This window comes from Bilifractor sp. LCP19S3_H10 (assembly GCF_052119185.1).
GTDB lineage: Bacteria > Bacillota > Clostridia > Lachnospirales > Lachnospiraceae > Bilifractor.
In genome coordinates this window covers 113,642-166,752 of the sequence record NZ_JBQKFT010000007.1, presented here as the reverse complement: position 1 = coordinate 166,752, position 53,111 = coordinate 113,642, and the positions used below count along the sequence as shown (strand labels likewise).

General features: G+C 46.3%; 39 protein-coding genes, 2 tRNA genes and 1 rRNA gene (1 of these 42 cut by a window edge). 27 read left to right on the top strand and 15 right to left on the bottom strand.

The window, feature by feature from the left end; genetic code table 11:
- From ACTQZS_RS07870 to dnaA, 10 genes are all read right to left on the bottom strand, one after another.
- Positions 1–214 (bottom strand): 16S ribosomal RNA (locus ACTQZS_RS07870); the annotation flags it as partial.
- 283 nt (positions 215–497) lie between these two features.
- Positions 498–585 (bottom strand) — tRNA-Ser (locus tag ACTQZS_RS07865).
- A 266-nt stretch (positions 586–851) separates the two neighbouring features.
- Positions 852–1,406 (bottom strand): Fe-S-containing hydro-lyase, encoded by a 555-nt coding sequence (locus tag ACTQZS_RS07860; protein WP_441475315.1) that lies wholly within the window; start codon positions 1,404–1,406, stop codon positions 852–854.
- 172 nt (positions 1,407–1,578) lie between these two features.
- On the bottom strand, positions 1,579–2,424 hold the full coding sequence (locus tag ACTQZS_RS07855; protein ID WP_441475314.1) for a fumarate hydratase: 846 nt from the start codon (positions 2,422–2,424) through the stop codon (positions 1,579–1,581).
- Between the two features lie 7 nt (positions 2,425–2,431).
- Positions 2,432–5,089 (bottom strand): DNA gyrase subunit A, encoded by a 2,658-nt coding sequence (gene gyrA / locus ACTQZS_RS07850; RefSeq protein ID WP_441475313.1) that lies wholly within the window; start codon positions 5,087–5,089, stop codon positions 2,432–2,434.
- Between the two features lie 176 nt (positions 5,090–5,265).
- On the bottom strand, positions 5,266–7,203 hold the full coding sequence (gene gyrB / locus ACTQZS_RS07845; RefSeq protein ID WP_441475312.1) for a DNA topoisomerase (ATP-hydrolyzing) subunit B: 1,938 nt from the start codon (positions 7,201–7,203) through the stop codon (positions 5,266–5,268).
- Complete coding sequence (recF, locus tag ACTQZS_RS07840; protein ID WP_441475311.1) at positions 7,179–8,291, bottom strand: DNA replication/repair protein RecF; 1,113 nt, start codon at positions 8,289–8,291, stop codon at positions 7,179–7,181. The genes gyrB and recF overlap by 25 nt, the downstream gene beginning before the upstream one ends.
- A 9-nt stretch (positions 8,292–8,300) precedes the next feature.
- On the bottom strand, positions 8,301–8,519 hold the full coding sequence (locus ACTQZS_RS07835) for an RNA-binding S4 domain-containing protein (RefSeq protein WP_441099321.1): 219 nt from the start codon (positions 8,517–8,519) through the stop codon (positions 8,301–8,303).
- Between the two features lie 18 nt (positions 8,520–8,537).
- Entirely contained in the window at positions 8,538–9,650 is a 1,113-nt protein-coding gene (dnaN, locus tag ACTQZS_RS07830) for a DNA polymerase III subunit beta (protein WP_441475310.1), read from the bottom strand.
- Positions 9,651–9,982: 332 nt separating this feature from the next.
- Positions 9,983–11,323 carry a chromosomal replication initiator protein DnaA gene (dnaA, locus tag ACTQZS_RS07825; RefSeq protein ID WP_441475319.1) on the bottom strand — a complete coding sequence of 447 codons (1,341 nt, stop codon included), beginning with the start codon at positions 11,321–11,323 and terminating at the stop codon, positions 9,983–9,985.
- Between the two features lie 532 nt (positions 11,324–11,855).
- Between dnaA and ACTQZS_RS07820 the strand changes: the two genes are divergently transcribed.
- The 5 genes from ACTQZS_RS07820 (at position 11,856) to ACTQZS_RS07800 (ending at position 18,139) form a co-directional block, all read left to right on the top strand.
- Positions 11,856–12,971, top strand: coding sequence for a glycosyltransferase (locus tag ACTQZS_RS07820; protein ID WP_441475309.1), 1,116 nt, complete (start codon positions 11,856–11,858; stop codon positions 12,969–12,971).
- A gap of 151 nt (positions 12,972–13,122) precedes the next feature.
- Entirely contained in the window at positions 13,123–14,619 is a 1,497-nt protein-coding gene (locus tag ACTQZS_RS07815; RefSeq protein WP_441475308.1) for a hypothetical protein, read from the top strand.
- Positions 14,620–14,764: 145 nt separating this feature from the next.
- Positions 14,765–15,892: a glycosyltransferase gene (locus tag ACTQZS_RS07810; RefSeq protein ID WP_441475307.1), complete on the top strand. Its 1,128-nt coding sequence runs from the start codon at positions 14,765–14,767 to the stop codon at positions 15,890–15,892.
- Positions 15,893–15,980: 88 nt separating this feature from the next.
- Positions 15,981–17,225 (top strand): hypothetical protein, encoded by a 1,245-nt coding sequence (locus ACTQZS_RS07805; RefSeq protein ID WP_441475306.1) that lies wholly within the window; start codon positions 15,981–15,983, stop codon positions 17,223–17,225.
- A gap of 2 nt (positions 17,226–17,227) precedes the next feature.
- Complete coding sequence (locus ACTQZS_RS07800; RefSeq protein WP_441475305.1) at positions 17,228–18,139, top strand: glycosyltransferase family 2 protein; 912 nt, start codon at positions 17,228–17,230, stop codon at positions 18,137–18,139.
- A gap of 195 nt (positions 18,140–18,334) precedes the next feature.
- On the opposite strand, the gene ACTQZS_RS07795 is transcribed toward ACTQZS_RS07800, so the two are convergent.
- From ACTQZS_RS07795 to ACTQZS_RS07785, 3 genes are all read right to left on the bottom strand, one after another.
- Positions 18,335–19,600: a nucleotide sugar dehydrogenase gene (locus ACTQZS_RS07795; protein WP_441475304.1), complete on the bottom strand. Its 1,266-nt coding sequence runs from the start codon at positions 19,598–19,600 to the stop codon at positions 18,335–18,337.
- A gap of 74 nt (positions 19,601–19,674) precedes the next feature.
- Complete coding sequence (locus ACTQZS_RS07790) at positions 19,675–20,586, bottom strand: glycosyltransferase family 2 protein (RefSeq protein WP_441475303.1); 912 nt, start codon at positions 20,584–20,586, stop codon at positions 19,675–19,677.
- 102 nt (positions 20,587–20,688) lie between these two features.
- Positions 20,689–21,948, bottom strand: coding sequence for a glycosyltransferase 61 family protein (locus tag ACTQZS_RS07785; RefSeq protein WP_441475302.1), 1,260 nt, complete (start codon positions 21,946–21,948; stop codon positions 20,689–20,691).
- 414 nt (positions 21,949–22,362) lie between these two features.
- Here ACTQZS_RS07785 and ACTQZS_RS07780 point away from each other — a divergent pair, with 414 nt between their 5' ends.
- Complete coding sequence (locus ACTQZS_RS07780; protein WP_441475301.1) at positions 22,363–23,238, top strand: glycosyltransferase family 2 protein; 876 nt, start codon at positions 22,363–22,365, stop codon at positions 23,236–23,238.
- A gap of 55 nt (positions 23,239–23,293) precedes the next feature.
- On the opposite strand, the gene ACTQZS_RS07775 is transcribed toward ACTQZS_RS07780, so the two are convergent.
- Both ACTQZS_RS07775 and ACTQZS_RS07770 read right to left on the bottom strand, forming a co-directional pair.
- A complete protein-coding gene (locus ACTQZS_RS07775) occupies positions 23,294–24,733 on the bottom strand; it encodes a flippase (protein ID WP_441475300.1) in 1,440 nt (479 codons plus the stop codon).
- 45 nt (positions 24,734–24,778) lie between these two features.
- Entirely contained in the window at positions 24,779–25,762 is a 984-nt protein-coding gene (locus ACTQZS_RS07770; RefSeq protein ID WP_441099334.1) for a glycosyltransferase family 2 protein, read from the bottom strand.
- 477 nt (positions 25,763–26,239) lie between these two features.
- On the opposite strand from ACTQZS_RS07770, the gene rpmH reads away from it, so the two are divergent.
- From rpmH to ACTQZS_RS07665, 21 genes are all read left to right on the top strand, one after another.
- Complete coding sequence (gene rpmH / locus ACTQZS_RS07765) at positions 26,240–26,371, top strand: 50S ribosomal protein L34 (RefSeq protein WP_004603371.1); 132 nt, start codon at positions 26,240–26,242, stop codon at positions 26,369–26,371.
- Between the two features lie 81 nt (positions 26,372–26,452).
- On the top strand, positions 26,453–26,797 hold the full coding sequence (gene rnpA / locus ACTQZS_RS07760) for a ribonuclease P protein component (RefSeq protein ID WP_441099335.1): 345 nt from the start codon (positions 26,453–26,455) through the stop codon (positions 26,795–26,797).
- Complete coding sequence (gene yidD, locus ACTQZS_RS07755) at positions 26,794–27,024, top strand: membrane protein insertion efficiency factor YidD (RefSeq protein ID WP_441099336.1); 231 nt, start codon at positions 26,794–26,796, stop codon at positions 27,022–27,024. Before rnpA ends, yidD begins: the two co-directional genes overlap by 4 nt.
- A 31-nt stretch (positions 27,025–27,055) precedes the next feature.
- Positions 27,056–28,342, top strand: a complete 1,287-nt coding sequence (locus ACTQZS_RS07750) for a YidC/Oxa1 family membrane protein insertase (RefSeq protein ID WP_441475299.1) — start codon at positions 27,056–27,058, stop codon at positions 28,340–28,342.
- Positions 28,343–28,356: 14 nt separating this feature from the next.
- Entirely contained in the window at positions 28,357–29,325 is a 969-nt protein-coding gene (jag, locus tag ACTQZS_RS07745) for an RNA-binding cell elongation regulator Jag/EloR (protein ID WP_441475298.1), read from the top strand.
- A 385-nt stretch (positions 29,326–29,710) separates the two neighbouring features.
- On the top strand, positions 29,711–31,231 hold the full coding sequence (mnmE, locus tag ACTQZS_RS07740) for a tRNA uridine-5-carboxymethylaminomethyl(34) synthesis GTPase MnmE (RefSeq protein WP_441475297.1): 1,521 nt from the start codon (positions 29,711–29,713) through the stop codon (positions 31,229–31,231).
- Positions 31,232–31,582: 351 nt separating this feature from the next.
- A complete protein-coding gene (gene mnmG / locus ACTQZS_RS07735) occupies positions 31,583–33,469 on the top strand; it encodes a tRNA uridine-5-carboxymethylaminomethyl(34) synthesis enzyme MnmG (protein ID WP_441475318.1) in 1,887 nt (628 codons plus the stop codon).
- Between the two features lie 101 nt (positions 33,470–33,570).
- Positions 33,571–34,347, top strand: a complete 777-nt coding sequence (gene rsmG, locus ACTQZS_RS07730) for a 16S rRNA (guanine(527)-N(7))-methyltransferase RsmG (RefSeq protein WP_441475296.1) — start codon at positions 33,571–33,573, stop codon at positions 34,345–34,347.
- A gap of 709 nt (positions 34,348–35,056) precedes the next feature.
- Positions 35,057–35,845, top strand: a complete 789-nt coding sequence (locus ACTQZS_RS07725; RefSeq protein WP_441475295.1) for a ParA family protein — start codon at positions 35,057–35,059, stop codon at positions 35,843–35,845.
- The gene (locus ACTQZS_RS07720; protein WP_441475294.1) at positions 35,845–36,975 is read left to right on the top strand and encodes a ParB/RepB/Spo0J family partition protein; all 1,131 of its coding nucleotides are present in this window, start codon (positions 35,845–35,847) and stop codon (positions 36,973–36,975) included. The genes ACTQZS_RS07725 and ACTQZS_RS07720 overlap by 1 nt, the downstream gene beginning before the upstream one ends.
- Positions 36,976–37,003: 28 nt before the next feature.
- Complete coding sequence (locus ACTQZS_RS07715) at positions 37,004–37,513, top strand: DUF4446 family protein (protein ID WP_441099343.1); 510 nt, start codon at positions 37,004–37,006, stop codon at positions 37,511–37,513.
- 558 nt (positions 37,514–38,071) lie between these two features.
- Positions 38,072–39,376 carry a serine--tRNA ligase gene (serS, locus tag ACTQZS_RS07710; RefSeq protein ID WP_441475293.1) on the top strand — a complete coding sequence of 435 codons (1,305 nt, stop codon included), beginning with the start codon at positions 38,072–38,074 and terminating at the stop codon, positions 39,374–39,376.
- Positions 39,377–39,453: 77 nt separating this feature from the next.
- Entirely contained in the window at positions 39,454–40,329 is an 876-nt protein-coding gene (locus ACTQZS_RS07705) for a DUF3881 family protein (RefSeq protein WP_441475292.1), read from the top strand.
- A 147-nt stretch (positions 40,330–40,476) separates the two neighbouring features.
- Positions 40,477–40,550, top strand: a tRNA-Arg gene (locus tag ACTQZS_RS07700).
- 44 nt (positions 40,551–40,594) lie between these two features.
- Positions 40,595–41,059 (top strand): hypothetical protein, encoded by a 465-nt coding sequence (locus ACTQZS_RS07695; RefSeq protein WP_441475291.1) that lies wholly within the window; start codon positions 40,595–40,597, stop codon positions 41,057–41,059.
- A 61-nt stretch (positions 41,060–41,120) separates the two neighbouring features.
- Positions 41,121–41,984 (top strand): DUF5688 family protein, encoded by an 864-nt coding sequence (locus ACTQZS_RS07690; protein ID WP_441475290.1) that lies wholly within the window; start codon positions 41,121–41,123, stop codon positions 41,982–41,984.
- 61 nt (positions 41,985–42,045) lie between these two features.
- Entirely contained in the window at positions 42,046–43,008 is a 963-nt protein-coding gene (locus ACTQZS_RS07685) for a DUF6017 domain-containing protein (RefSeq protein WP_154458900.1), read from the top strand.
- 25 nt (positions 43,009–43,033) lie between these two features.
- Positions 43,034–43,855: a ParA family protein gene (locus ACTQZS_RS07680; protein WP_154458901.1), complete on the top strand. Its 822-nt coding sequence runs from the start codon at positions 43,034–43,036 to the stop codon at positions 43,853–43,855.
- Positions 43,856–43,933: 78 nt separating this feature from the next.
- On the top strand, positions 43,934–44,491 hold the full coding sequence (locus ACTQZS_RS07675) for a hypothetical protein (protein ID WP_154458902.1): 558 nt from the start codon (positions 43,934–43,936) through the stop codon (positions 44,489–44,491).
- 190 nt (positions 44,492–44,681) lie between these two features.
- Complete coding sequence (locus ACTQZS_RS07670; protein WP_441475289.1) at positions 44,682–52,742, top strand: VaFE repeat-containing surface-anchored protein; 8,061 nt, start codon at positions 44,682–44,684, stop codon at positions 52,740–52,742.
- Between the two features lie 91 nt (positions 52,743–52,833).
- Positions 52,834–53,111, top strand: partial view of a sortase domain-containing protein gene (locus ACTQZS_RS07665; RefSeq protein WP_441475288.1) — the 5' end (the start) only. It continues 502 nt past the right edge of the window; only the first 278 of its 780 coding nucleotides appear in the window; its start codon is at positions 52,834–52,836; its stop codon lies beyond the right edge, outside the window.

Here is a 53,111-nt window from a genome sequence, read left to right as displayed (position 1 = left end):
TACCATGCGGTACTGTGCGCTTATGCGGTATTAGCAGCCGTTTCCAACTGTTATCCCCCGGTATGAGGCAGGTTCCCCACGCGTTACTCACCCGTCCGCCGCTCAGTCACTCAAAAATCATTCCGAAGAAATCTTCTTCAGTGCTTCGCTCGACTTGCATGTGTTAAGCACGCCGCCAGCGTTCATCCTGAGCCAGGATCAAACTCTCATAAAAAAGATTGATTCGTTCAGAATTAACACTTGGCTAATTCATCCCTTTTTACTGTTTTAAAGGATCGTAATCAATTCGTTATCTCCCTGCGAACAGTTTGATAACCCGTTGAATACTTTCGATCGTTCAAACAAAAATTTTATAAAACTTCATTTGAATTTTCGAGGATGTGTTTTACTGTTCAGTTGTCAATGTTCATGTTTTTGCTGTGTCTTTCGGCGACAGCTCGTTTACTATAACTCATATCTTTCAGTTTGTCAACAACTTTTTTGAAAAATCTGAAAGACGGAGAAGGAGGGATTTGAACCCTCGCGCCGGTTTCCCGACCTACACCCTTAGCAGGGGCGCCTCTTCGGCCTCTTGAGTACTTCTCCAAGCCCATGTCAAGAATGGTTGTTACCACTTGATTTACCAAAAACAGGTAAAAAATTAACGCGTCATTTACACGACGCACTAGTGATTATACAAAAGTACAATTCTTTTGTCAACGCTTTTTTATTATTTTCTACGCGCTTTTTTCACTCTTTTTCACTAGTATCTTTCCCTTTATCGCAGCCGGACTGTGAATAACAGCAGAGCTGTAAAATCCCTGCCTTTTTCAACAGTCGTAGGCTGTGACTTTTTCCATCATTGGTCTATATCATGCTTTGACACGATATTTTTCCAGAGCAATATCGTATATGTTATTCCCTTCAGCATCAATTGCAACTATCACTGGAAAATCCCTGATTGTCAGCCTTCGGATTGCTTCTGTACCGAGATCATCATAGGCAATCACCTCCGATGAGAGAATCCGCTTTGACAGAAGAGCACCTGCTCCTCCTACCGCCGCGAAGTATACACACCCGTTGCGCACAATTGCGTCGGCAACCTCCTGTGTTCTGCGTCCCTTTCCAATCATCCCGCTTAATCCGAGATCCATGAGCTGAGGAGCATATTTATCCATTCTTCCCGCCGTCGTAGGACCTGCCGACCCGATCGGTCTCCCCTCTCTGGCAGGAGATGGTCCCATGTAATAGATAATATTTCCACGCACATCGAAGGGAAGTTCCTTTCCATGATCAATGGCTTCCTTCATTCTCTTATGTGCAGCATCTCTCGCCGTATAAACGGTTCCTGTCAGATACACATAATCTCCCGCATGCAAACTTCTGATATCTTCCCTGCTCATGGGAACATTCATTTTTCTTTCCATTGTTTGATATCCTCTATTTCCGGAACAATTCGCGGCTAAACCGTAACCGATATGCCCCGCAGGCGGGGCACCACATACTTATAGGCTATGGATTGCTTCGTGTTTCGCACTCTCACACTCCTGCAGCATTCTGTCAACGATATCCGAATACAGAAAACACAGTACGATCCCCTCACAGATATCTGACTGCATGCCTGTTCACATGGCAGCACATATTGACCGCCAGCGGAAGTCCTGCAATGTGAGTCGGATAGGTATTGATATTCACTCCAAGACAGGTAACCTTTCCTCCAAGTCCCCCCGGACCAATTCCGAGATGATTAATGCGCTCCAGCAGTTCTTCCTCCATCTCTTTTACATATGGAATTTCAGAATGCTGCCCAGCCGGTCTGGTCAGTGCCTGTTTCGCCATCAGCGCCGCCTTTTCGAATGTTCCTCCGATACCGACACCGACAAATACGGGAGGACACGCATTCGGTCCGGCTTCTTCTACCGTCTGAACGATTGCGTCCTTGACTCCCTCTGCTCCCTGCGCCGGCTTAAGCATGACAATTTTGCTCATATTTTCACTGCCGAAGCCCTTCGTTGTAACGGTAATTTTCACCTGATCTCCTGGCACAATATTATAATAAATGACCGCCGGTGTGTTATCCTTTGTGTTTACGCGATCCAGAGGATCCCTTACTACGGATTTACGAAGATATCCTTCTGTATAACCCTGACGGACCCCCTCATTGACAGCATCCTCAATGACTCCGCCTTCAAAATGAACATCCTGACCGATATCCAGAAACACAACGGCCATTCCGGTATCCTGGCAAATCGGGATCCGGTCTTCCCTTGCTATTTTCAGATTTTCCTGAAGCTGGTTCAGAATCTGTTTTCCGAGCGGTGACTGCTCCTTATCCACTGATGATCTCATACATTCCTTCATGTCATCGGAAAGCTCGTAATTGACAGAAATACACATTTCCTTTACCGCTTTTGTCACTTCACTGACATCAATATCTCTCATCATCGATTCCTCATTCTTCCCGATTATCCTCTGAGATTTCACCGGTTGCATGCTCGTCCGCATTTGCGTCTGACAATTCTCCGGATACAGGTTCATTCGCCTTCCTGTCTGACAATTCTCCGGATGCAGGTTCACCTGAATTCCCGTCTGCGAATTCTTCAGACTTGTAATCACCTTCGTCTTCTGCTGTCTGACTCTCATCCGGCATTTCCCCGGATTCAGGGTCTTCATCATCTTCGCCGACAACCTTGGCGATTCCCGCCACGGAATCCATGACATCCATGATCTTCACTCCGGTTGCACTGCGTTTCAGAACAGAAATTCCTTTTACAGGAGTCCTAATGATAATACCTCCCTTTGTGATCAGCATAATTTCATCTTCGCTGTTCACAGCCTTCATTCCGATCAGTTTTCCTGTATTTTCTCTGAGATTTATCGCCTTAATTCCAACGCCGCCTCTGGTCTGAATGCGGAAGTCGTCAAATAGGGTACGCTTTCCAATTCCGTTTTCTGTGACAAAGAGCAGGTATTCCCCCTGCTGACGGATCTGCATGGCAACCACTTCATCGCCGTTTCGAAGAGCAATTCCACGCACTCCCATGGATCCTCTTCCGGTCGGACGCACGTCCTTCTCATTGAACCGGATGGACATTCCATCTCTCGTCGCCAGAATTACATCCTGCGTTCCATCTGTATATTTCACTTCGATCAGATCATCACCATTATTTAACGTAATTGCGGCAAGACCTGTCTTTCTCATGTGGCGGAATGCCGGCACCGGAGTTTTCTTGACAATACCCTTCTTTGTCGCCATGAAAATATACTGATCCTCTCGAAACTCGGAAATTGCGATGACGGCTGTTATTTTTTCATCGGGAAGCAGCTGAAGGAGATTTACGATTGCTGTACCTCTGGCGGTTCTTCCTGCCTCCGGAATTTCGTATGCCTTTAAGGTATATGCGCGTCCCATATTGGTAAAGAACATCAGATAATCATGAGACATGGTCATGAACAGATCCTCAATATAGTCGTTGTCGAGGGTCTGCATGCCCTTGATTCCTTTTCCGCCGCGATTCTGGCTGTGGAAATTATCCGGTGACATTCTCTTGATATATCCGAGTCTGGACATCGTGATCACCGTATTTTCCTGCGGAATCAGATCCTCGGTGGAGATATCGTAGACGTCATATCCGATTCTGGTACGCCGGTCATCCCCGTACTTCTCCGCGATTTCACTGATCTCATCACGGATTACGCCGAGAAGGAGCTTCCGGTCGCCCAGGATTTTCTTGTATTCGATGATTTTGGCCTGAAGCTCATCATACTCCGCCTGAAGCTTCTCTCTTTCCAGACCGGTCAGTGTCCTCAGACGCATATCTACAATCGCCTGGGCCTGCGGATCGGTAAAGCCGAACCTGGAAATCAGGTTTGCCTTTGCCTCTGCGGTATTTGCGGATGCCCGAATGGTATGGATCACTTCATCGATAATATCAAGAGCCTTCAGAAGTCCTTCCAGAATATGGGCTCTTTCCTGCGCCTTGTTCAGGTCATACTGTGTTCTTCTGGTGACGACCTCTTCCTGGTGCTGAATGTAATATTTCAGCATATCAAGAAGATTCAGAATCTTCGGCTGATTGTCCACAAGGGCAAGCATGATAACACCAAAGGTATCCTGAAGCTGCGTATGCTTGTAAAGCTGATTCAATATGACATTCGCATTTGCGTCACGACGGAGATCAATCACAATTCTCATTCCCTCACGGTTGGAATGATCATTGATACCCGTAATTCCGTCGATTTTCTTATCGCGCACAAGCTCGGCGATTTTCTCGATCAGCCGCGCCTTATTCACCATATACGGAAGTTCTGTGACGATAATCTGACTCTTGCCGTTTGGCAGAGTCTCGATATTGGTAATTGCGCGGACACGGATCTTTCCGCGTCCGGTCCGGTAGGCATCTTCAATTCCGCGCACCCCGAGAATCTCGGCGCCAGTCGGAAAATCCGGTCCCTTGATGATCTGCATGATTTCATCAAGGGTGGTCTCTCTGTCCTCTTCAATCTGATTATTGATGATTTTGACTACGGCACCAACAACCTCCCGGAGATTATGCGTCGGAATATTCGTTGCCATGCCGACAGCGATTCCCGATGCGCCATTGATCAGAAGATTCGGAATTCTTGCCGGAAGAACGGTAGGCTCTTTTTCCGTATCATCGAAGTTCGGAACAAAGTCAACCGTATCCTTGTTCATGTCACGAACCATCTCCATCGAGATTTTGCTCAGCCTTGCCTCTGTATAACGCATTGCCGCGGCTCCGTCTCCGTCGACCGAACCGAAGTTTCCATGGCCGTCAACGAGGGTATACCTCATATTCCAGTCCTGCGCCATCGTGACAAGCGCTCCGTAAATGGAAGAGTCTCCGTGCGGATGATATTTTCCCATCGTATCACCGACAATACGGGCACATTTTCTGTGAGGCTTGTCGGGTCCGTTATTCAATTCTATCATGGAATACAGAATTCTTCTCTGTACCGGTTTCAAACCGTCACGTACATCCGGAAGCGCTCGTGACGCAATTACACTCATCGCGTAATCGATGTAGGAATCTTCCATTTTCTTCTTGAGGTCTACTTCCTCAATTCGATCGAAGACTTTATCATCCATTTTCATGTGCCTTTCTTTTGGGACAGCTTTCTGCCATTATTTATGCTTCATCTATCTGCCTGTGATACGGGAAAAAACGCTTTCTGATGGTTCTGTCCCCTTATCCTGGTTCTCGTGTAAACCTGTGCTCTGAAAAATCCGGACCACAGGATCAGAATGGTTACCGGTTTATCCTGTCAGATATCCAGATTCTGCACATCCTTTGCTCTCTCCTCGATGAACTCACGCCGTGGTTCTACTTTATCTCCCATCAGAGTCGTAAAGGTAAGATCAATCTCTGAAGATTCATCCTCATCCATATTCACACGGAGCAGGATTCTGTTTTCAGGATCCATCGTAGTCTCCCATAGCTGATCCGCATCCATCTCGCCGAGTCCTTTGTAACGCTGAATCTTATTTGACGCATCTCTGCCGATTTTATTCATGATCTGATTCAGTTCATCATCGCTGTATGCATACCATACTTTTTTGTTTTTCTCGATTTTGTATAGCGGCGGTTTTGCCAGATATACGTGTCCCTGCTTGATCAGCTCCGGCATAAACCGGTACAGGAACGTCAGCATCAGCGTTGCGATATGCGCGCCGTCAACATCGGCATCGGTCATGATAATGATCTTATCATATCGGAGCTTTGTGATATCAAAATCCTCATGAATTCCCGTTCCAAAGGCTGTGATCATGGAACGGATCTCGGCGTTTCCGTATATCCGGTCAAGCCTTGCCTTTTCCACATTGAGAATCTTTCCGCGGAGGGGAAGAATCGCCTGTGTCTTCCTGTTTCTCGCCGATTTTGCGGATCCTCCGGCGGAATCTCCCTCAACGATAAAGATCTCACATTTCTTCGGGTCCTTATCGGAGCAATCCGCCAGCTTTCCAGGAAGCGCCAGACCGTCAAGCGCTGTTTTCCTCCGGGTGAGCTCTCTTGCCTTTCGGGCAGCTTCTCTGGCACGCTGGGAAATCACCGATTTTTCAATGATAATCTTACCTACATCCGGATGCTGCTCCAGGTATACGGATAGCTGCTGGCTGACCACAGCGTCAACCGCTCCTCTTGCTTCACTGTTTCCAAGTTTCTGTTTTGTCTGCCCCTCAAACTGAGGGTCCTCAATCTTTACGCTGACAATGGCGGTAAGTCCCTCCCGGATATCCTCACCGGTCAGATTTTCATCGCTGTCTTTCAGCAGCTTCATCTTACGTCCATAATCGTTGAAGGTTCTGGTTATCGCCTGGCGGAAACCGACGATGTGCATACCGCCCTCCGGAGTCAGGATATTATTGACAAATCCGTACACGGTCTCATTGTAGGAATCATTGTGCTGCATGGAAACTTCAACCATGACACCATTCTGAATTCCCTCAAAGTACATGATATCCGGATACAATACCTCCGCACTCCGGTTCAGGTACTGGACAAATTCCCTGATTCCGCCCTCGTAGTGAAAGACCTTTTCCTGCTCCATTCCCTCTCTCTTGTCTCTGAGAGTGATCTTCAGCCCCTTTGTCAGAAAAGCTGTCTCGCGAAGCCTTGTCTTCAGGGTGTTGAAATCATAGACGGTATCTTCGAAGATTGTCCCATCCGGTTTAAAATCGACACGGGTTCCTGTCTTCTCCGGATCGCACTCACCGACCACCTTGAGCTTGTACATCGTTTTTCCGCGCTCATATCTTTGTTTATAGATCTTTCCATCATGATAGATCTGAACTTCCAGCCAGTCAGAAAGGGCATTGACGACAGAGGCTCCCACTCCGTGGAGACCTCCGGATACCTTGTATCCGCCGCCGCCGAACTTTCCACCCGCGTGAAGAACCGTAAACACCACCTCTACTGCCGGAATCCCGGCCTTATGATTGATTCCGACAGGAATTCCACGTCCGTCATCAATAACCGTAATGGAGTTGTCCGGATTAATCGTAACTTCAATATGCGTACAGTATCCGGCAAGCGCTTCATCCACAGAATTGTCTACAATCTCATAGACCAGATGATGAAGCCCCCTGGAGGATGTGGTTCCAATATACATACCGGGACGTTTTCTTACTGCTTCCAGTCCTTCCAGAATCTGAATCTGATCAGCTCCATATTCATTTGTCACAACGGTTGATTCTGTTTCCATACGTCCTCCTGATTTTCAACTGTTCCGTTCACGATGTGAAAAGCCCTGTTAACAGGAAAATGATTTTCAATCAGCTCATCCATCCCTGTACATGTGATGAACGTCTGCGCTTCATCCATTCGCTTCAGAAGCATCGCCTGTCTTCCGCTGTCAAGCTCAGACAGGACATCATCCAGCAGCAGTACCGGTGTATCCCCGACCGATTCCCTCACAAGATAAATCTCGGACAGTTTAAGCGAAAGAGCCGCACTCCTCTGCTGTCCCTGAGAACCATAATGCCTGATATCAATTCCATTCACATTGACTCTGAAATCATCCCTGTGCGGTCCCACCGTAGAGGTCTTCATTTTGAGATCCCTTACCCTGCTGCCGGAAAGAATCTCCCTGAAATTCTTCTCCTCCACATTCGGCTCGTAGACAATCTCAATATTTTCCCTGCCATTTGTGAGATTCTCGTGAATTCTGCCGATGATCTCATTCAAATGCCCGATAAAGGATCTTCTCGACCGGATAATGTGAATGCCATGACTGACCATCTGCTCATCCCACACATCAAGCGTCTGCTCCAATGACGGATGAAAAGGAATATCCTTCAGAAGTGCATTCCTCTGGGTAAGAATCCGGTTCATCTCAGTCAGATCGGTATAATAAACCTTATCCAGCTGGCACAATTCACTGTCCATGAATCTTCTCCGCTCACCCGGACCATTCTTGATAATATTCAGATCCTCCGGAGAAAAAAAGACAACACTGATCATCCCGAACAGCTCTGAGGCTCTGCGAATCGGAATTCCGTCGATCGCCACACCTTTCCTTCCGTTATTCTTGAGATGCATATCAATTCTGTGAGACACCTCATTCCGGCGGAAGACGAGGCGCAGATGCGCCTCTTCCTCTCCGAAACGAATGATCTCACGGTCACGGCTTCCTCTGTGAGACTTTGTCGTCGCCGCGAGCTGGATGGCCTCCAGTATATTTGTCTTTCCCTGGGCATTGTCGCCGTACAGAACGTTCGTCTCCCGGTCAAAATGGAGAGAAATCCTGTCATAATTTCTGTAATTTTTTAGCTCCAGTGATTCTACGTACATATTTTCGGATTAAGCTTCTGCCCTGGTCACCATGACTTCTCTGCCGTTAAAAGAAAAAACATCTCCATCCGTCAGCTTCCGCCCCCGCCTGGTATCCGTTTCTCCATTTACCGAGACCTCGCCATTCTGAATCGCAATCTTTGCTTCCACACCCTCATCTACCAGGCCCGCAAGCTTCATTGCCTGACCAAGCTTGATAAAGTCATCTTTTATCGTGATTTTCTCCATTTACTTTTCCTGCCCTTTTCATCGATTATTCACATTGATATTTACGGGAAGAATCAGATAAATGTAAGACGACTTCTCATCCCTGATAAAGCAGGGAGCCTTAGCATTTACGAAGTAAATGGAAATACTCTCATCATCAATGACCCGAAGCGCATCCAGAAGGAACTTCGGATTGAATCCGATGATAATATCCTTTCCTGTCTTCTCGATATCAATTTCCTCATCCATCGAACCGATCGATGAATCAATTCGAAGCTCCATCTGTCCGTCCGTCACATCAATGATCACCGGCATCTTGTCACTCTCCCGTACCAGAAGAGTCGCGCGGTCGATACAGTCCATGAATTCCTGCCGGTTGATTGTGATCTTTGTTTCATAATCGCTGGACAGCATTTGATCAATCCGGAAATATTCTCCGTCAATCAGACGTGACAGAACTATAGTATTGCTGAATTCAAACAGCAGATAATTTTCCGCAAAATAGATATTTACCATGTCATCCATCTCGCCGGACAGAATCTTACTGATCTCGTTCAATGTCTTGCCCGGTACAACCACCTTCTGATCCGGGCATTCTCCCGAAAGAGCCAGATTACGGATGGCAATTCTGTGACCGTCAAGAGATACGACCTTCAGCACATTATTCCGGATTTCGAACAATTCTCCGGTCATCAGCTTGTTGTTCTCATTTACGGCAATAGAAAAAATTGTCTGACGGATAATCTCACGCAGCGAAAACTGGGAAATGGAAATAAAGTCATTTCTCTCAATTACCGGAAGATATGCGAAATCATCACCGGATTTTCCGGGAATACTGAATTTAGCCTTTTCGCAGGTAATCGTCGCTACATCATTTTCATTCGTTTCGATAAAAACTTTGTTATTTGGAAGTTTGCGGATGATATCCGAGAAAATTTTAGCATCGAGAGCGATTTTTCCCTTTTCCTCGATTTCTCCCTTTACGATGGTTTCAATGCCGAGTTCCATATCATTTGCCGTGAACTTGATCTGGTTGAAGGAAGCTTCAATCATGATGCATTGTAAAATCGGCATTGTGGTCTTGGAAGGTACGGCCTTCATTACGATACTTACACTGTCTGCAAGATCTGCCTGATTAAAAACGAGCTTCATTACCTGTGTGACTCCTTTCGGTTTGTCTGTGCGATACTGACAATCCCGCGGGTTGAAAAACGGGAAAGATAGAAAAGAATAATAAAAAAATTCTTCGACTTCGTCTTAGGGGAGGTTGAAATGTGGAAAACTCCATTTTTCCGTGAAAAAAAGCGAAAAAAAGAGGATCATAAGTCTGTCAGTATCGATGAAATCGGCTGTCAGAAAAATGTAAATGGAAAATAATCCACATTTATCCACTCTGTTTTTATCCACATGGTCTATAAATTGTGGATAGATGGATCTGGAACACTATATATATAGAAGAAACTCCTTCGGGAGAACGGGTATGATCAGCCCTCCGGAGAAATCTTTTTCTTCAGGAGATCAACGACTTCTTTTGTCTCAGGTTTGGTCTTGTAGTCCTTGTCGATCTTGTTGATGCCGTAGATGATGGTCGTATGGTTCTGAACACCGATGCTCTCTGCGATGGCCTGCAGATTATTCGATGTCATTGTCCGGCATAGATACATGACGATCTGTCTCGGATAAGAAATTCTGCGAGACTTTACGGAACTTTTGATCTCTTCCGGAGTGATATTGAACTGTTCCGCCACAATGTCAATGATGTACTCCGGCGTCACTACCCGCTTTTCGTTAGGAGAAATTATATCCTTGAGAACATTTTGAGCCAGATCAAGGTTGATCTCCTTCTGTTCGAGGTTGGCCATGGCGATGACCTTGTTCAGAGAGCCCTCAAGTTCTCGAATATTTGCCTTCACATTGCTGGCAATATATTCCAAAACTTCATTGCTCACGTTGGACCCGTCAAGTTCCTGCTTTTTCCGAAGAATAGCCATTCGTGTCTCGTAGTCGGGACTCTGGATATCCGCCATCAGACCCCATTCAAACCGGGACCGGATTCTCTCCTCCAGGACATCCATATCCTTCGGAGGACGATCGGATGAAATGATGATCTGTTTTCCGGCTGAATGCAGGGCGTTAAAGGTGTGGAAGAATTCTTCCTGCGTGGATTCCTTTCCGATGATGAACTGAATATCATCGATGAGGAGAACATCCACGTTCCGGTATTTTTCACGGAACTTTGTGAGCGCCGTGCTGCTTCCTGCACGGATTGCTTCGATTACTTCATTTGTGAACTCTTCACTGGTGACGTACACAATCTTCATCGAGGGATTATTCTCGAGTATGAAGTGTGCAATGGAATTCATCAGATGAGTTTTTCCCAGTCCCACGCCTCCATATAAAAACAGAGGATTGTATACCGTACCCGGTGATTCTGCAACAGCAAGAGAAGCTGCGTGAGCAAACTGATTGTTTTTGCCTACGACAAAGGTATCAAAGGTATATTTCGGGTTCAGTCCGGTAAGAATGGATTCATTTTTGACCTGCTTTTCCCGTCCGGCTTTCTCCGCGTCCTGGGGAAGAATAAAATAAATCTCGCAGTCCATTCCGGTCAGTTCGCCGATGGCAGCCTTGATTGGAAGCTTGTACTTCTTGGATACATAGTCAAGACCAACCTGCTCTGATGGAACGAGAATGGTGACATCATGACCGTCTACCTTGTATACCTTCAGGGGTTTGATCCATGTCTTAAAGGAAACCTCTCCAAGCTCATGCTCTTCCTTTACACGTTCCAGAATCTGATCCCACTTTTCTTCGATAATGCTCATCATAACCTCTGCTGTTGATAAAATTTCTTCCTGTAAACGGCACAATCCATTTCAGTATGTTACATAAATATGCTGCGCCGAAAAAAGAAGACAAAACACCTCTTTTATATTAAACTAAAATACGGAATTTATCAACACGAGAACAGTTGTTTGAAGGGCGATGTGGATAATGCGGTGTAGATGTCAGTTTGTGCACAGAATGATATCCACTTATACACGTAAGAAAAACCGCGTAAATTAAACTGTTTACAAAAAAATTACAAAAATATGAACCATATTTTTGTGAGTTATCCACAAGTTATCAACAAAATTGTTGATAACTTACGTAAACCAATGTAAGTATGTTTATACCTGTTAGCAGCACGGAAGATGCGGGGCAGTGAAGTGATGCGGTAACTTATACATATTGCGGCGTTCCGCTTGCGGGCAATGGGTGTTTACTGTATAATTGCGGAAGCATGGAACAATCCGCAGCTTATAAAGCTAGTGGCACAATATATCGTATGGCGGTTACGAAGGGAAAGGATGGATAATGAGTATCTTTTATTCTATCGATCTGCAGTCTGAGGGAGGAAAACATGCAGGAGTAAAAGCTCCTTCAGACATCTCCATGATCGGACATGAGATGGGGATGACCGGATTCTTATTTCCTGCGCAGAAATATATGTTTCCGAAAGGAATCGATGTGATAAAAGGAAAAATCTGGCTGTTGAAAACCTGTTCGGAAATATGGAAGGAACTGCGCCGCACGGTCGGAGAAGGAGATATTGTTTTATATCAGCATCCGATGTATGGTGCCAGAGCAGCTTTAAAATATATCCCCGCTATTAAAAGAGAAAAGGGCTGTCGCTTTATAGCATTGATTCATGATCTGGAGTCCCTGAGAATGGGAGTTCATGGACTGTACACAAAAAGCAGGAAAACTGCGGAGATCTCAGATCAGAATCTTCTGAAACAATTTGACGCAGTAATCTGTCATAATGAACATATGAGACAGTATCTGATCGAGAAGGGATTTGAACCCGAAAAGCTGGTCAATCTGGAAATCTTCGATTATCTGACAAATGAAAAGATGTGTCACAGAGTCAGGGGAAAGGAACCTTCCCTTGCTGTGGCAGGTAATCTGCATCACGGGAAGTCCGGATATCTCTACGAGATGTTCCGGAACAACGGAGCAGCGAAAAACAAAGAGCTTACGGTCAATGCCTATGGCATTAATTTTGAGAGCGACGGGGTATTCGGAGGCATCCGATATCAGGGTGCTTTTCCGGCCGATAAACTTCCGGGAGTACTGAAGGGCGATTTCGGGCTTGTGTGGGACGGACCTTCTGCTGAGAGCTGCGTGGGAAACACCGGAGAATATCTTCGTTATAATAATCCTCACAAGGCATCTCTATATCTGACATCCGGCATGCCGGTCATGGTGTGGGAAGAGGCAGCAATTGCTGATTTTGTGAAGAAATATCATGTGGGAATTACAATCCGGAATTTATATGAAGCAGCAGAGACCATAAGACGGGTATCTGACGAAGAATACAGTGAAATGTGTGCAAATGCCGCTGAGGTGGGACAAAAGCTCAGGGAAGGATATTTTTTCCGGAAGGCATTTCAGGAATGCGTGAAAAAACTGGAGAAACAGAATGAGTAGTTCGCAGGTTTCAGAAGAGGTGATTTCTCAAACTGCAATGATCAGAGAAGAATGAAACTGTAATCTGCTGATTAATGTTGATAAAACTCAGTAAATGTGGATAAATGCGAATAAAGGATGAAGGAATGACATTCAGTCAGGGGAAGGGACAATGAGAGATAAAACAATTAGTATGAGACTTCTGATTCAGACAGCTTTTCAGAAATGGAGAAGAATGCTTGTCTGCGGTGTAATTTTTATGATATTGATCTCCGGGTGGAAGGCATACCGTTTATTGCCTCAGATTAAAGGAGCAGGAAAGGAAGAGAGCACAGCATCTTCTGAGAACACAGGCAGCGCGGATACGGGAGTTTCTTCAGCAGCAGATTATAAAAAGAATAGTGATTATTTTAAACAGCAGATTGAACATGCTTCCGAATATGTAAATAAATCTTTTTATACACAAATGGATCCGAACGCCGTCGGAATGACTTCTGTAGATATCTCAGTTTCTACACCGGAACTTAAGAAAGAAGGAGAAAATGATCCGGATTCTCTGGCTACGGTGGAACTGGGAAGTATAGATGAGACGGAGATAAAAAGTTCAAATACATCCTCCGATGACAGTTCAGTCGTTGTCACCACTTCCGCGGAGCAGGATGCAAATAATATCCTGAACGCATATAAAGAGTTTGTACTTTACGGAATAGACTGGACAGCGATGGCTGAAAAGTACAATACAGAACCTCAGTATCTTCAGGAACTGGTGGACCTGAGCGGAAATCATATCAATGATACAATTTCCGCAGAGATCGTCATTCGTTTTCCAAATGAGCAGGGCGCCGGTGAACTGATGGATGAGCTGACTGCACAGATACAGAATTATACTTCTTCCGTGACAAAAACATATGGAGAACATACGCTTGTAATCAATAACCGGGTTACCACGACGGTGACAGATACGTCTGTCACGGATAGGGTAAACAGCCGGCTGACCATGCTCAATAATCTGATCAATGGAAATAATTCCTTCGGGACTGCGACAGCTACGTTGGGGATGAATTCCGGAAACACAGACCATTCTCAGGTAAGCGTCAGCAGAAGTGACCTGCTGAAGCCGGTTGTAAAATATGCCGGTGCGGGATTTGTCGGAGGAGTCGTATTGTATTTCCTCCTTGTGATTCTGTCTCTGCTTGCATCCGGCAAGGTATACAGCGCTTCAGAGATGAACCGTCAGTACGGATTTTCCAAAATTGCTGTTGTACCTTCTTCCAATGCAAAAAAGAGAAAAGGACTGGATCGTCTCACGCATCGGGATGCATCGGATTATTACAGCAGCAGAGACAGAGAAATCTGCTGGCAGATTGCAAATGAAAATCTTTCGGAACTGATGAATGGAAAAGGTACGGTTGCGCTGATTGGGGATGTTGATCCCGGACAGCTCGAAAAGATTGCCGCGGAAATGAACAAGGAGACATCTGAGCTGCAGATTAAGACGCCCGGGGATATTCTCAGTTCACCGGCTGCTCTGCACAGTCTGAAGGAAACAGACGCCGCAGTAATCATTGCCAGTATCGGAAGCTCTGATTACCGGAAGACAGACCACATTCTTGAAACGCTTCATACATATGAGAAGAGAATTCTCGGAAGCATAATCTTAGATCAATAATGAATTGTGTAAAGAATTTGTATAAAGTGAGTAAGACTTCCTGATTTGTATTAAGATAAATAATCTGAGAAGTCTGGAATTGTGATTTACAGGTAAACAAGAGAAGAAAAAACGATAACCTGAAAGATAAGTGGAACAGGATAAAATGAAAAAAATTCTCGAAGTAAATGTAGATGATCAGGGCCTGGGAGGCGTATATTCTCTGGTGCGCTCCGTGATTCTGGGAAAACCGGAAGGGTATCAGATGGATATTGCCTGCATCATGCATTTCGCGGACAACGCGCATATTAAAGAACTGAATGACAGAGGAACACAGGTATATTTTATAGGGAGAGAGGGACACAATCATGTGAGTATGAGGGATCTGGAGCAAAACCTCTATCAGCTCCTCATGAAGAATAAATATGACTGTGTACATATTCACGCGGACACGGCCTACAGAATGTATGCGTTTGGCCATGCCGCAAAACGTGCCGGTGTGCGAAAGATTATTTTTCATTCTCACGCTGCCGGGGTTGATGGAAATTACCTGATCGTGAAGAAATTTCTTCATCGTGTATATAGGGGACGACTGAAAAAGATCGGTTCCTGTTTTGCGGCTTGTTCCGACCTGGCAGCTGCGTGGATGTACCCCGGAATTCCAAAAGAAAAGGTTATTCAGATCAACAATGGAATTGATCTGAACCGTTTTCGCTTTGACGCGGATACACGCAGGGAGATGAGAGAAGAGCTTGGTCTGTCGGATTATTTTGTTGTCGGTCATGTGGGACGGTTTTCTTACCAGAAGAATCATGAATATCTGATTCGTGTATTCGAGGCGTTTAAAAAAGAAGTTCCAAAGGCAAAACTCCTTCTGATTGGGTCCCATGACGGTACAAAGGAAATATGGGACCGAATCCGTGATATGACAGCACAGGCAGGACTTTCTGAGGATGTTATTTTCTATGGAACGACAGACCATGTAGAACGGATGATGCAGGCGATGGACCTGTTTGTCCTTCCGTCCCGGTTTGAAGGACTTCCTGTGGTAGGAGTGGAAGCACAGGCCTGTGGCCTTCCGGTTGTCTATTCAGACCGGATTACTCGCGAGGCCGCTTTGACAGACCGCGTCTCATTTGCAGGAATTGAGGAAAAGGATATAGACGCGTGGGTGCGTGCCATGAAAGATCAGATGAATTTAGAAAGAACAGACATGGTTCCGTTTCTGAGAAAAGAGGGGTTTGATATCAACGATACCATTCAGTCTTTTCTGAATCTGTATAAAGATGTATGATGTTCTTTCACTTCACCAGAATTTCTGTTCGCTGACGGATTATATTTGAGCAGAAGTGGCGGAAGAAATCCGGTTAGAAAGGAAAATAATGGTATACACAGGGAAGGTGACGGAAAAGGCCGGGATTTTTTCAGATAGACCTGCGGCGAGAGAAGTGGAAGCAGCAAGATGGGAAGGCTTCTATCTGGTCATACTGGTTATCTATACTGCAGCTGTATTCTTGCAGGTTGGTGTTTTTTCCAACACAGCCGGCTTCAAGTCATTTTTACAAAATATTCGATATTTGTGTTACTTAGGTGTTCTGATCAAACTGATTCATGACTATCATACCAGAAAAAGTATGCTGGCAATGGCCATCCTTCTTGTGATCGGACTTCTGGTTTCTGTGCGTTCAGATAACCGGTCCGGATTATTTCTTTTCTGGATGATCTTTGGAGCTTCTTCTGTAGATCCGGAAAAAATCTTAAAGGTTTCACTGATCGTTCGGTCGGCAATGCTCGCCGGAATAGTCATTCTCAGTCAGGCAGGTGTCCTGAAGGATACCATACGGGATATCTCGGACCGTTCCAGACATTACCTGGGTTTTTCCTGGACGACGTATGCTCCGACAGCTCTTCTGTTTATCAGTTTATGTTATTTCTGTATCCGCAGAGAGAAAACGACGGTCGCTGAATATGCGATCCTCATGATGCTCGCATACTGGCTGTTTTATATGACAAACAGCCGATTTATCTTTTTACTGAATGCGGGTGCGATTTTACTGGCTTTTCTGATCGGGCTCCGGATTCGTGTGCAGAGGAAAAGAAAAACCAGACAGAAGAATTCATGGAAAAAAATATTTATGGCAATCCCTGCCGTCTCAGCTGCGGTGGCCATTTATCTTCAGGCAGCATACAGCAAATACAATCCGTTTCTGTCAAAACTGAATACGCTTTTGACACAGCGGCTCCGGCTCGGACACAACGCCCTGTTAAAATATCCAATCACCTTATTCGGACAGCCGATTTCCTGGATCGGATGGGAAAATCCTTCAGCATATAACTATGTCGACAGTGCCTATCTTCAGGTTTTGCTGGAACAGGGAGCAATCCTTCTGGGAGCTGTGATTATCCTGTACAGCTACATGATATATCGGGCGGTAAAGGTCTCGGATTCTTTTCTGACCATGAGTCTGGTAATCATCTGCTTATTATGTGTGACGGAACCGAGATTAACCGAAACCGTATTCAACCCCTTCATCCTTCTGCCATTTTCTATGTGTCAGGACTGGAAACCCGGTTTGCGTGAGAAAGGCTGTGAATGTTCTGTTTTAACAAATAGGAGTAATAAATAGCTATGAATGATTTACATGAGGGAAGAATCACTGCTGTTATTGTAACCTATAACCGGAAAGAACTGCTTAAGGAATGTGTGCAGGCACTCCTGAAGCAGTCCGTCAAAGAATGCGATGTGTTGATTATTGATAATGCATCGACGGACGGGACTACGGAATACATTGCGGATGAATTGAAAAATTACAGGGTGCATTATGATAACACAGGTTCTAATCTTGGAGGCGCCGGAGGCTTTTGCTACGGGATAAGGAAAGCCTGTGAGATGGGCTATGATTATTTATGGCTTATGGATGACGACTGTATCGTAAAAGAAAATTCACTGAAGGAATTACTGAAGCTTGGAAATTCCCTGCAGGGCAATTACGGGTTTCTGTCCAGCCGGGTTCTCTGGAAGGATGGAACACCATGTCGGATGAACCAGCAGAAAATTTCGCTGGTTAAGAAACTGAAGGAACCAGAGAAGGATTGTCAGAAGATTGTTCTGGCTACCTTTGTCTCTCTTTTCGTTCCTGCATCTGTAGTGAAGAATGTAGGTCTGCCGTATAAAGAATTCGTGATCTGGACGGATGACTGGGAATATACACGACGGATCTCATTGAAATATCCTTGCTATTATTCCGCAAAGAGCGTTGTGGTGCACAAATCAAAAAATAATGACGGACCTGCGATTGAAACCGCGGATGAGGGACTGCTGGAACGCTTTGGCTATATGTATCGAAATGAAACCGTTCTGTACCGCCGGGAGGGAATAAAGGGAAGAATACTTTTCTGGATTCGAAGAGAGATGCATAAAAAAAGGATTCGAAAATCTTCTCTTCCGGACGATGAAAAAAAGAGAAGAATACAGTTGATGGATGAAGCAGTGGAAAAGGGAAAAAAGTTTTATCCGCAGATTGAATATCCCGGTAAGTAAGCGGATATTCAATATATGACCATGTAATATATGAGCATGCAACGAGATAAAACACGCTGCGCGAGTTTTATTTCGCTTATCGCGATGCTCGCCGCACACGAATACTTCGCATTCGGCTGCGGCTCACTGTTCGCGTAAAATAAACGTCGTTCGCCCCACCGGTTCACACTTTGTGTGAGCGGTGGGGCGAGCTGTTCAGTCACGCATGAACAGATCACGTGTATAAACCTTATCCCTGACATCGTCAAGATCGTGGTTATAGCGATTTGCCAGAATACAGTCGCTTTTTGACTTGAAAACGGCAAGATCGTTGACAACCTCTGATCCAAAGAAGGTACTGCCGTTTTCCAGCGAGGGTTCGTAGATGATCACGGTGGCGCCTTTTGCCTTGATTCTCTTCATTACGCCCTGAATAGAGGAGTGTCTGAAATTATCGGAGTTTGATTTCATGGTCAGGCGATATACGCCGATGGTACATTTTTTCTCTTCAGCGGCATTATAGTCTCCGTTGTGATAATAGTCGTAGTATCCGGCCTTACTTAGTACACGGTCAGCGATGAAATCCTTCCGGGTCCGGTTGCTTTCTACGATCGCATGAATCAGGTTCTCCGGGACATCAGCATAGTTTGCCAGCAGCTGTTTTGTATCCTTAGGCAGGCAGTATCCGCCGTAACCAAAGCTTGGGTTGTTGTAGTGCGTGCCGATTCTGGGATCGAGACACACGCCGTCAATAATTTCCTTTGTATTCAGACCTTTCATTTCCGCGTAGGTGTCCAACTCATTGAAGAAGGAAACGCGCAGCGCAAGATACGTATTGGAGAAGAGTTTAACGGCTTCCGCTTCCGTGAATCCCATAAACAAAGTATCAATGTTTTCCTTCAGAGCGCCTTCCTGCAGGAGAGAAGCAAAGGTGTGAGATGCCTTTACCGTTTCCGGATTTTCCGGGTCTGTAGATACAATGATTCTGCTGGGATAGAGATTGTCATAGAGAGCCTTCGACTCACGAAGGAACTCCGGACTGAAGATAATATTCTGCGTATGATATTTCTCGCGAACATGTCTGGTATATCCGACCGGAATGGTGGATTTAATAACCATGATTGCTTGCGGATTTAATTTTAATACGAGCTCGATCACCGATTCTACAGCAGAGGTATCAAAATAATTTTTCACACTGTCATAGTTCGTCGGGGTGGCGATCACAATAAAATCCGCATCGGAATATGCTTTTTCCGCGTCGGTGGTTGCGGTTAAATCGAGATCTTTTTCGGCCAGATATTTCTCGATATATTCATCCTGTATGGGAGACTTGTGCGCATTGATGAGGTCTACTTTGTTCTGAAGAATATCTGTGGCAACGACATGATGATGCTGTGCAAGCAGGGTGGCAATGGAGAGGCCGACATAGCCTGTTCCGGCAACCGCGATTTTTATGGAAGAAAGATCATAATTTGAATTCATAAATACTCCTTTTTAATATTCCGGGCTGATCCTGCAGCAAAGGGAATCAGGAGCAGGCGGATTATATTTTGTGTCTATGAGGCAGACGTTCTATTGATACGAGGTGAGACAAGGTGTCTGAATTTACAGGAGATCCTTGTGAAAATAATCCTCGAAAATTTCAAGGAAAAAAGAGGCCGCTGTCCTGCGGAGCGAAGGGCAGCCCATTCCACAGAAAGCTTCAGATCCTTTAACTGTCTGGACGTTAAAGCACCTGTTGACTGTAGGACATCGACAACTTCCATAGACGATGTCTTTATCTGAGCAGAGGACTCCGACAGGTTAGAACCGGTATATTTATGCGTATATAGGCAGTCGGGCGTAACTGCAAACACTGCTTTTCTGCACAGCATCAGAATCCAGAGAAGAAGATCATCGGAGCCGTTTTTTTTCATTGGATGAAGAAGCCATGCCTCCGGGATGGAAGATCGCCGGATCAGGCATTGTCCGGGAGAACGAATGGGATTCCTGACTCTGATATATATAGCAAGATTACGTACATCATCCAGATCAGCTTTTTTGAGAAAAGCCGGAAACATGGAGCCATCCTCCTGTTCCAGCCAGGCGTTGCAGACCGCTATGTCAACATCCTCTGTCATCAGACGGCTCATGATTCTTAAAAAATCCGGCGATATTTGGTCATCCTGATCAATAAAGAGAACAAAATCACCGGATGCTCTTTTAAGCCCCTCGATCCTTGCGTGATGAATTCCGCCATTTTCCGGAAGCCGGATCACCTCTGTTTCGAGGAGAGGATAGGCATTACGGGTTATGTTCATCATATCCACAGGGCAGTCCGGACTGTCATTGACGATGAGCCACTGGATCGCGGCAGATATTCTTTCCGCGTTGGATTCCAGAATATCTGCAAGCGAATGCATGTATTTATTTCCTCTGTAAAAAGGTGTGATTACACTGATTGTCTGCTGCTTCACTTCACACTTCATCCTCATACCTGCTGCCCTTGAAATCGCATCCGGTCGGCTGCACACGACTCGCGTGAGACAATCCGATGATCATCGCTGCCCTTCAGCAGCTTCATCCGTCTCCTACACACGCTTCGCGTGTGACAATTCTGTACGCGTTTTCGAAGAGCTTATTTTGAAATATTTTCTGAGTAATTTATCAGATACCTTCAAGTCAAATCGATGCTGTTCAGAAAACAGATAATTTTCCATCTTGCCCTGTCTTTTTGCATATCTTTTCAGTACCCTGAGCAGCAGATGTTTCCTGTATTGACAAACAGCAGATCTGTTTGTCCTGGCATAGAAGGATTTCTCTGACAGATGCATCCCATTGTCCCTGCAGTAATCGAAGAAATGATTATTGACGACGATACAAAATGGTCCTGATGCGTCAACAGATGCCAACTGAACATAGATATCAACATAGGTTACCTTCAGATTTTTGATCTGATTCACCATGATCTGCCTATAGTTTTGCTTCACTGATTTTCGCAATATGGTTACGTCCGTCTCTTCCTTTGCGAATAACAGCGTATGTCCCAGGGTTCCACTGACGAAAGCGATCTTTGAAGCATGAGACAAATAGCAGATCTGTTCTGTAAGAGGAAGCGTTTCCGGATATATTATGGAATAGTTATTCCTGCGATAGATATCCTCTATTGGATCTTCCCCAAATTCCGATGTCAGATGGGATGGAAGACGGCATCGCGACAAATATATTTTTGATGGCCATGTTCTTCCTGTATCGGCCTTATTAATCGCATTGTCCACAGCAAGGTTAAATACTGACAAAAATTCCGGTGTGACATATCTTCCCGGGATTAACGAAGGTTCCGGAATGCATAAATGACTTACCGTTACCGGATGATCAATATAGATCAGGCGGTTTAAGTCAACACCGATCAGCCTCAATAAATCAGCATCTGTTCCATTCTCCTGAATCTTTTCGCCAAAATATAATAACGGAGCAGAGGAATTCTCTTTTATTACATACCATAACCTTGATAGCGAATCAATTAAAAAATGTCCCCAGTGTCTGCGTACAAACCCTAAATAAATTGCATTGTCCAGGGATGTATCTCTGACGGCATTCTGGCAATCTGAATTAACCGGGGGATTATATCTGTCAACATCTGAAAGAGTATCGAATCCGGAAAAACCGATATAATTTCCCTGCTCATCGACTACTCCTCCACGCGCAGCCGGTCCTGTTGTTGTGCATGGAATGATCGTGGCTGTTCTGGTGATATGTACCTTCAGTGTCCGATTATCGACAAAATTCGAATTTATCAGTTCTTGAAAGCTCGAATCATAAAGATCATGCAAATATAAGTGGGTGATCATTCGGAATCTCCTAAGCAGTGAAGTGATGCGGACAAGACTGTCTATGGCTCTTTACATGTTCATTTATGATACCACAAACAAGGAAAGCTTACAATCTGCCGCGAGCAGCTTTCGTGACGCGGGGACTTATACAGTTACCGTATTGGCGTCTGCCGTCTACAGAGTATGAAATCGCCATACCGCGTTAGTTGAAATAGTTGGGGGTCGATGATATATTTAGATGTAAATCAACCTTTTATCGCCGGAAGATTTCAGGGAGAATCATCAGATCAAGAGGCAGGTTTTTATTTACGCGAACAGTGAGCCGCAGCCGAATGCGAAGTATTCGTGTGCGGCGAGCGTCGCGATAGCGAGATAAAACTCGCGCAGCGTGTTTTATCTCGTTCAGAATCAGATTAAAGCAGGTATAGTATTATGAATGAAAAACAAGAGAAAATATCAGTTGTTATACCGACATATAACCGCAGAGATTCTATTACAAATTGTCTGAGAAGTGTGTTGAATCAGTCTTATCAGAACCTCGAGGTAATCGTGGTTGACGATGGTTCTACCGACGGCACGGAAGAGATCTTCCGTGATTTTCCGGACAGCCGTGTCATTTATCATCGATACGAATCAAATCAGGGAGCAAACCATGCAAGAAACGTAGGAATCCGCATGGCGTCAGGAAAGATTATTGCCTTTCAGGACAGTGACGATGAATGGATGCCGGAAAAGCTGGAAGAGGAATCTAAATATCTGATTCAGAACCAAAAGGATCTGGTTTTCTGCGGAATGAATCGCATTGAAAACGGAACGACGACTTACCATCCGCTCCGTGATTTTGATGAGACCGGGGATGCTGTGGATCAGCTGCTATATGGCAATCTGATCAGTACGCAGACGATCGTTGTACGGCGTGAGGTGGCATTGGATATCATGTTTGATGAAAAGCTCAGGCGTTTCCAGGACTGGGATTTTGTAATTCATACGGCTGTTAAAGGCTACAAAATCGGTTATATCAAAAAACCGCTGGTAAACAGTGTGGTCATGGACGACAGCATTTCATCGAGGGTAACCAATACCGCCGGAGAGAAAATCTACGAGAAATATAAATCATGGTATGACAAATACCCGTTATCCAAAGCTCATCAGCTGCGCATGATGGCACATGCGTGCGCAGTTGATGGGGATTCTGAAAAGGCAGGGATTTTTCTCAGAGAAAGTCTGCATACAAAATTCAGTTTTTCCATTCTGGTCCGTATGATTGCAAATCACATGGGACTCTGGGGAAGATCGGGCAAAAAGTAGAACAGGGACTCAGGTCCCTGTAGAATGCGGTCCTTCTGGAATACATTTTACCGGTTCACTTCCGAAAATGAATCAGCTTTTTAACATCATCTTTATCGAGGCAGAATAGAATTCCAAGGCATGCTGCCGCGCAAAGAATTACACAGAGAAAGATCGTGATAAAATTATTACTGCTCAGAAAATGCCTGATTCCTGCACAGATTACCATGACAGCGGCAAACTCTGTGGCAGCAATGACCACATTCCGTCTAATTGAAATCTTAACCTTTTTTCGGGTGTAGAAGATACCAAGACAGAAAATAGAAATCTCTGACAATAATGTGGTGAACGCGGCGGCATTTTGTCCGAAGGCCGGAATGAGGACGAAGTTGAGAACAATATTAATGAGTGCGGAAAACATAGTTGCAAAAAGTACCTGTGTCTCCATTCCGAAGGAAATCATGATTACATTAATGAAGAAGGAAGCCATGGTCGCAAATATGATGGAGATACTCAGAATCTGAAGAGATGTAAAGGCCATCTCATATTCAACACCAGAAAACAGAACAATAATATTCCTGGACAGACTGAAGAGTCCTGCGCTTATCGGGAAGGAAAAAATAATCAGACTGCCTATGATCCGGCTGAGGTGACGATTCAGCGTCTGCGGTTTTACACTGTCCCTCTCGTGAGATATTCTCGGAACAGCGACCGTAAGAGATGCATTCAGCATCTGTTTCAGCATGGTATAGAACTTCGAGGACACAGTATAAAGACCTACCTCTGATTCATTTTTCAGAAGACCGAGAATGGTAATATCCGAGTTCACATAAATAGTCGTGGCAACGGCGGATCCAAAGAGCATGAAAATCGGCTTCATATTACGGTGAAGGTCCATATGAAGAGTCAGACGCGGATGCAGATCATAGTGCTTGCGAATGTAGGTGACATTCATGATATTCGCCAATATTGTACCGATGGAGCAGGTAACCGCGTAAAGCAGATAATCGTTTTTGCTGTGTACAAGCAAAAGCATCAGAACTACTGCAATTCCCTGACATATAATGTATCGGATGGTAATAAATTCATAATCTTCGAATATGGAATTGATCCAGTCGGTACCAATGGTATTAAAAAGTACCGTAGAAGCCTGAATTAACAGCAGAAGAGTATACCCGTCCAGTTTTTTCCAGAAGCAGATCAGCAGAAAAAGAACAATATATGCCACAATCATAGAACAGATATTTATAGAAAAAATCTGATTGCAGAACTTCTGAAGTTCCTTCCTGTTGTCTTTAATTCTTGAACCCTCACGAATGGAATAGTTGGTAATGCCGAGGGCCGCGATCATAAGAATGTAGCTTACGATAGAATTACTGAAATTAACTTTTCCATAATAGTACTTCCCCAGTACACGTGATATATAGGGGAAAGTAATAATCGGATATATAATGGTACAGATCTGTTTGATCGTGTTGAGAACAGCGTTTTTACGAAGAGATGACTGGCTACTCATATTATCTGAGAAGTGATTCGTTCTCATGCATCATCTTTGCAGAATTTAAGAATGAGGCGGAATCGCTTCCTTGTCCTTTCTCATTAATGACAGAAGTAAATTACAGGATTTTTCCATTTCACGTGATTTAAAAAGAAATCTCTGATAACCGGTCTTCAGGGATTGTCTGGTTGATACATCCTCAAAATGGAGTACCTGGAGTGCCGGATCATAAACGACCTTTAAATGATCCCTCTGACATTCATACCCCAGGATCTGCTCTTCGAAGTACATAAAGGTATCCGGGTAAAAGCAATAGGGACGTTTCCGGATAAAATCGCGTGAGAAAATATAGCATGCGCCAAAAAGAACTACATCCTCCCGATATTTCTGCCAGAGCGTTTTCAGTTGTTCCTGATGATCACGCTCGGCTTTCTTCTGCATTTCATCTTCTGCTGAGTATTTTCCGAGAATTCTTCTCGCAAGATTCGACAGAGCGTGAACAAATGAATATACCGGCTTAATATTGATGAAAAAATATCGCAGAGACTCCTCCAGATACATAAATCCGGGATGTTCCATAATTTCATGGTAATATTGTGCTTTCAGGGTCAATTCCTCTTCGGATATTACGGAAAGACTGAAGGGATTTTGATGGACCTTACGTGATGTCGAATAGGTATCCGGTCCGAGAACGGAGAAAGGCGTTTCCTGATATTTTTCTGCGATTTTCTGAAGAAAATCTGACTGCTCAATGATGACATCATTGTTCATCACAATCACAAAATCGAGATCGTAGTGCTGAATCAGAAAATCATAGCCTGCGTTGTTTCCCCTGGCAAAGCCCAGGTTTTCATGATTCAGAATTACCTCTACCTGTGATTTGCCTGAGAAATGCTCCTGCAAACGCTTCCCGCTTCCATCGGGAGATGCATTATCTACAACAGCAATGTGAAGATTGTCTGAGGAAAACAGCTTAAGTATGGATGACACACATCTGACGGTCATCTCATAAGCCCTGTAATGCAGAATTACAAATCCAAAATTCATATGTCGATATCCCACTGTTTATCAAAATGACATTTGCAGACTCAGCCATAATGCTTTTGCATCGCGGTTCCCGCCTGATGAAAAGGAAAACAATTGGCTTTGTACATGTTGTGGCGGCCCGCTTGCGGGGCATGAGGGTTTACTGTGCCTGCAGAAACAAGCTCGCAAATATGATTTTCACATTACCATAAATCCCATGATTGTCAAGTTCAGAAACTGTACTGATATTAGGAAGAAAATCGCTGATGCGTGGCTGTCCGAATTGAAAAATCCTTATACATAAATTGCGGAGTCCTTATACATAAAGGCCTTGACGCGCCGCCTTTGAATGCTTATAATAAAACAGATGTTCTCTGGAAAGAGGTATATGACTGCACGGATCTGACCTTTATGATTGACGGATCCGGAAGTAAAAAAGATTTGTCTCGCCGCATGAATTAGAGCGGCATGTTGAGGAAAGCAAGGAGGAAGATAATTATGAGTAAGATGACATGGCAGCCGAAGAAGGTTGATAAAAGAGTTCACGGATTCCGCGCAAGAATGGCTACAAAGGGCGGAAGAAAAGTTTTAGCTGCAAGACGTGCAAAAGGCAGAAAAGTATTAGCATAAGCATAGATTGAAGCAGACCGGAGACCGCAGTTTATTCTGTGGTCTTTTCTTATGAAAGAATACTTTTGAAAAGGAATACACATGAAGTTTTCAGAAAGTCTGAAGAAAAACACGGATTTTCAGAAGGTTTACAGACAGGGAACATCAGCAGCAAATAAATATCTTGTCATGTACATCCTGGAAAATCAACTGGAAAAAAACAGAATCGGTATTTCTGTCAGCAAAAAGGTCGGCAACAGTGTGGTTCGTCACCATCTGTGCAGACTAGTCAGAGAGGCTTACAGATTAAAAGAGGAAAGTTTTTCCAAGGGCTTTGATGTGGTTGTCATCTGCAGAGTCGGATCAAAGAACTGCACACAGAAGGAGATCGCGGACGCGCTCTATCATCTGGGCAGAAGACATCACATACTGGAGGATAAAGAATGAATCAGAAAATGAAACCCAGGTATGTCATGATACAGGGGATTCGTCTTTATCAGAAATATCTGTCACCATTAAAGGGGGGAATCCGCTGTCCATATATTCCGTCCTGCTCCCAGTACGCCGTACAGGCGATTGAGAAATATGGTGCAGTCAAAGGCGGCTTGCTGGCGTCCTGGAGAATCCTGAGATGCAATCCGTTCTCACACGGCGGGATTGATCCGGTACCGTGAGCCAGAAAGAAAATTCCGGGAGGAAGATAATTTGGAACTTTTATTAAGCAAGTCCAGCATGCCCTTGATCAAATACATTGCGCAGCTGCTCGGATGGCTGATGAATGGAATTTATTTTGTACTTTACAAAATTGGTATTCCGAATATCGGTCTTTGTATCATATTCTTCACCATTATCATCTATTTATTCCTTACACCAGTACAGATCAAGCAGCAGAAGAGCTCCAAGGTCATGAACGCAATTCAGCCGGAACTTCAGAAACTGCAGAAAAAATATCAGGGAAAGAAAGATGCAGCTTCTCAGCAGAAGATGCAGGAGGAGACGATGGCACTGTACTCGAAGTACGGAGTGTCGCCTACCGGAAGCTGTCTGCCTCTGCTGATTCAGATGCCGATTCTGTTCGGCCTGTATCAGGTAATTCTGTACATTCCCGGATATGTATCCAGGGTTGCGAATATTTTCAACAGCCTTGCCGTCAAGATTTCCACGGTTGACGGATACCAGAAGATTATCACCGATTTTGTGGCAAACAACAAAATTCGTGTGAACGGAAAAGGTGATTACACCGTAAACCGGATCATCGACATGATGTATGTGATGAAGCCGTCACAGTGGGCTAAGCTTGAGGGCATCAAGCAGTTTGCATCCTTTAAGGATCAAATGGGCAGTGTTGCCGCGCAGTCCGCGAGAATCAACAACTTCCTGGGAATCAACATTTCCGAGACTCCTTGGGATGCCATCAAATCAGGATTCAGCAACATTGCCGGAGGAACGGCGACAGCCGCAATCATCGGAGCACTGATTGCGGGTATCCTGGTTCCTGTGCTTGCATGGTTTACACAGTGGCTGAATATGAAGCTGATGCCGCAGCAGAGCACAGACAGTGACAACGCTATGGCCCGTCAGATGAACAGCATGAATATGATCATGCCGATTTTCTCGGCAGTTATCTGCGTTACCTTCAGCATGGGTATTGGTATCTACTGGATTGCCGGTGCAGTCATCCGTGCCATACAGCAGGTAATCATCAACCGCAGCATAGGCACAGTTGATGTCGAGGAGATGATCGAGAAACAGGCCGCCAAGGCAGAAAAGAAAAAAGAAAAGAGCAAGGATTACGTCAACAACGTAACACAGAACGCCCGTACAAATGTGAAGCATATTCAGAATTCACGATCAAATGGAAAAGATATAGATTCCTCTCAGTTTTACAAGGATACGGAGAATCTGAACCCGGACAGCATCACTGCGAAGGCAAACTGGGTAAAGAGCTTTGATGAGAAAAAAAACAGCGGAAGGAATAGTGGAAGAAAATAACGGGAGGCATGAACATGAACTTTATGGAAGTATCCGCGAAAACCGTGGATGACGCCATTACAAAAGCATGTATTGAGCTTGGACTCTCCAGTGATCAGCTGGATATCCAGGTGATCAGTGAAGGCAGTTCAGGCTTCCTTGGAATCGGCAGTAAACCGGCAGTGATTCAGGTCCGCCGGAAAGAGGAAAAGGAAGCAGGAAAGAAATCCGGAAAGGTTCCGGAAAATCATGGATCAGAGACAAAGGCAGAACCTGTGAGAAGTGCGGATTCCGCGGCACAGGCAGAACCTGCGAAAAACGGGGAAAAACCGGTTCGTGCAGAAAAAACCTCCGATCAGCGGATGACGTCCGGAGAGAAATCCGGGAAAAGCGGAGAGGAGAGGAACGCAGCGCAGCCGGCGGAGTCTTCTGACACAGGAAAAGCAGAGAAGGAGCCGGGACATGAGAAACCGGCAGAGACAAAGACTCCGGATAAGAAGGATGTACCGGTAGAGAGAACGGCGGAAGAAATTGTTACGATGAAAGCTTCCGCATCCAAATTCCTGGACGGTATCTTCAAGGCAATGGAGCTTCCTGTCAATATCACAATTGAGTACAACCAGGAAGAGGGAAGCCTCGACATCGATTTTGAGGGCGATGACATGGGTATTCTGATCGGTAAGAGAGGACAGACTCTCGATTCTCTTCAGTATCTGGTATCTCTTGTCGTGAACAAGGACCAGAAAAACTATGTCCGCGTAAAGCTTGATACCGAGGATTATCGCAGACGCCGCAAGGAAACCCTGGAGAATCTGGCGAACAATATCGCAAATAAGGTCCGCAGAAGTCATCACGCGGTTTCTCTGGAAGCAATGAATCCTTATGAAAGAAGAATCATTCATTCCGCACTGCAGAACAACAAATATGTGGAAACGCACAGTGAGGGAAATGAACCGTACCGTCATGTCGTTGTAACTCCGAAAAAGGGCGGTTACCGGGACTGATTTTTTCCTGCTCTGAATCAGAGAGAAAACGGTCATGACCCGCAGGCGGATCACTACAGAATGTATATATCGCCCGCATCGGAAGAACATATCGACATGCCGGATAGATCCGGAGAATGCCGCTATATGTTTTTTCGATGCGGGTTTTTTATTTACGCGAACAGTGAGCCGCAGCCGAATGCGAGGTATTCGTGTGCGGCGAGCGTCGCGATAGCGAGATAAAACTCGCGTAGCGTGTCTTTTCTCGTTGGAAGAGAATGATATTCTTGTGAACCCGGATTATGTTGATAACTTACGTTCAATGTTGATAAAAAGCAATTTATCGGTATGATTGCGTGAGCGTTTACGAACAATCTGGCGGAATGAAAGAAAGGTGAAATCGGATATGGCTGAAAACTTTGAAGATACAATCGCAGCAATTTCAACTGCAATGGCGCCCTCTGGAATCGGCATTGTGAGGATCAGCGGCAAAAATGCCTTTGCGATTGCTGATCGTGTCTATTCAGGAAAAAAAGGAAAAAGGCTGTCTGATCAGAAGCAATATACGATTCATTACGGTCACATATCCGATAACGGAAAAAAAATAGACGAGGTTCTGGTACTGGTGATGCGCGAGCCGCATTCCTACACAGGTGAGAATACGGTAGAAATTGACTGTCACGGAGGAGTGCTGGCGACCCGAAGAGTTCTTGAGGCGGTAATTCATGCCGGAGCGCGGCCGGCGGAACCTGGAGAATTCACAAAGAGAGCCTTTCTGAACGGCCGCATGGATCTCTCACAGGCAGAGGCTGTTATGGACATCATCTCGGCCAAAAACGATTATGCTCTGAGAAGCGCGCAGCAGCAGCTGTCGGGATCAATTTCGGAAAAAATAGAGACGGTTCGCCAGAGGCTCTTATATGAGACCGCGCATATCGAGGCAGCACTGGATGATCCAGAGCACATCAGCCTGGAGGGGTACGGACCGGAACTTCGCAGGATCGTAGAAGAGCAGAGGACAGAAATCCGGAAGCTTTTGCTGTCCGCCGACTCAGGAAAGCTGATTCAGGAGGGAATCAAGACCGTGATCCTGGGAAAGCCGAACGCGGGAAAATCCTCTCTGCTGAATCTTCTGCTGGGGGAAGAGAGAGCAATTGTCACCGATATCGCCGGCACAACCAGAGATGTTCTGGAGGAACAGATCAATGTCCGTGGAATTACCCTGCGTATACTGGACACCGCGGGAATCCGGAATGCCTCGGATAAGATCGAGCAGATCGGTGTCAATCGCGCAATTGATCAGGCCAGGGACGCGGATCTGATCCTGTATGTCGTAGACCGGTCGGTTCCCCTGGATCAGAATGATTACGAGATCATGAAATTGATCCAAAACAGGAGGACCATCATTGTCCTGAACAAGAGTGATCTGGATTCCGAGGTCACCGAAGATATGCTGAAGGAGGAGCTCGCGAATCATTCGGAACTTACTCCAACTGCGGCTCATCCGGGACTTACTTCAGGCGTGGAACATTCCGGCGGTCAGCGTGAGACAATGACTGACTTTGCCGGATTGCATGAGCAGGTGAGTAATTCTGTCGGCATATCCGAAACTGTGATTCTGAATCTTTCGGCGAAGGAAAAAGAGGGGCTGGAAGGTCTGGAAAAACAGATTGAAAAAATGTTCTTCAATGGTAAGATAGAATTCAACGATCAGATCTATGTCACAAATGCCCGCCATAAAAAAGCACTCGAGGATGCGGAAAACTCCCTTGATTACGTGATCAAGAGTATTGATGATCAGATGCCAGAGGATTTCTGGTCCATCGACCTGATGGGAGCAATTGACGCACTTGGCCGGATCACCGGGGAGTCACTGGGAGAAGATCTGGTCAATGAAATCTTTGCAAAATTCTGCATGGGAAAATAGATGAAGGATCTTGTCGATGAAATCTCTGCGAAATTTTAATCCTGCATGGGAAAATAGATGAAAGATCAGGTCGATGAAATCTCCGCGAAGTATTGCTTTGAAAATAACAGAAGAGAGAAATATAGCTTTAGCGATAAAATGATAGTAATATAACCAATATAATATATTATTGAAATGAAAAAATATATAATGTATATTATCATAACTCACTGTAGCCGTATCCGAATTTTCATTCTAATTTTAAATCCCATGTGATACATCGTGCCATATGCTGTACAAGCTTAAATGGTTTATGTTGATAACTGAGGAAATTTGTTGATAACTGATGAAAATCAGATGAAGGAAGACATCATGCCTGTGATTGAAAAGTATTACGATGTAGTAGTTGTAGGTGCCGGTCATGCCGGATGCGAGGCTTCTCTTGCATGTGCAAGACTTGGCCTTGAAACGATTGTTTTTACCGTCAGCGCGGATAATATTGCGATGATGCCGTGCAATCCGAATATTGGCGGAACCTCCAAGGGTCATCTTGTGAGAGAGATTGACGCCCTGGGCGGCGAAATGGGAAAAAATATTGACCGTACATTTATTCAGTCCAAAATGCTGAATAAATCAAAAGGACCTGCCGTTCATTCCCTCAGAGCACAGGCGGATAAGAGTGAGTACAGCAGAAGCATGAGACGTGTGCTGGAAAATCAGGATCACCTGACCATCAAACAGGCAGAGGTGTCTGATCTGATCGTCGAGAATGGTGTCTGTAAAGGAGTCCGAACCTTTTCCGGCGGTATTTATCACAGCAAGGCAGTGGTCCTTTGTACCGGAGTGTATCTCAATGCACGGTGTCTGTACGGGGATACCGTCAATTATACAGGACCAAATGGATTACAGTCTGCCACACATCTCACCGATTCACTGAAGGCCAATGGAATTGAGATGTTCCGTTTCAAGACCGGAACACCTGCGCGTATCGACAAACGTACCATTGACTTCACAAAGATGGAAGAACAGAAGGGTGATGATCCCGTCATTCCATTCTCATTCTCAACAGACCCTGCTTCAGTTCAGATCGAGCAGGAATCCTGCTGGCTGACGCACACAAATGAGAAGACGCATGAAATAATAAGAGCAAATCTGGACCGATCTCCACTGTATTCCGGCAAGATCCACGCGACCGGGCCAAGATACTGTCCGTCCATTGAGGATAAGGTGGTAAAATTCGCGGACAAGAACAGTCACCAGGTTTTTATCGAGCCGGAAGGAAAATATACAAACGAAATGTATGTGGACGGCATGTCAAGCTCGATGCCTGAAGATGTGCAGGACGCGATGTATCGTACAGTTCCCGGCCTGGAGCATGCGAAAATTGTCCGGAACGCTTACGCCATAGAGTATGACTGCATCAACCCGGTTCAGCTGAAGCCTACCTTTGAATTCAAGAAAATACAAGGACTTTTTTCCGGCGGACAGTTTAACGGAAGCTCCGGTTATGAAGAGGCGGCGGCACAGGGACTTTATGCGGGTATCAATGCGGTTATGGAGGTAAAAGGAGAGGAACCTCTGATTCTCGATCGTTCGGATGCTTATATCGGAGTTCTCGTAGACGATCTCTGTACCAAGCAGACATTTGAGCCTTATCGGATGATGACGAGTCGGGCTGAATACAGACTGCTGCTTCGCCAGGATAATGCTGACCTCCGGCTGAAAAAATACGGACATCGGGTTGGTCTGATCAGTGATGAGGAATATGAAAAGACACAGAAGAAACAGAAAGAGATTGAAGACGAGATTAAACGAGTCACAAATACTTTTGTCGGACAGACAGAAGAGGTACAGAACTTCCTGAGCAGTAATCATTCAACAGAGCTGAAAAGCGGCAGTTCCATAGCGGAGCTCATTCGGCGTCCGGAGCTGAATTACAAAATGCTTGCTGAAATTGATCATGACCGTCCGGTCTTGCCGGAGGATGTTGGTGAACAGGTTAATATCAACATCAAGTATGAAGGTTATATCAAGAGACAGATGAAGCAGGTGGAGCAGTTCAGAAAGAAAGAATCGTGGAAAATTCCGGATGATATCGATTATGAAGTCGTATCGAGTCTCAGAATAGAAGCACGTCAAAAATTGGAGAAGTATCGCCCCATCAGCATCGGGCAGGCATCGCGTATTTCCGGGGTTTCTCCTTCCGATATATCTGTACTTATGGTATATCTGGAAAGCAGACGGCAGCAGAAAGACTGAGAAAATGCGGCAGCCGCAGAAAATCTGAAAAGCAGAAAAACAGAAGTAGGGAAATACAGTAGACCAACTGAGAATGAGTTCCACTTACAGGTGTAAATGAAATGAATGAAGCAAATGATTTATATGAACATAAATACTCTGCAGATCGATTCAGGGACGAATTAGCAGAGATTCATCTCTCCCTGACGGACGAACAGGTCAAAAAGTTTATGCTTACATATGAGATGCTTGTTGAAACGAACAAGGTAATGAACCTTACAGCAATCACAGATTTCGACGACGTGATTACCAAGCATTTCATTGACAGTCTATCTCTTGTCCGGATCAAAAAGATCAGAGACGAACTAGTCAACCGTAAAGATTTAAAGGTAATCGATATGGGGACAGGTGCCGGTTTTCCGGGAATCCCTCTCGCAATCGTTTTTCCGAATGTGAAGTTCGTACTGGTCGACGCACTTATGAAGAGAGTAAAGTATCTGACAGCTTTGATTGAAAAAATAAATCTGACAAATGTAACCGTCCTGCAGAAAAGAGCTGAGGATATCGGACGAGACCCGATGCACAGAGAACAGTATGATATTGCAGTATCCAGAGCAGTTGCAAACCTTTCTCCTCTTTGTGAATACTGCTTGCCGCTTGTAAAGGTAAACGGAGACTTCATCGCTTACAAGTCAAATAAAGCGGAAGAAGAAATCGCAACATCCAGAAGAGCAATATCTACACTCGGAGGTAAAATAGCCGGGATAGAAACGTTCCTTATGAACAATCCGTCAGACAACGAAAAAATAGAACGGAATCTCATTGACATTAAAAAAGTCAAGAAGATACCCGCAACATATCCTCGAAAGGCAGGAACACCCACAAAAAAACCTTTATAGAATATTAAAGATTAAGAGCCCGATATAAACTCTTACAGACTGCAATATTAGAGATAATACAAGCTCTGATCAAACAAATGCATAGCATAATCATAAACGTATCATAATAATAAATGTTCCACGTGAAACATCATGAACGAATTTATGTCTAAGACGTAAATCAACTGTCCGCGACATAATAGATCTAGATGAATTACGTGGAATTTTTTACTCATATTTTATATAGTACGACAAGAAAATTTTTGAATCATTATTTCGATATTTGTGTATTTGATAGAAAGCAAATGCTTCATCTGAAATGTAATCACGAAATGGAGATAATGTTCCACGTGAAACATTAATGAGATATTTGTCCGTAGCCGAAATTCAGTAGACACCCATACGATAATCTTGCCACATACTGTATAAGCTACGGATTGCTCCGTGCTTCACACTCCCGCAATCCTACAGGTATGAGGATTTCGCGCGTTCGCGCTTCATCCTTATATCTGTTGCCTTCGAAATTAAGAAATACAGAGAAATGTTTCACGTGAAACATTAGGATTATTTAGAGCGTATTGAAGATAGTACAATTTGAAAATATACAGATGTTTCACGTGAAACATCTACCGATTATTTTTGAAAAATGGTATAATCAGTCTGTTGTTTCTTTATTAAAGTCTAAAACCGAACACAACAATATTTTTGATTGAAAGGAAGTATAAATCACTTGAGCAGAGTAATCGCTATTGCAAATCAGAAAGGTGGTGTCGGGAAGTCCACCACTGCTATTAATCTCTCTGCGTCTCTTGCCGAACTTGGCAGAAAAGTGCTTTTAATCGACATGGATCCGCAGGGGAATACTACCAGCGGAGTCGGAATCGACAAGCAGGAAATTGAAAATACAGTCTATGATCTCCTGCTCGGAGAATGCTCGCTCGAAGACTGTATAATTAAGCTGAAGTATAAGAAAAATGATGAAATCAAAAAATATTTTCTTCTGCCTTCGAATGTAGATCTGGCGGGCGCAGATATTGAATTGATTGAGACAGAAAATAAGGAGTATCTTCTCAGAGATAAAATCGCACCAGAACGGGAAAATTATGATTTTATCATTATTGACTGTCCGCCTTCTCTGAATCTGCTGACGGTCAATGCGCTTACTACTGCCGACAGCGTTCTTATACCAATTCAGTGTGAGTATTATGCGCTGGAGGGACTGGCACAGCTTTTATATACGATCAATCTGGTACAGGAGAGATTAAATGATAAGTTGACGATCGAAGGCGTTGTATTTACAATGTATGACTCAAGAACAAAGCTTTCCGGTCAGGTAATTGATGATGTAAAAGAAAACCTGGATGCTCACATATTTAAGAGCATCATACCCAGGAATGTACGTCTGGCGGAGGCACCGAGTTACGGTCTTCCGATTAATATTTATGCCAGAAAATCAGAAGGAGCAAAAGCCTACCGTAAGCTTGCAAAAGAATTGGTCAAGAAGGGAAAAGTTGAGTAATGGGATCAAGAGGTTTAAATAAGAAAAGAGGATTAGAGTCTCTGATTCCTCACAAAATTGACAATGAGGAAGAACAGGAAAAAGAACGGGAAAAAGAGGCAGGGCAGCGTAACCATAAAAGTATATCAAAATCACCATCGTCAGACAGTACTGAAAATGCTGGAAATGACATCGTTGAAAATGGCAGAAGCAATGATGACGCAGACAATATCACAAACGTTTCGAAGGAATCCATGTCTGGCAGCACGTCGTTAAAGGCAGGAAATTTATCCGATAGCGTTCCGGATAATACCAGATATTCCTCAGATCTATCCGCAGCATCAAAAAATATTTCCGAAGAATCTGCAGAAAACCGTGTGATTACGGTACCGCTGACCGAGGTTGTTCCCAATCAGGATCAGCCACGTAAGGACTTCAAGGAAGAGGCAATCCACGAGCTGGCCGATTCCATACGGCAGTACGGAGTTTTGCAGCCGCTTCTTGTTCAGAAGAAGGACAAGTATTACGTCATCGTAGCGGGAGAAAGAAGATGGCGGGCGGCAAAAGAAGCAGGATTGAAGGAAGTTCCTGTAATATTGAAAAACTTTGATGATCAGGAGCAGATGGAGATCTCTCTGATTGAAAATATTCAGCGTGAAGATCTGAATGCAATCGAAGAAGCAGAAGCTTATCGAAGACTCATCGACGAATTCCATCTGACACAGGATGAAGTGGCGGTAAAAGTAGGAAAAAGCAGATCAACAGTCACAAATGCTCTGCGACTTCTGAAGCTTGCAAAACCAGTGAGACATCTTTTGCTGAATGGGGACATCACCATGGGACACGCAAGAGCGCTCCTCGCAATCGAGAATGAAGAAGCGCAGATCAATGCGTCTCATCAGGTGATTCAGAAAAAAATGAGTGTGCGTGAAACGGAAAAACTTGTGAAGAGCATTTTGAACCCGAGAAAACAGCGCACAAAGCCGGAGATGGATGAGCAGACAGCACTTGCATATAAATCCATCGAGGAAAATCTCCAGAAACTGGTGGGAAGTAAAGTACAGATTAAGCCACAGGGAGACAGAGGGAAAATCGAAATTGAATATTATTCGCAGGAAGAACTGGAAAGAATCATTGATATGATCGGCTGAACGAGGGCGCAGGAAGGAAGTATAAATAATGAAAACTCTATTCGGGAGCACAGCAGCCGGAATCATAATTATTATCCTTGCAGTAGCCGTGGTGCTGCTCGCGGTTACACTGGCACAGACAAACAGGAGACTCAACCATCTGTCAAGAAAGTACCGGATTTTCATGAAGGGAAATGATGGAAAATCGGTAGAAAAAGCGATGGCATCAAAGATAAAGGCGCTCGACAAGCTGGACAGCAGACAGGCGGAGAATGCATCGTCGTTGAAGCACCTGCAAAAAATATACGATAAATCGCTGACAAAATACGGAATTGTGAAGTATGACGCATTCGAGGATGTAGGGGGGAAGATGAGCTTTGCACTCGCAATGCTCGATTCGGAGAACAGCGGATTTGTACTGAACGCCATCCACAGCCGGGATAATTGCTATCTCTATATCAAGGAAATCGTAAAGGGAGAATCCTATATCATGCTGAGTGATGAGGAAGTAGAGGCACTGCGGACCGCATATCATTATGGAGAGGAGAATATTCAGTAGATGCCCATACGATAATCGTGCCACAAACTGTATAAGCTACGGATTGCTCCGTGCTTCGCACTCCCGCAATCCTACAGGTGACCGACTTCGTCGGTCTGTCGCGGCGTTCGCCCCACCGCTTCACACTTTGTGTGAGCGGATATGGCTCACTGCCCGCGCATATTCGCACTTCCGTGCCGCTTACGCGTCACTTCGTGCTCATACCTGTTGCCTTCGAAATCGCATACAGTCTCTTACGCGCGCTTCGCGTGCGACGATCCTGTCTGCGTTTTCGAAGAGCTTATACGGTAAACCTCATACGATAAGTCGTGCCACATACTGTATAAAGCCAGCTGCTCCGTTGCTTCGCAACTCTCGCAGCTGCCACATGTATTCGCATTCTCGCGGTGTTTCACACCGCTCCATGCTCATACATGTTAGCGTCGTTCAAGCATGCAGTTTTCTGTGCATGCTTCGCATGCCCAAAAACTGCCCGCTTGACGACGGCTTTATACAGTAACTTGCAAATTGATGAGTGATATTATATAGTATTCAAAGCAGAATCAGGAGGAAGAAATCATGATTGATATTAAGTTTCTGAGAGAAAATCCAGAAGTAGTAAAACAGAACATCCGCAACAAATTCCAGGACAGAAAACTTCCGATGGTTGATGAAGTCATCGAGTTTGATAAAGAGAGAAGAGAACTTCTTCAGGAGAAGGAAGCGCTTCAGGCTGAGCGCAATAAGATTTCCAAGGAAATCGGAAAGCTGATGGGTCAGGGGAAAAAGGATGAAGCAATGGCAATCAAGGCAAAGGTTGCTGATACGGGAAAGAGAATTGCCGAGCTTGAAGACCGTCAGAAGGTTGTGGACGAGGAAATCAAGAAGAGAATGATGGTCATTCCCAATATCATCGATCCTTCCGTCCCGATTGGAAAAGATGACAGCGAGAATGTAGAAATTGAGAGATTCGGTGAGCCGAAGGTTCCGGATTTCGAGGTTCCTTACCACACGGATATTATGGAATCCTTTGATGGTATCGATATGGACGCGGCAGGACGTGTCGCCGGAAACGGATTCTATTATCTGCTCGGAGACATTGCAAGGCTTCATTCCGCAGTTCTGTCTTACGGACGTGATTTTATGATCAACCGCGGATTTACCTATGTAATTCCTCCATATATGATCCGCAGCGCGGTAGTAGACGGTGTAATGAGCTTCGATGAAATGGATTCGATGATGTATAAAATCGAGGGAGAGGATCTGTATCTGATCGGAACCTCAGAGCATTCCATGATCGGACGTTTCATCGACCAGATCATCCCGGAACAGAAGCTTCCGCTTACGCTTACCAGTTATTCCCCGTGTTTCCGCAAGGAGAAGGGTGCGCATGGAATCGAAGAGCGAGGCGTATACCGGATTCATCAGTTTGAAAAGCAGGAAATGATCGTTGTCTGCAAGCCGGAGGAGAGCATAGACTGGTACAACAAGCTGTGGAAGAACACGGTTGACTTCTTCCGCTCCATGGATATTCCGGTCCGCACACTGGAATGCTGCTCCGGAGATCTTGCGGATCTCAAAGTAAAGTCCTGCGATGTAGAGGCGTGGTCTCCACGTCAGAAGAAATACTTTGAAGTAGGAAGCTGTTCCAACCTCGGAGACGCTCAGGCGAGAAGACTGAGAATCCGCGTTCAGGGAGAGGACGGACAGAAATATCTCGCCAATACCCTGAACAATACCTGTGTCGCACCGCCGCGTATGCTGATCGCATTCCTTGAGAATAATCTGAATGCAGACGGTACAGTATCGATTCCGGAGCCGCTTCGTCCGTATATGGGTGGAAAGGACAAGCTTGTCCCGAGAAAATCCTGCCTGGAAAAATAATGGAACGAAACGGAAGCCATGAGAAAATCCACATGGACAGACCTGTCGTTTCAAAAAAATATTGAGAGGAGTTGCCTATGCATAAATTCCTCAGATCAATCGGTTTCAGCAGATTACATGAGCTTGACGATCTCGGCCGCCTGATTCAGGATGTCCTCGTTCACTATGATTTCAAAAAAACAGCAGTGGACGAAGAAGGACACCTTTTTGCAGAAATATCAAAGGAATTTGCTACAGACATGGGCGTGACCGTGTGCGGCACCTACGACAATGAAAACTTATTCCATATGGAATATCTGTTCCCGTTTTTCTGGGGATCGCAGGTCACCTCGTATGAGCAGATTGCCGTTGAACGCCAACTGGCCACAGAGTCGTTTGCCGGGGCCTGTGACGATATGAGAGTCGGCACGACACTGATTTTTTATGTGTCCAATGCAGGTGAATACATCAGCATGTGTGGCGGCGGACAGTTAAATGACACGACAACCTCGGTTTCCCTTTCTGCACTTGCGGAAAGCGGCACGGTACTGTTCCCTGTAAGGAAAGAACAGAAAGCGCTTCCCGTGGACCGGAAGAAACTGGAGGAGCGCAGTTCACTGTTCAATGCGGCACAGAATGGAGATGAAGATGCAATTGAGAGCCTGACGATGGAGGATTACGATACCTACACCATGCTCTCGCACCGGGTACAGAATGAGGATATCTACACCATTGTTGATTCCTATTTCATGCCTTATGGTATGGAATGTGACCTGTACAATATCATGGGCGACATCACGAGCTGTGAGGAAGTCAGAAATCACGCAACCGGAGAAAAGGTGTACCAGATCGGTATTATCTGTAATGACGTCCCTCTGGATGTCTGCATTAACGAAAAGGATCTGACGGGAGAACCGGAAGTCGGACGAAGATTGAAAGCAATAATCTGGCTTCAGGGAAGGTTGAATTTTTAATCGAAATGAGGTATAATGATATCTGTTCGTCTGAGCAGATATCATTATATATTTGTTTCTGTAGCTCAGCAGGATAGAGCGTCCGCCTCCTAAACGGAAGGCGGCCATCCGCCAAGGCGAAAGGCCAAAGTATCAAAGTTTACATAAGTTTCTGTAGCTCAGCAGGATAGAGCGTCCGCCTCCTAAGCGGAAGGTCGGCGGTTCGAATCCGCCCAGGAACGTTGAAAATACGCCATTTTCGGGTATTCCCGAGGGCGTATTTTTTATGCAAAAATGGGTGGCAGAACAGTTTGCCACCCAAAGGCGAAAGGCAGGTATTTCATGCGCCGGCGAAGGTTTTGCCACCCATTCGGTGGCAAAAATGAGCAACTTTGCCACCCAAAATGGCATTTTGCCACCCAAGGCCCTGAAATCGGCAAGATTTCACGGTTTTTTCCAGGTGATTGATTCAAATTTCGTCGCCGCGGTTCAGAAAAGCAAAATTAAACAGACAAGACATTTCAGGCGTTGTCATTGTGACAGCGCCTTTTTTTGTGCGGGCAGTGAGCCGCATCCGTACGCGCGGAGCGTGATGCGGTCGGCTTGTAAACTCGCAAGCTCGTTAACTGCGCCGACAGGCGTCGCACGTAAGCTTCGAGCTTACCTTCGGTCGCTCTCAGCAAGTGCTCATCGCTCTGAGGCGAACGCCGCAGCAACCCGACGAAGTCGGTATATGCCCGAAAGCCAGTGAAAGGAGGAAGCAGAGGGGCGACATAGATCAGTAAAGCAGAAATAATGAAAAAGGAGGATTTATGAGTAATTCAGATTTTTCTTCAGGTGCGGGTGCACAGAGGAGCCAGGGTGAATTCAGAGATGACAGGAACATGGATTCAATCATGAAAGAACTGTTTGAGATTGCAAAAGGTGAAATGACCGATCGCAGCATTCCGGATGTCTATAACCGGATGCTCAACAAGGTGAGAGTCCAGATGGTCACGAGAGACGGCAATGCAGAAAGACTTGCGGAGGTTCCGCATATCGACATGCTCGATATGGCGGCTGTGTTCCGTGTCGTGGTGCCCGGTGATGAAAGCACAGTGTCGACGGCAGTTACCAACAGCCTGCTTCGAAGATTTAATGTTACGCCGGAGAAATTCCGGCAGGATGCTCTGCTGGCAGCAGAAACAAATAATCCGGTCCGGATCGAAGGTCTCGGGAACGTATTGAGTGGACTGGAGAACCGGGAAGACGATCCTTATGATTCACCGCTTGTCTTTGCGGGAACCAGAGATCAGATGTGGGGCGCAGGCGTTATGGCTTACCCGAAGTTCATGGAAGAAGCGGCACAGAAGATCGGCGGTGACTTTTTCCTGCTTCCGTCTTCTGTTCATGAAGTGCTGCTTCTGCCGGATGACGGGACGATCGAGGCGGATTATCTGAAAGAGCTTGTGACGACAGTCAATATGACAGAGGTAGCGCCGGAGGAGCGACTGACAAATAATGCATATCACTATGATGCGAGGGAGCGTGTCTTTGATACGGTCGATCACTACCGCGAAGAACAGAAGAAACATTCTGTCCTGAAGGTTCTGGATGAGAGCAGAAAGGCTTCTGAAAAGGAAAATTCTGTTCATGATTCCTTTCACAGCAGTTTCCGCCAGCCACTGAGCCTCTGAGTATAAGATCCGGCGGCGCAGTACAGCATCGCCGGTGTTTTTGTAAAGGCAGGTGGTTTCCATGGAATTTGATTACCTGCATGCGTCAGAGCCGGATCCGTTTACTTTTTACCGCATCCCGAAGGAACTGTTCGATGATCCTGTCTTTTCCGATGTTTCCACACTGGCCAAGGTCCTGTACGGGATCTTTCTGGACCGCACTTCACTGTCCCGGAAAAAGGGCTGGATCGACGGGAAGGGTAATCTGTACATCATTTTTACCATCCGTCAGATACAGGACTGTCTGAGAATCGGCAACAAATACGCGGAAAAACTGCTGGATGAACTGGAGAACAAGGCGCATCTGATCGAGCGTGTGAGACAGGGATTCGGAAAGCCGAACCTGATCTATGTGAAGAACTTTTCTGTCCGGGTAGATGCAGTGGGACATTTCAAGACGTGTCCGAAAGACATTTCAGGAAATGTCCGGAAGACACTTCATGACGTGTCCGATGGACAATCAACTAATACTGATAATAGTGAGACTGATATAAGTGAGACTGATCTTCTTCTTCGGACGGAGGGAAGGAAGGTGCAGATAGTAGCAGAAAGTTCTGTCTCTGATGAACACTATACAGATCATGCCAATAGTGAAGCGGGAAGGAATGGTGAAGAAAGTGCACTGAGAAAAGCGTATCAGGAACATTTTGATGAAACGGCAGGATTTCCCTGGCTGATGAGTGAAGATCCCGCAGGGCGGGATCAGCTGAAGGAGATTCGGGAACTTCTGATCGACACATGCTGCAGCAGAAGAAAGGAAATCATGATCGGCGGCGAGCTGATCAGAGCGGAGCAGGTGAGAAGCCGGTTCATGAAACTGGGGCCGGATCATATCCGTTATGTCATGAAGGCACTCAGGGATAATACAGAAATGATCCGGAACATGAAGGCCTATCTCCTGACGCTGCTCTATAATGCGCCGCTGACGATACAGAGTTATTACCAGGCGTGGTACAACCATGACCGCGCGGAGGGAATGGAATGAATGACAGACGGAAGGAACAATAAGAATGAGCAGAACAAAAATCATGGCCTGTATCAACCAGAAAGGCGGGACGGGAAAATCAACTACCTGTGAGAATCTGGGGATCGGCCTGGCAAATGAAGGAAAAAAGGTACTGCTGGTTGATATGGATCCGCAGGCTTCCCTGACGATCGCGCTCGGGTGGCAGCGGCCGGATGACCTTGAGACAACCATATCGGACCTGATGATCCACACGGTCAGGGAGGATCCGCTTCCTTACGGAGCGGGGATCCTGCATCACGGAGAAGGGGTAGATCTTATCCCGGCCAATATCTCACTTGCGGGACTGGAAGTATCCCTGGTGAATGTGATGAGCCGGGAATCTGTGCTGAAGGAAACCCTGTCAGGGATCCGCGACTCCTACGATTATATTCTGCTGGACGGAATGCCGTCACTCGGCATGCTGACGATCAACACGCTGGCGGCTTCCGACAGCATTGTAATTCCGGTGCAGCCGCAGTACCTGTCGGCAAAAGGACTGGAACAGCTCCTGCAGACTGTTCACCGCGTGAAACGGCAGATCAATCCCGGCCTGAAGATTGACGGAATTCTTCTTACCATGACGGATTCCAGAACTAATTACACAAAGGAGATCACGGGGCTTATCCGTGAACAGTACGGCAGGAAGATCCGCGTGTATGACACGGAGATCCCGCGTTCCGTGCGGGCGGCGGAGATCAGCGCGGAAGGAAAGAGCATTTATCTGCATGATCCGAAAGGAAAGGTGGCGGATGCCTATAAGAGACTCACAAAAGAAGTACTGAACAATGAAGCGAGAAACAGACAGCGGGCGGCGGAATGCCTGTAAGCCTGCAGTAAACAAAACAGAGAAAACTGAGATCACAGCAAATAAGGTCTGAAAAACAGCAGAAAGGACGCAATATTGATGAGAGAAATGAACAGAAAAGAAGACAGAGCAGATAACAGAAGTCTTGAAAATATCCTTGAGGCAATCTTCAGTGTTTTGTCGGATAGAGAGGAGATGCCGGAGAGTGGCGGAGAAAAGGAACACGGATCAGATACAGACCGTGACAGACGGCCTGAAAAGGTTGCTGTCTGTCATGATCCCTCGGAGCGCATTCTCGTGTTTACTCCGGGTAAGCAGAGCATGATTCTCACGCACGAAGAAGTTTATCCCGTCATCGAAGAAAATGGTGAAAATCAGGTAACGTATGATATCTGCGACGGTGAATATCTGATCAGTTATGATAAGCGGGAAACAATCAGCGCAGATGGTTTCAGGCTTGTGAAAGGGCCGGTTTTCATCATCGCTCTTGATGGAGAAGAGGGAAACACAACGGATATGATGCTGGAAGATATCTGCTATCTTCTCTATCGGCTGGAATCCAGAGTGTGGGTGTGCTCAGGTACAGGTGAGTGTCTGCTCCGGCTGGAAGATATCCCGGACGATGTTACCGGGATTGAAGAGGACGGGTGCGAATGACAAGAGGGTGTGAATAACAAATGAAAGACCAGTAAGGCGGCATCGTAAAAGATGCCGTTTTTTTTATGCGATACCCAAAGCAGAGACAGAAATGCTTCATCCGCCCTGGAAGGGAGGGATGCCGGATGAACTGATCACCCAGATGCTTTTGTATATCAGTCAATAAATCAGGAAAGGAAAAGGTAATCATATGAGTGCGAAAAAATATAATTGTTATTCGCTCCGGGAGAGGATCTTTGCCGGAATTCTCTGTGCTGCGACGGCTGTTACCGGTGCGTGCAGCACAAGCACGGTAATGGCAGCAGGGAACACTGTGTCAGCGTCCTCTGCGTCAGCGGTTTCTTCGGCACCTGCTGAAACTGACAGCACAGCCGGATCTGTCGATTCGGTCGGATCAGACGGTACGGCGGTAGAAAAAACGGTTACATCAGATACTGCGGCTGCATTCGATGTGAGTACTTCAGAAGATACCGGCACAGCATCAGCTGCCGGGACAGTCACGGACGGCATGGATTTTTCTTCCGCCAGGCTGATCCTCGGAACAGCCGATGAAGGAATCATCGAAGATATGGACAATGTCGTGTCCAGTTATGACGGAGTCTATCTGCTGCAGTATGCTTCGGAAAAAGATGCAGAAAACGCATATGCCTACTACGCCGACAAAGCGGATTTTGTATCACCGGATGCCGGAATTCAGGCAGCGGATGATGCCAGTGTGGTCGAAGGCGGCGAGGTGAAAGAGGATACCGATGCTTTTACGGCGCTGGATGCTGCACTGGATGATACAGGGGATGAAAAGGAAGAGAAGGATGCGACGGCAGCAGGAAAAACAATCGCCGTGCTCGATTCCGGTATCAGCAAAAAGGACTTTGACAACGTCATCGATGCCGTATCCATGCTCGGTGAAAATACAGATGATGATAACGGACACGGGACGGGTTCGATGGAATACATCCTGTCGAAAAATCCGGATGCCCGTGTGATCTCTGTCAAGGTGCTTGATAAGAACGGCATAGGTACTGCTTCTGCTGTCTATGCGGGCATCCGCTATGCGGAAGAACAGAAGGCGGATATCATTCTGATGCCGCTCTATGCCTACTGCGATGCAGGCAATGCCGCGATCAGTGAGGCTGTCCGTGAAGCGGAGTCCGCAGGAATTACTGTGGTTGGTGCGGCCGGCAATGACGGGAACAATGCCAGCTATTATATCCCCGGCAGTATTACGGAAGCCATGATCGTCGGTGCCTGTGATGAAAAAGGAAACAGGATCACAAAGAGTAACTACGGGGATACCGTGGATTATTACGTGAAAGCTGGATCAACTTCGGAAGCATCCGCGCTGATGGCCGGATTCCTCAGCAGTATCAGCGGAAACACGGATGATGCCCTGACAGCAGCACTTCAGGAAAAAAGCTGGCTCTTTGCAAACGGCGTGGAAGCGGCGGATGGTTCCGGTGCCGATGTGCCTGACGCTAGCAGCGGTTTCATCGCAGCCGATGATCTCGCATCTTATGTAACGGATGGAACCCATCCGGAAGATCAGTACATCACACAGTGGCTTGGCGTCAGTAAGGAGAAAATTCTGGCGGAGCTGAACAGTCATACCGCTGACAACTATTATCTGACGACGCCTTATTTGTCTCTCGGCCTGACCGGTAATCTGCCCCGTCCGAACGGTGATACCGGCGGTTATACAGCAGGGATGCAGTGCACCGGTTTTGTTGTCTATGTGCTGAACAAGGCAGCCGGGTATGCCAACACCGTCCCCACCATGTCGAATCAGAACATGTATTTCAAGATCTCTGATGGAAAATACTGGGGTCTTTACGGTTCCTGGCTGAATGCCTTCAAAGCGCATCACATCATCGGTTACTATTTTAACAGCAAGGAAGACATGCTGAAATCCGGGAAACTTCAGAAGGGCGATATTCTGATCATTGACCCGTCAGGCAGCGGGCTTGTCAATAACAAGGATGCCGACGGAAACGTTCGTGACGGCCATACCGGTTTCTTCTGGGGCGACAGCTCTTCCGAAGACAAGTGCTGGCATTCTGATCATCACATGGTCAACGGCCAGACAGTCATCATGAGCAATGTCATCAGTGAGATTACCGGAAAGCTGAGTGCGCCGTACAACAACTATCTGGTCATTCCGCTCGGTGAACCCGGGGAAGGCGATCCGGGCCTTGTAAGGGTGAAAAAACTTGACGCGGAGACAAACCAGCCGGTTGCCGGGGCAGTCTTCCAGTTCGCTTTCAAGTCTGATGACGGAAAGCATGATTTTACCTGCGAGTTTAAGTCGGACAGTGACGGCATCGCATCGATCGATAACAATCATCTGGCATCCGGATCGATCCCGGCGGACCTTATGTCCGGCAACATCGTGAAGCTGCCGCATGGAACAATGACCGTAACAGAGACAAAAGCACCTGACGGGTATACAACCGACGGCTGTGTCGTGTCAAAGGAAGGACAGACGCTCAGCAATACAACGACCGTCTCCTTTAAACTCGGAGAGAAGGGCTGGACATTCCAGAACAATGCCGTCGATGTGGACGGCGTCATCGTGAAAGATGAGGAGATCCCTCCGAAGGGCGGCGTGGAGATCGAGAAGTTCGATATCGAAGATCTCGGCAGTGCTTCCACCGGCGTTTCCGGCGGATGCGGAACCGGACATGCGCAGGGCAGCGCGACACTGGAAGGCGCGAAGATCGCCATCGTGAAAGATGACGGAAAGACAGTCGTCACCACACTTACGACCGACGCGAACGGCCTTGCGAAGACGGCAAGTGATGCGCTGGATGTCGGAAAGTATTATGCCGTGGAGATCACTCCCCCGAAGGGATATCTGGAACAGGGTGACAGTGCAGCGTCCATCGATCTGAACAGCATCGATATCAGTAAACTGGATCCGAATCTGTACTGCTCTTTTGAGCTCACGAAAGAGAAGACGAGAAGCAGTGATCCGGTCGTGCATCTGAAGGGAAAGAAGACGGGAGAATCCATTCAGAACGAAGTGATCCGCGGCGGCGTTCTTGTCGTCAAGGCGGACAGCGAGTGGAAGAAATCGGAATCCCAGGGTGATGCAAGCCTTGACGGTGTAATCTATACGATCTACAACGAATCGGCTCATCCGGTCATTGTAGATAATAAGGAATGCCAGCCGGGTGATGCGGTGGAATCCATCGTGACGGAATGGGATGCTTCCAGAAAGGCCTATGTGGCCACGACCGGAACGACCGACCGTGCAAAGATGCTCCCATACGGATCCTATAAGATCGTCGAGACTTCGGTTACAACGACAAACGGATATAAGAAAGACGGATGGGAGAAGCACTTCACGATCGATACCGAAGGTCAGATGGTGGAGTTTAAAGATGAAGGATCCGGATGGAATACCGATACCGTTTACAGAGGAAGGGTCATCATCGGAAAAGTTGACCGTGAGACCGGACTCTATACGTCCCTCGGCGCAGCCCATCTGGACGGCACATGGTTCGAGATCATCAACCGCTCGGACTATATCCATCCCTCGAATGGCACGGTCCATTTCAGGGGAAAAGACTATAAGACCGGTGAAGTGATCTGCAGAGAGCAGGCCAGGTGGGACGATGACCTGAAAGCATACGTGCTGAAAGTTGATGAGATCCCGTTCGGAACCTATGAGATCCGTGAGGCTGAGAAAGATCCGGATACAAAAGCAGGATCACTGCTGAGTCAGGCAGACACGCTTTATTCAGCCGACAATGTGGCTGGTTCCGGTCTTGACAGCATCTTTTCCGCGGAGGGAAATCTCGGAAAGAATCTGATTTCGAAGTTCAGTCTTCCAGAAGAACGGGCATCGGGAACCGGCTATCTCTATGACAGCACTTCCCGGAACTGGTATCAGTATTTCCAGATCCGGAAAGACGGAGAGGAAGTCTATATCGATTACGACTTCGGCGGCGATGTGGGAAACTACGACGGGACAAGGACGGCTGAGCAGAAAGCCAACAATGACGGCGACCGCTCTGATGCGCATCCGAATCAGCAGCTGACTTACAACCAGACGAAGGATACGAAGAACCAGCAGCTCAGCGTGACATACAGCAGCGGAAAAGTCACGGATAATCAGAAAGCATCCGTGCAGAGTGCTGCCGACAATCAGGTCATGCGTGATGATATCCATTTCAACAAAGTGGATAACGAATCGAAGACCATGCCGAATACCATTTTCAAAGTCACATCAAAGTCAACCGGTGAGTCTCACATCATTGTGACCGGAGGCAACGGCTCTTATGATTCCGCTTCCTATAATGACAGTGAGACAGAGGGCAGAAGAAAGCACACGTACCTCACCAACCTGCTCGATCCGGAGATCGACGGAAAAGATCCTTCAAAAGACCGGTATTCCGGAAATCTCGCCAGGACGATCCAGATCGATAAGTACGGCGACTGGTATGTGGCAAATGATGACCTCACCAAAAAGGATACAGATTACTCGACGTATTTTTACGCGAATGATTATCAGAACAATTTTGGAACCTGGTTCACCGGCCTTTCCCCTCTTTCAGAGGCAGGCTGGAAGGTAAAGCAGAAACTGACGCAGAAGCATATCGATGATCTGACTGCACAACTTGAAAACGCGAAGGCAGATGAGAAGAAGGCGATTCAGAATGAGATCGAAGACCTTCATGAGGAATATGAGCTGGAAATTCAGTGGGCGGAGCATGCTGCGAAGGACGGCTATGCGGTCTGGAACAGATATTTTACCTCCTCCAATACTGACGGCACGAAGACGTATGACGGAACAACCTATACCGTGTATGCGGCAAACGGCCACACCAATACGGTAAAGGTAAACGACACTCTCCGTGCGCTTCCGTTTGATACCTATCTCATCGAAGAGCTGCCGTGCGGGGAGAACAAGGGAAAGAACCTGATCAGCTTCACATTCACGACAGCGGAGACAGCTGACATGGATATGAATGACTGGTCCTCTTATCATGACGACGGCATCGAGAACGCCGGCGGTGACGGAAAGATCACGGGCATCAACATTGATCTCGGCACCAGAGTCAACTACAACGTGGGCATCTATACCACGCTGAACTTCGTCAACAACGCCAGTGTCGCAACGAAGACAGCGCCAGCGGGAAAGAACGTATCTCTTGTCGATACCGTGCACTATGACAACCTGCTGCTCGGCAATAAGACAGATGAAACGGGTGACAATAAGCCGGAGGACAGTGACCGTTATTATAAGCTGGTCGGTGAACTGCACAGGGTGCGCCGCACAGAAAACGCGGACGGAACGGTTACCTGTACTGCGGATACCGATGTTCTGGCATCCGGATCAACGACATTTCATCCGACAACGACCAATGGTGATGTGAAGGTAAGCTTTGACAGCGTGGATATCAGCGGCCTCGGCTCTGACAGCCTCGTTGCCTATGAGTACCTTTATTATTACTACAATGGTCAGTGGCAGCTGATCGCAGACCATGCGGACGATTCCGATGCGGACCAGACCGTATCTGTTCCGGCCATTCATACCACCGCAAAAGGTGATATCGAACACGTGTCTGACGGCGATGCGACGGAGCATAAGGGAAAGGTCACGATCACGGATACCGTAGCGTATTCCAATCTGACACCGGGCACGAAGTATGAGATGACCGCAGTGCTGAAGGATAAGTTTACAACGGTTAAGGAAAAGGATGCGGATGGAAAAGAAATCTCCGTTCCGGCGATCCTCCTGTATAAAGATTTCCTTGGAAACTACAAACCGGTAACGAATACAGTATCCTTTACGCCTGACAAGGCAGACGGATCCGTAGATGTACCGGTAAAGATCAGTCTGAACAACCTTTACCTCGGAACTTCCGACGGTGAGGATGAAGACCAGATCACGAAGCTGGACAGCCTTGCCGGGAGAACGGTTGTTGCCTTCGAGACACTTTCGGTTAACGGTGAGACCTATGCCGTGCATGAGGATATCAATGATAACGGGCAGACGGTTACCTTCCCGGAGATCCATACAACAGCGACGGTAAACGATACCGGAGATCACACGGTGACTGCGAACGATCAGAAGAATACTGTTGTCTATGATGAGGTTCAGTACACCAATCTGATTCCGGGAAAGACGTACACCATCTATGGCGTGCTCCACAGGAAGACTTATGATCTTCTCGGAAATGCAAAGGACGGCGGTGTTCTGACCGATGAGGATGGAAACGATGTGACCGGTGTTCTGGTGGACAGCAGGACAAAGAAGGATCTTGGTACGACGGAATTTACGCCGGAAAAAGCTTCTGGTTCCGTTCTGCTGAAGTTTACTTTTGCCACAAAGCTTCTCACTAATGAGAATACCGGTGAAGCAGACAGCGAACTCGTGGCGTTTGAGACACTGAAAAGAGAGAAGACGACGGTCGCGGCGCATGCCGATATCTCCGATGCGTATCAGACCGTTGCTGTCTCCAGCATGAAGACTATGGCAGTCGATGCTGAGACGGGGACACATCAGATGACATCACCTGTCGATGAGAACGGAAAGCCGGTCCGGATTACGATCAACGATACCGTATCGTATATCGGGCTCGTACCGGGAAAGACGTATGACATCAAAGGAAAGCTGGTGGATAAAAAAACAGGTCAGACGGCGCAGGATGCGGAAGGCAATGACATCACTTCTTCCGTGACATTCCAGGCGGAAAAAGCAGATGGCAGCCAGGTGGTTCCGTTTACTTTTACAGGGATGAACCTGACGGAGGAAGACCGCTATGCGGGATTTACGCTAGTTGCCTTCGAGACGCTTTATGACCATGAGACGGAGAAACCAGTCTATAAACATGAAAACGTAAGTGATGCTGACCAGACGATTTATATCGCCGGAGTGAAAACAACCGCGACAGACAGCGATACGGATTCCCATACCATGTCGATGAACCGCGAGATCCACATCACGGACCGGGTGGAGTATAAGAACCTGATCCCGGGAAAGAAATACACCGTGACGGGTACACTTCATTATCAGGAGAAACGCTCCGGCGGCAGGATCACCGACGGCGGTACTGTGACGGACAACAGCGGCGAGGCAGTTCAGGCATCGCAGGAATTCACGCCGACAGCAGCTGACGGCTATGTGAATCTGAAGTTCACGTTCGTTCCGGATGTGGATGAGATCGCGGGAAAGACGGTCGTGGCATTTGAGAGCCTGACCCAGGAAGGAAAACTGGTCGGCGTTCACGCGGATATCACCGATGAGGCACAGTCCGTCATGAAGCCTTCCATCCACACAACCGTGAAAGGCAATGTGGAAAACGATACCCATAAACTGGTGCTGAAAGAAGATACAACGTTCACGGATACCGTAACGTATGAGAACCTGATCCCGGGTGAGGAGTATACGCTCATCGGAACTCTGATGGACAAGGGAACGAACGCGCCGGTGACGGTGAACAACGAAAATGTAACTGCTGAAAAGACCTTTACCGCTAAAGGCAGTGCTGGAACCGAGGATGTAAAGTTTGAGGGTTTTGATCTCCGGGAGATCTCTTCGCAGTACCTCGTCGTATTTGAGAAACTTTACAAAAACGGTGAACCTGTGGCAGAGCATGAGGATTTCAATGATGCGGACCAGAGTCTGACACCGGAAAAGGAGACACCTCCGGAAACAAAGGTGGAAATTCATACGACAGCTGACCTGAAGGATGTAGATGATGACGGTACGGCAACGGTTGTGGATACGGTGAAGTATTACAACCTGACACCCGGAAAGATCTATGTACTCAAAGGAATCCTGATGGATAAGTCGGAGGACAGAGAGGTTCTTGTGGATGGTTCCAGGGTGACGGCGAATAAGGAATTCACACCAACCGAGGCTGACGGAACTGCTGATGTGACCTTTACCTTCAACGCGGAGAAGCTTAATGGTAGAAAGCTTGTCGTTTTTGAGGAACTGTATCTCGATGATGAGCTTGTCGCAGACCATAAGGATATCAATGATGAGGACCAGACGGTTGAAATCCCTGAGAAGCCGGAGGATACGGTGACGCCTACACCAACACCGAAGCAGACAAAAACTGCTTCCGAAACAAAGACGGCCACACCGGTATCGACAGGAACGTCTGCATCGCAAAATGCGCCGCAGACGGGTGTCCGCACGATCATCCCGGAACTGATCGTTCTCCTGGCAGCTATCGGGGCAGGCATTGCGGGTACTGTTATCTACAGGAAACGCAGAAATCACGGAAACAGCCAGCACTGATGAGATACCGAAAGGCATCAGAGAAAGTGCAGTTTTGTATGGGAGAGACACGTAACGGTGCCTCTCCTTTTTCCGTGGGGAAATATCGATTATGAAGAAAAAAGGTAAAAGGAAGATACGTGAAGAACCGGGCAGTCTGCTGCTGGCTGTGCTGATCATCGCAGCTGTTACCGTAGGCTGTCTGATCATCATGGAAGCTTTGCCATATGCAGAATCGGCGCATTATCAGAAAGAACTTGTGGAGGAGGTGATCACGGAACCGGATGATCCGAAAACAGAAGACAGAAAATCTGCTGCGGAGAAAATGGATGTGAGCAATATGGGATCGGATCACCATATCCGATCAGTATCTCAGACGGCTGTGGCAGA

Bases quoted from the DNA above. Each gene is read 5' to 3' on its own strand.
- rsmG (WP_441475296.1), top strand. From the start codon at position 33,571: ATGAATGAAGCAAATGATTTATATGAACATAAATACTCTGCAGATCGA.
- dnaN (WP_441475310.1), bottom strand. From the start codon at position 9,650: ATGAAGCTCGTTTTTAATCAGGCAGATCTTGCAGACAGTGTAAGTATC.
- ACTQZS_RS07820 (WP_441475309.1), top strand. From the start codon at position 11,856: ATGAGTATCTTTTATTCTATCGATCTGCAGTCTGAGGGAGGAAAACAT.
- ACTQZS_RS07680 (WP_154458901.1), top strand. From the start codon at position 43,034: ATGAGCAGAACAAAAATCATGGCCTGTATCAACCAGAAAGGCGGGACG.
- ACTQZS_RS07695 (WP_441475291.1), top strand. From the start codon at position 40,595: ATGCAAAAATGGGTGGCAGAACAGTTTGCCACCCAAAGGCGAAAGGCA.
- mnmE (WP_441475297.1), top strand. From the start codon at position 29,711: ATGGCTGAAAACTTTGAAGATACAATCGCAGCAATTTCAACTGCAATG.
- yidD (WP_441099336.1), top strand. From the start codon at position 26,794: ATGAATCAGAAAATGAAACCCAGGTATGTCATGATACAGGGGATTCGT.
- ACTQZS_RS07835 (WP_441099321.1), bottom strand. From the start codon at position 8,519: ATGGAGAAAATCACGATAAAAGATGACTTTATCAAGCTTGGTCAGGCA.
- ACTQZS_RS07810 (WP_441475307.1), top strand. From the start codon at position 14,765: ATGAAAAAAATTCTCGAAGTAAATGTAGATGATCAGGGCCTGGGAGGC.
- ACTQZS_RS07670 (WP_441475289.1), top strand. From the start codon at position 44,682: ATGAGTGCGAAAAAATATAATTGTTATTCGCTCCGGGAGAGGATCTTT.
- recF (WP_441475311.1), bottom strand. From the start codon at position 8,291: ATGTACGTAGAATCACTGGAGCTAAAAAATTACAGAAATTATGACAGG.
- dnaA (WP_441475319.1), bottom strand. From the start codon at position 11,323: ATGAGCATTATCGAAGAAAAGTGGGATCAGATTCTGGAACGTGTAAAG.
- ACTQZS_RS07800 (WP_441475305.1), top strand. From the start codon at position 17,228: ATGAATGATTTACATGAGGGAAGAATCACTGCTGTTATTGTAACCTAT.
- ACTQZS_RS07775 (WP_441475300.1), bottom strand. From the start codon at position 24,733: ATGAGTAGCCAGTCATCTCTTCGTAAAAACGCTGTTCTCAACACGATC.
- ACTQZS_RS07860 (WP_441475315.1), bottom strand. From the start codon at position 1,406: ATGGAAAGAAAAATGAATGTTCCCATGAGCAGGGAAGATATCAGAAGT.
- ACTQZS_RS07780 (WP_441475301.1), top strand. From the start codon at position 22,363: ATGAATGAAAAACAAGAGAAAATATCAGTTGTTATACCGACATATAAC.
- mnmG (WP_441475318.1), top strand. From the start codon at position 31,583: ATGCCTGTGATTGAAAAGTATTACGATGTAGTAGTTGTAGGTGCCGGT.
- gyrA (WP_441475313.1), bottom strand. From the start codon at position 5,089: ATGGATGATAAAGTCTTCGATCGAATTGAGGAAGTAGACCTCAAGAAG.
- ACTQZS_RS07675 (WP_154458902.1), top strand. From the start codon at position 43,934: ATGAGAGAAATGAACAGAAAAGAAGACAGAGCAGATAACAGAAGTCTT.
- ACTQZS_RS07785 (WP_441475302.1), bottom strand. From the start codon at position 21,948: ATGATCACCCACTTATATTTGCATGATCTTTATGATTCGAGCTTTCAA.
- ACTQZS_RS07705 (WP_441475292.1), top strand. From the start codon at position 39,454: ATGCATAAATTCCTCAGATCAATCGGTTTCAGCAGATTACATGAGCTT.
- rpmH (WP_004603371.1), top strand. From the start codon at position 26,240: ATGAGTAAGATGACATGGCAGCCGAAGAAGGTTGATAAAAGAGTTCAC.
- ACTQZS_RS07685 (WP_154458900.1), top strand. From the start codon at position 42,046: ATGGAATTTGATTACCTGCATGCGTCAGAGCCGGATCCGTTTACTTTT.
- ACTQZS_RS07690 (WP_441475290.1), top strand. From the start codon at position 41,121: ATGAGTAATTCAGATTTTTCTTCAGGTGCGGGTGCACAGAGGAGCCAG.
- ACTQZS_RS07720 (WP_441475294.1), top strand. From the start codon at position 35,845: ATGGGATCAAGAGGTTTAAATAAGAAAAGAGGATTAGAGTCTCTGATT.
- ACTQZS_RS07795 (WP_441475304.1), bottom strand. From the start codon at position 19,600: ATGAATTCAAATTATGATCTTTCTTCCATAAAAATCGCGGTTGCCGGA.
- ACTQZS_RS07770 (WP_441099334.1), bottom strand. From the start codon at position 25,762: ATGAATTTTGGATTTGTAATTCTGCATTACAGGGCTTATGAGATGACC.
- ACTQZS_RS07805 (WP_441475306.1), top strand. From the start codon at position 15,981: ATGGTATACACAGGGAAGGTGACGGAAAAGGCCGGGATTTTTTCAGAT.
- ACTQZS_RS07715 (WP_441099343.1), top strand. From the start codon at position 37,004: ATGAAAACTCTATTCGGGAGCACAGCAGCCGGAATCATAATTATTATC.
- ACTQZS_RS07815 (WP_441475308.1), top strand. From the start codon at position 13,123: ATGAGAGATAAAACAATTAGTATGAGACTTCTGATTCAGACAGCTTTT.
- gyrB (WP_441475312.1), bottom strand. From the start codon at position 7,203: ATGGAAACAGAATCAACCGTTGTGACAAATGAATATGGAGCTGATCAG.
- ACTQZS_RS07790 (WP_441475303.1), bottom strand. From the start codon at position 20,586: ATGAAGTGTGAAGTGAAGCAGCAGACAATCAGTGTAATCACACCTTTT.
- serS (WP_441475293.1), top strand. From the start codon at position 38,072: ATGATTGATATTAAGTTTCTGAGAGAAAATCCAGAAGTAGTAAAACAG.
- jag (WP_441475298.1), top strand. From the start codon at position 28,357: ATGAACTTTATGGAAGTATCCGCGAAAACCGTGGATGACGCCATTACA.
- ACTQZS_RS07855 (WP_441475314.1), bottom strand. From the start codon at position 2,424: ATGATGAGAGATATTGATGTCAGTGAAGTGACAAAAGCGGTAAAGGAA.
- rnpA (WP_441099335.1), top strand. From the start codon at position 26,453: ATGAAGTTTTCAGAAAGTCTGAAGAAAAACACGGATTTTCAGAAGGTT.